We start from the raw sequence: 57,671 nt of genomic DNA on the forward strand, positions 1-57,671 counted from the left end.
CACTGATACCGTCGCCATATGTCACCGGCGGCACGACATCATCCCAGTCCACGATGGTATGACTCCAGAAGTTTGCACACCACGCGTGGTTGAGATTTTTGAGATTCTGATATTTCTCACGCAGCCACTGTCTAAAGGCAACGGCGCAATTTTCGCAGTAGCAGTAGCCGCCGCCACCACCGTATTCATTGCCGATATGCCAGGCTACCAGACCTGGAGTTCCCGTATAACGCTGCGCTATATGCGCCGCAAGTTTTTGCGATAAATTGCGAAATACTGCGGACGTAGGACAGAAATTATGACGTCCACCAAACACGTGACGCACACCCTGCTCATCGGTGCGTATCACCTCCGGATGCGTGCGTACAAGCCATGCCGGTAGAGCCGCTGTAGCCGTAGCAAACACGATATGGAAACCGCGCTGTACACATAAGGCAACGATTTTATCCAGCATCGTGAAATCATAGGTATCTTCGTTGGGCTGAATGAGGGTCCAGGAAAAGACATTAATCGTCACTTCGTTCATATGCGCCTGACGAAGTTTCGATAAGTCGTCATCCCATTCGCTTTCCGGCCATTGCTCAGGATTCCAATCGCCTCCAAAGAGGAACGGGATATCTGGAACCGTTGGAGTGCCCGATTGGGCTACATCATTACTGTGTGGGCGAAGTTGTGGATTCATAGGTTAATTGCCTTTCTGACAGGAAATATGCGTGAATTGGGCGCTGCCCTCTCCTTGAGCACGTAGCCCTATAACGGTGCCGGTAAATCCTCCTGCATTGTTAAAACTCAGGAATTTTCCCGGGATACATGGCGCTAAAATGCGTTTATGCGTATGTGTTTCTGAACTGCTCTCACTATCCGCCAACTCCTGTTCCGCTTCCCACGCTCCGGCAGTGCGCATGTAGAAGCTATACCCCTTATCTGACGCATCTACACCCATGCCCACGACCTCCTCTGCGCAGTCCACCGGAATGGCTGTGCTGGAAAGTAAGCCTGCATTGTGCACCTCCAGGTAGGCCGTGCCATATGTGATTTTCAATTCGGCATAATGCTGGTCGTTCGCGTACACGAGTAACGAGATGCTGTTGGACTGATGAGAGAAAAATTCCGGCGTTAAAGAAAAGCTACGCACATTAAAACGTGTGTCAAAATTACAGCACAGGGAAGGCTGACGAAGGGCAATAAATTGAGGCCCTTCCGCCATACTCATGCTGTCGGAGATTTTCTGAGCTTCAATAGTCACCGTGTGGCCTTCCTCAGACACGTGGAAAGCCGAATCGGCCGCATGTTCATGCCCTGGCGTCATCCACGCATGGCGAAGATCGAGGCTGTGAGCATCGCCGATAGACCAGCGCTCATCTGCGAAACTCTGGAAAGATTGATTGGATAAGTCCGGCCATCCGTCATCACGCCAACCAAACCAGACACCGAAACTTTCACGCCCCAGCCAGCCTTGGGCTGGATAATCATCGGTCATTCTCACACCATGAAAGACCATAAAACTACGCTCGGCATCAAAATACGCACAATCGCAATGCCCAATGCCTTGCACGTCCAGATGCGTGGAGCGGTTTGTTATCAAAGGATTACCCTCGTACAGTTCATACGGGCCTTCGATAGATCGCGAGCGCGCAATATTTTCCATATGCCCCTGCTCAGTGCCCCCTTCGGCCCACAGGAGGTAGTAATAATCACCGCGCTTGTAGAGATGTGGACCTTCAGGATTCGTGTATCCCGTTCCTGTGCACAAGAGCGTGCGTGGGCTGAGTAGGCGACCCGTTTGGACGTCTATGCGAGCCGCGTATATGCCCGCTTCTTCCTCGATGCCATTGGACCCGCCACTTTCATTTCCGCAGATATAGACTGTCCCATCTGTATCAAAGAAGAGACTCGGATCAATGCCTGGCCATTCAGGAATTATCACAGGATCTGACCACGTATGCGCGCCATCTGTGGAGGTGAAAATCATATTACCCACGTTGACATTGGTCACGATGAGATAGTACACACCCTCGTAGTAGCGCAGTGTAGGCGCATAAAATCCGCCGTTATTGGGCATCTGTCCGCTCGCACCATAGTCGAATTGGCTGGTACGTGTGACGGCATATCCCACTGGCTGCCACCTGTGTCCACTGCCATCCGCATTTAATGCCAAGGGCAGTGCCGGGAAGTATTCGAAGGAGCTATTGACAAGTAGTAGAGCTCCCTGAGGCGTTTCACAAATGCTTGGGTCTGGGTAGAAGCCGGATAGGAGTCGATGGACTGGTTTCACATTGCGCAGTGTCATACAGTCCTCGCTTTACTCGTGGTCCAAGCTCACGAATGTGCGGTAGTTGATATCGCGCACAGATTCACCGATATACAGGCGTATATCTCCCGCCTGTTTCCAGCCATCGGACCAGTAGACAAAGTCGGATGCGGGCAAACTCATCTCTACATGTGCGCTGTCTCCACTTTCGATAAATACCTTGTCGAAAGCCTTCAGCTCTTTCACCGGACGCTCATCCCCGGTATTTTCATACCCCACATACAGCTGCGGCACAGCATATCCTGCCCTGTCTCCTGTATTTTCAATGCTGAACGCCACACGTATGGCCTGCTGCCCTGCTTGAATTTCTCGTTCCACCATGAAATCTTTATACGCAAACGTGGTGTAAGACAATCCATAACCAAAACAGAAACGCACAGGGATATTGTGTGTTTCAAAGTAGCGGTATCCGACAAAAATATCCTCATCATAGCGGACGTGGCCTTTAAGCCCAAAGGTGCCCACTGCGTGCGCCGGGCTATCTTCAAGTTGAACGGGGAAGCTTTCTGGCAAATGACCACTCGGGTTTACGCTACCCAGCAATACATGCGCTAAGGCAGTACCACTTTCGCTGCCTGCATACCAGTTCCACACCAGCGTGCTGGCCTTATCAGCCCACGGCATTTCCACCGGTGAGCCACCCACGAGCACTATAACTGCATGCGGCTGCACATCGAGGAGCTCAGAGATAAGCTGATCTTGACCATACGGCAGTTTCATATCCGTACGATCAAGTCCTTCTACATCGAAGTCGTGGTTTAAGCCGCCCACGTAGATGACGGCATCGTAGTGGCCTGACTGTGCAGCCTCCACCGCCTCGCAACGCAAGGCAACATTCTTCTCACTGTCCTGCGAGGAGTGCGTACGTACACCGTCTTTCAGGCTTTCTTCCTGCCAATTATCGTTCTGATTTTCGGACTTATCCGTTTCATATCCTGGAAGATAGTCAATCTGCGTATTTCCACCCAAAGCGCTGCTGAGACCTAACAGTGGAGAAATTTCATAGAGGGTTTTAATCTCTGCGCTCCCACCCCCGCTCGAATGGATAAAGTCTGCATTGTGCCCAATAACGAGCACTTTATGGAGCTCTTGCGCCTGCAAAGGCAGCACGGATGCGTCATTTTTCAGTACGATAATGGATTCTTCCGCTGTTTTTAATGCCGCCGCACGATGCTCAGCCGTCGCATAGGAACCAGTTTGACGATGGCTGCGATCCGCGCCCAACATATGCAGCTCATTCATCACATGGAGGATATGCTTGCACTTGGCATCCAGATGTTTCTCGTCCACGTCACCCGCAAGCACTGCCTGCTTAAGGGGCTGAGCAAATTTATAGTCATCGAAATTATCCGTCACACTCATTTCGATATCGAGCGAACTTTCCGCACTCTCTTTTGTGCGAAAAACGCCACCCCAGTCGGATACAGCAATGCCCTCAAAGCCCCATTCTCCACGCAAAATCTTGCCCAAAAATGTGTGACTTTCACAGCAGCGCTCACCATTGACGAGATTGTACGCACCCATGATGCCCAAAGAATGCGCCTGCTGAATAGACGCTTGGAAAGCAGGCAAATAAATCTCGCGCAGTGCGCGCTCACTGATGCTTTCATCCACCTGAAGTCGATCCGTTTCCTGGCTATTGGCCACAAAATGCTTGACACAGGCCGCCACATCCGATTCTTGAATGCCTTCGATGAATGGCACCGCCTGACGCGCAGTTAACAGCGGGTCCTCGCTCATATATTCAAAATTTCGCCCGCACAAAGGACTGCGCTTGATATTCACACTCGGAGCGAGAATCATGTCTTTCCCACGCCCACGGGTTTCCTGCCCCAGCACCTCGCCCATGTCACGTGCACGCTGTGGATTCCACGTCGAGGCAATGGCACTTCCGCTCGGTAAATACGTGACGAAATCACGCGTATTCCAGATAGCATTCCAGTGTGCATTGTCAAATTCTCGACGCACACCCATAGGACCGTCGCTCATCACAAAAGCCGGTATGCCCAGTCTTTCCACGCCTTCTGTGCGGAAGAGCCCGGCGCCATGAATCATGGCAATTTTGTCATCCAGAGTTAACTGAGATACGAGATTATCAAGCTGTTCATTCGAAAGCTTGTGTGTGTGACTCTTGCCTGCGTTGGTGGGAACTGAATGGTGTTCTGTCTGTGTCATGTTTCTTTTGCTCTTTCTCAACCACGAGTTGTTATTTCACTGAAATTTTGTACGCAATGGGCTGGCTCCTGTCGACGCCTATCACGGGAAGCCTTAATCCCTCATCCCTTCGCTCATACGACACTGAGCCATAGCCCAGGAGTTCGACTTCCGCGATTTCACCGTGAAAGACAGGTTTTATGCCGTTGTGATAACGGGCAAAGCTGCGGATTAACACGTCCTGCTGGCCTTCGGGATTCATGCAAAAGGCATAAATGAATCCATCACGCGTCGTAAAACGGATATCCCTGCTCGTCCACTGCGTGCACGACTCGCTAAACATGCCTTGCTGGATATGCGTAGGACCTTCGCCTGCAATCTTCCACGGACGGCTTGCATAAATTCCCTCGCCGTGTGCGCGCAACCACGTACCGACACGGTGTAAAAGCTCTCGATCATAAGGTGCCAGCGAGCCGTCTGCCCGAGGGCCCACATTGAGCAGCAGATTGCCATTTTTACTGACGACGTCCACCAGTGTGGTGATTATTTCTGTGGCGCTTTTATACTCCAAATCCCGTGTATATGACCAGGAATTGCGCGCAATGGACGTGTCCATTTGCCATACAAAAGGCTGAGCATTATCAAAGCCACCCCGCTCCACATCGATAATGCTCGAGCCCCATGCCATAGCATCGTCTTTGGAGCATATGCTTGCAGACCGGTGATTTTCGTGAGCACGATTATAGTAAAACGCCGCAAATTTTCGGACATAGGGTTTGAACGCCGTATGCTGGATCCACCAGTCAAAATACATAATTTCTGGCTGATATTTATCCACAATTTCACAATTACGGAGCAACCAATCCTCAAGAAACTCCTGCGAAGGCTCGGGACGACTATGAATATCCTGATTATCCGGTTCGACTTGCGCCGGGCCGTAAAAATCCTCATACAATCCACGAGAAATATCGGAGTCAAATTCTCTGCCATGTCCCATAAACCACCAATGCTCGGCCCGATGATTCGAAGTGGCAAAATGCAGCCCTTGGTCTTGTGTAGCTTGTTTTAATTCCGCAATAATATCCCGATGTGGCCCCGTTTCCACCGTATTCCAAGGCGACAAGGCACTGGCATACATCTGATATCCATCGTGGTGCTCACTAACCGGCACGTAGTATTGCGCTCCCGCATCAGCGAAAGCCTCCAACCACTGTGATGCATCAAAATTTTCCGCCGTAAATTGCGCGATAAAGTCTTTATATCCAAAATCTTTCTGGGCACCATAGGTGAGTACGTGATGCTGGAATTCAGGACTGCCCTCGATGTACATATTGCGCGAGTACCATTCGTTCCCAAATTCTGGCACGGTGTACAGGCCCCAGTGCGTAAAAATCCCGAATTTTGCCTGTGAAAACCATTCAGGTACGCGGTGACGACTCAAGGATTCCCAGCTTGCCTCATATGGGCCGCGCGCGATAACCTCGTCGATATAATCCACGCTAATTGTCATAGTCTTCACGCTTCCAATCAAATCCCACGGATGTCAACCACGCATGCGCCAATATCATGGCTCCCCGCTCGTTTGGGTGGACACGATCGGCACTAAATAAGCAGGAGTGTTGAGATTCCAAACAACGATTAATTGCGGCTTGCATATCGATAAATACGCAATGCTGACGCTGTGCTACCTGCTGACAGGCCTCTTGAAAATCCGCTAATAGTGCGCGCATCGGGTCATCAAAACTGCGCTCAAACATGACCGGAGAAAGAACATAAATGCCCTTGAGCTCAGGAAGTTGCTGCCGTGTTTTTTCGATGAGTGTGTCATAGACCTGGGAAAAGTACGCCACATCATGTGTGGGAGCCTGCCTGAACTCTCCATCAAAATGCCGCCAGACGTCATTGATACCAATCATGATGGATACATAATCCGGCTGGAGCGCAAGGACATCTGTATCCCATCTGTCCGCCATCGCATCTATATCATCACCGCTGAAACCAGAGTTTATGGTCATGTATGCATGGTCGGGATACACGGCAGATAAGAGGTTATGAATGTGATTGACATACCCTGTGCCAAAGCCCCAGCCGCCCGGCATTGCGGTATAGTCTCGACCGGCATCCGTGACGGAGTCCCCCACAAAAACTATGCGTGAGTGTGGTTCGAGTTGTATGTGTGCTATGGAATGCGCCATTGCATAGCCTCGCTATCTCATGTGACGTGTGTAGTACAGTTTCGGCAATTGTGTGCCGAGGTTTTACAGGAAACGGACGAATTTGCTGAGGTTTGCACAGTAATCTGCGCCACCTTCACAGCAAATCCGTCCGATGTTTCAGCTTATCCACTGAAATCTGTGTGGAATTGCTTTATGTGTGTGCAATCCCTGGCTGAGGATGAGTAATCACCGCTTGCGCGTTCTTACTCGGATTTATTGGCGTATTCCTCAGCAATCTTCTTTCGGGCTTCGTCCTGCGCTTTGGCATTCGCCATATCTACTTCGAGCACCTTATCCATGCCGAGACCATCCGTTGTGCTTTCCATTTCGCGCAGAATCTGGTTGAAGCTGGACTCGTCTTTGGCAAAGACTGCCTGCCACGAGGAGGTCACGATCTGCGTCTTAATAGAACCGCGCAAGGTAGAAATTTGCGAATCCTCATCTGGCTCGATAAATGTAGCACCTGGAGCTACGAGTAGCATGTTATTGGCCTTCAGATAATCCATGGTGGTTTGAGCGCCACCCATATGCTCGGACCAATCCTGAGATAAGGCGTTCTGAGAGTTCTTCTCGATTTCGCTTGGCCACATGGTTGCGCTGTAGGCATAGCCTGTGTCTGGATCCGTATCGTATGGCAGCACCGTTGGGAAGTTCAATGCGGACACACCTTCTGTGTAGGAACCGCCGCCGTACTCGTCCGGCACGTTTGCAGTACCGCCGTTGAGCACGGTTTCGCCAAAGTCTGTTAGCACAGGCTGACCATCTTTAATCTCCCAATTCAAACCCTGAGGACCAGCAGAACCACTGGTCTGAGCGCCACCATCGTACACGCCTTCTGGAGAGTACAACCAGTTGATGAACTTCACCAAACGCGACTTATTCTTAGCCTTGGCACCGATGGCGATCATCGTATTATAACCGTCTGGAGTAGCACCGAAGGAGAAGATCTTCTGATCCTTCAACGGCGCAATCATAAAGCCTTCGCCCGCATTCTTATGCTCTGTGGTGTTGTAAGCAGCTTGACCCAACCATGGCCAGAAGGAGAAGAGTACCTTGCCCTCCTTGTACTTGGAATTCATAGTGTCATAGTTTTGGGTGGTGGACTCGGGATCGACGATGCCTGCCTGGTTTGCGGCGTAGAAGAACTTCAGCACGCGCTCGTAGATACCATCTTTCTGCGTTACGGATTCAAAATCAGAACCGTCTGCCTTGGCCAGCACAAAGCCCCTCTCATCAAAGCCGTAGTAGCAGGTTGGTTGCTTGGCGTTGTTCATCATGTTGCCATCCCAGTCCTTAAACAGGGACATGGCATAAATAGAGTTATCGCCGGTCTTTGCACGAGCGGCATCCTGCATGGACTTGAGTACTGGAATTAAATCTTCCAGGGTATTAATATCTGGATAGCCCACTTCCTTGTAATAATCCCAACGCAGGTATGGGCCGAAGGTTGGCTCCAGGCCTTCTCCCGCTTCAGTCGGGTTTCGCGTGGATACCGATCCCGGAATGCCCCACACGCCGGAGGTTTGTCCGATGACGGAATTGAGATTGTCTGTAGCATCGGAATACTTCTTGATGTAATCCATGCCATCGAGGTAAGGCGTCATATCTGCAATCAGATTTGACTTAACGAGCTTGGCTCCACGACCAGAGCCGTACCCTGTGATGATAATGTCACCTAAATTGCCAGCCGCCGAGCGCGTATCGAAGAGTGTGCTACCACCGCCTGCAACGTTTGGAGCGATGATATTGAGTTCGATATTGAACTTATCCTTCACAATCTTCGCAAACCAACCCTTTTGGATGCCTTGGTAATTTGCGAGTTCATCGAAAACATCCACGGTCATCAGCTGACCGTCATCGGATGTGTCCACAGCCGTCGAAGAACTATTCGATCCGCAGCCGGATAGCGCCATTGCTGTAGTCAGCACTGCAGCCACAGCGGCTATTGCCTTTTTCTTGAGAGACATTATTTTCTCCTTAATCTTTCTCCACACCACTTCACCGTGATGCGTAAATTCGTTTTCCCATTCACTGTTTCTGTGCGAGGTTGAAGCCTCGGAAGGCTTTAGCCCTTCACTGCACCCAGCATCATGCCCTTGACGAAGAAACGCTGGAAGAATGGATAAACGAACAAAATTGGTAATACGACGATGACCGAAACAGTCATGCGAATTGAGGTAGGTGTCTGCTGGGTGGCCAGAGCAGCCACATTCATAGCCGATCCCGCACTGGCCTTCACAGACGCAGCTAAAGCATTTGCTTGGTTGATGTAGGTGTACAAGAGATACTGAAGCGAGTAGAGCTTCGAATCCGTCATATAAATCAGGGTGTCCTGGAAGGAGTTCCACTGGCCCACAGCCGAGAAGATGGCAACCGTTGCCAAAATTGGCGTACACATTGGCAAAATAATGCGCCAGAAAATCGTCAGCGTACCCGCGCCATCCATTTCTGCTGCTTCTTGCAAGCTGGCAGGAATCGATTCAATGAAGGTCTTCACCAAGATGATATTGAATGGCTGCACGATAGCAGGCAGCACGTATACCCAGAAATTATTGGTCAATCCCAAGTTTTTCATGGTGATAAACATCGGAATCAAGCCCGCATTGAAGTACATAGTGATGATGACGAAACGGTACCAGAATGTACGTCCCCACATGCGCTTTTGCGTGAACATAAAGCCCAAGAAACCGCTGGCGATAACCGTCAATCCGGCACCGAGCACTGTACGAGCCAAAGAGATAAAGGCTGCTCTGCTCAAGCCCTCCATCAGGAAGACTTGCTTGTAGTTCTCCCAGTGGATGCCCTGAGGCCACCAATTGACTTGACCTGCAGCGGATGCAGAATTATCCGAAATCGAATTAATAATCAGATAATAGAAAGGATATACGCAGATGAACGCAAAGAGGATAAAGAAAGCAATGTTAAAAACATTGTAAATTTTCTCTCCACGCGTGCGACGCATCGCCGGCGAAACGCTTGTCTTTACTGTTTTTTTCATGATTTTTCCTTACTTTCGCTGCGCCGTTTAAATGATGGATTCACCGCGAGTGCGCTTCGAAATGAAGTTCACGATAAAGAGCAAGCCCACGCTTACCAAAGATTTCAGCATCGAAATAGCTGTAGCAAGCGAAAGTGAGTTGCTACCCATACCGACGTTGTACACATACAAATCCAGAACCTGGATGTGCTTCAAATTGAAAGCGTTCTGGAAGACGTAGTACTGATCCATACCATTGTTTAAGAAGTTGGATACGGACAGCATCAGTAGGACGAAGAAGGTCGGCATCAGCTGCGGAATGGTGACATGGATAATCTGCTGGAAGCGTGAAGCGCCATCGACTTGCGCTGCTTCATACAGCTCCTGGTCAATACCAGAAATACCTGCTAAGTAAAGGATGGCACCCCAACCAAGGCCCTTCCAAATATTCCACAGCAGCATCTTGAGCCACGTGTGATCATCGGAATCGAGGAACTTAATTGGCTCAGAAATCCAATGCCAATCCTGCAAAAGGCTGTTAATCATACCTGTGGAAGAAAAGAGCGCAAAAGCCACTGCGTAGACCAAAACCCAGCTGATAAAGTTCGGCAGCGTCGTCAGTGTTTGCACCAAATTCTTAAACCAACGCGCACGAATTTCGTTGAGTGCAACGGCGAATATCAGCGGGAAGAAGGCCGTCAGCAAGTTCAGACCACTCATAGCGAATGTATTGATCAACACTTGACCAATAGCCTGCACCTGAGCCGGATTTTCCACCAGCATTTGGAACCATTGCAAGCCTACAAATTCGCTTTGCGACAGAGGAATAGGTGGCTGGTAATCAAAGAATGCGTAAATCCAGCCGAATAGTGGTAGGTAGCTAAAAAGAACTGTGAGAATGAGGAAAGGAACAATGAGAAGCCAGATCTTAAAGCCTTGCTTCTTCTGCTCTTTCGATTTTGGGGGGCGAGCGATATTCGTATTCGATTTCGAGGTTTTACGCGAATCTTTCCGCGATATGCGCCCCTTCAGCGAACTGCCTTGCTCACCTGCTGCCACAGATAAAGACATTTCATCTCCTTCTATCAAGCACACGCTCAGGCACTGCTCCATTGCTTACTCAAGGCGCAAGTATCCCCTGCGTGCTGCTTAATCGCCATGCCGGTCCGGCTTGGTGACAGCACAAAGTACTAACTGCATTGAGCTTTGCTATGTGTGTTGTAACCTCAGCGGTGAAGTTGTGCCTTTTACTATAGAGACGTCAAAAATTGGCTCAAAAGTTTTTTGATTATTTCGAAGGCAGATGTGAGTTATTCTTACAAAGAGATATCGAAACGAACACTTTCTTACATATTTTTATCGAAATGTATGCATTTGGCTGTGCTGGGTGTACTATGGATTGTTTTTTCAGTAAGACTTAAACGTTCAGTTCATTTATGCCGTCTAACTTTCGAAACCACCCCGTTCAAAGATTTCGATGAGCACAATCGAAATTTCGAAGAAAAATGTATTTATAAAATCTCGGACGCTATAGTGAAGCTATGAAATTTAACGTAAATGGGCGGTTTTGGGAATTTATACGCCAATGCGTGAGTTTTTCAGCGTTGAATATACTCTTCGTACTCACCCTCATCCCCACCATCACTTTCGGATGCGCGCGTACAGCGTTGTACAGCACGATTTTTGCTTATCAGGACAATCCTGACATTGTCTTATGGAAAGAATATCTGAAGCGATTTAAAAAGGAATTTCTTCCATCGCTGGCTTCATCCATGATTTATTTGGCAACCACCGCTTTGATACTCTTCAGCATCGTATTCTGGAATGCACTGGATACGAACTATGCTTACTTTGTTTTGCCGGTGCTCATTCTTGCTACCGCCATTGCCGTGTTGAGTTTCGAATTTCACTTCCCACTCTTAGCGCGTTATGCGGCTGCGTTTAGTACCACGTGGAAGAATTCACTCATGCTTCCTTGGTTTGCCTTTGGTAAAACCTTGCTTCTTCTTTTCATCGATATCGCCTTTCTCGCGATAGTCGTGTACGCTCCTATTCTGCGCGTAGTTGTGGTTGTGCTCGGTTTTTCATGGGTAGCCTATGCAAAATCCTTTATTTTCCTACGCATTTTTAGCAGTGTGGAGAACGCAAATTCAGGCAAGCGCGAGGAAAAGCCGGATTATTCACTGCCTACGGCGAGTATTGAGTAGTCGAAGGCAATTCGCAGCCTCTTATGCCGACTGTCTACGTTGCAATTCGAATCCAGACACATATCGGCGCGGTTCGCCGTTATACCCCTCAATGCGCTCAATGAGATATTCCACAGCTTTTTGTGCATATTCATCCACGTGCGGATCAATCGTAGTCAACGTTGGATTGGAATAATGCGCTTCTGGCACATTATCAAAGCCGACGAGCGCCACATCTTCAGGGATAGAAATACCGTTTTTCGCCAACTCATGGATGACGCCGAAGGCTAACGCATCGTTCGCGCAGACGATGGCATCCGGAAGCTCCATCACCTTATTGCGCACATTATCCAGCAGATTTTTCACAACCTGCGTGCCATTTTTGTGATCGATGAGCTCACTGCGCAAAATATAGCGCATATCTACAGGTCGCTGTGCAGCACGCAGAGCATCACAGTACGCCCTTGTACGCACCGTAACCGTACCATACTCAGCATGGTCAATTCTGTGAAGATATTGCTCTTCACTCTCCCCGGCCTTCATCATCGGAGCGCCGGCAAAGGCTATTCTTTTCTTGCCTTTACGTATCAGTTCATCCACCGCAAGCATCACCGCAGCATGACCCGCCATGGTAACGCTATCCACCTTGTTGAAGGCACTGAAGTCTGATGCGAGAACTACCGGATATGTTTGCTTAAAAATATCAGAATCTTCTCCCGCTACCTGCCCCGTGAAGAAAATCCACCCGTCTGCAGGGAGCTTGTGTGTTTCCGCTAAGATAGATTCGACATCTTGATTGTGATACCCGTATGTGCTCGTCAGCACACCATATCCACGCTCGCGCGCAGCCTGAATAATACTATCAGCGAGATAAGGATTAAAAGGTTGAGAAAAGTCTGCAATGCCCAAACCGATAAGCTTCGTCGCCCCCGTACGCATGCTTCGGGCGGCAAGATTCACCTGATATCCCAATTTATCGATGACTTCGCGGACTCGCTTACGCGTTTCAGGACGCATATTTCCCGTATTGTTCAACACGTTGGAAACAGTTTTAATCGACACCCCCGCTTCTTTTGCTACGTGAGTAATGGTGACTTTCTTTACCATAATGCTACTCTTTCTTTCTTTTAACCCTTGACAATACTGTATCCAATGCTGCGCCATTTTATGAATGTGGGCATGACGCTTTGCGCATCATGCCCACATCTGGTGAGGAGAGGAATGAGATTTACGACTTTACAGAACCGGCAGTAAGACCACCCACCCAGTAGCGTTGCAAGAAGAGGAAGGCCAGTACCATAGGCACAATCGAAATGAAGGCACCCGAAGTGACTAAGTTCCAGACCTGCTCGGAAGCGGCACCTGCTTGGGACTTTACCTGCCAGTTTGTCAGACCCACGGTAATTGGGAAGAGCTTTTGACTGGTCAAGACCACTTGTGGCAGGAAGTAGTTATTCCATGCAGCGACGACAGACAGCAAGAATACTGTGGTCACAGCCGGCCGCATAATAGGAAGTGACACTTTCCAGAAGGTGTAAAACTCATTTGCACCATCCACGCGTGCAGCCTCAATCATCTCATCAGGGAGCGATTCATGGCAGTAAATGCGCATAAGATACACGCCCATAGGGTTGAGCATGCTCGGCAAAAGCACCGCCCAAATGGTATCGGTCATATTGAATTTACTCATGAGCAAGAATGTAGGAATCACCAAAGCCGTAGCTGGAATCATCAATGCGCCCAGAACGATATTGAAGTACAGGTTCTTTCCACGGAAACGGTATTTTGCGAAACCATAGCCCGCAAGAACGGAGATAGTCGTTGCGAGGAAACCTCCCACGAAAGCGTAGAAGAAGGAATTGAAAATCCAACGCCAGTAGATTCCACCCTGATAGTTCACTAAGGCGACGATATTGTCCCACAAAGCGAATTTACTATCAAACCACAAGCTGCCATGCGCGCCGAAGAATAAGCCGGAATTCGTCTTCGTAGACGCTACGAATAACCACCACACAGGCACAATGAAGTACACACACGCGATGACGAGCACAGCTACGGTGAATACGCGCGGATGGCTTTTGGCTTTGTTGAAAGGAATGTCAGCAGATGAAGTTTTTGTATTGGAAACAGTGGAACGTGCCATTTTAGTCCCCCAATCCAGACTGTTTACGCGTCAATCGCATGAAGATGACGCTAAATATGACCACAATAAGACCTAAAGCAAAGGAAACCGTTGCAGAATAATTGGTCTGGTTGTAATTAAAGGCGAGCGCTTGAGCATACATATTTGGTGTGTATTCCGGCTGAATAACCGTAGGCGCTTGATTGCGCAGTACGTTTGGCTCTGTGTAGAACTGCAGCGTACCGATCAACGAGAAGATGGTGACCATTACCAGCGATCCTGAAACCATGGGAATCTTAATCTGGGTAGCAATTCTCAGCTCGTTGGCACCATCGATGCGAGCGGACTCATACAGGCTTGGTGAGATGGATTGCAATGCAGAGTACAAAATAACCATGTAGTATCCCGTCCACTGCCAAGTCACCACATTGACCAAGGCACCGAAAATACCTTGAGGGCTCAGAAAGTCTGGAGCTTGGAGACCGAAGAGATCAAATATGGAGGTGAATGGTCCCATGTTCTTTGAGTACATGAAGCCCCACATCAGCGCGCCGATAACGCCCGGCACTGCGTATGGCAGGAAGATAAAAAGCCTGCTGACAGAAGCGAAACGGTTTTTCAAAGAATCCATAAGCAATGCAAATATCAGTGCTAAGCCTAATTGGATAGGTACCATCACCACTGTGTAGAGTATGACGCGTCCCATACCCGTTAAGAAAATAGGATCTGTAAATACGCGTTGATAATTGGCAAATCCGGAGAAGTATTCACCATGAACCTGCGTATAGGTAAAGAGCGATACGATAAAAGCGTATACCAATGGAACTACGAGAAAAAGTACAAAAACAATTAAGAATGGTGCAGTAAAAATCCATCCCCACAAGCCTTGGCGACTTAAACTTTTTACTTGGTTTTGCTTATTTTTATTCATTTTATTCCTCTCAAACTTTCATTCGCCTTTGAATGCGGTGAAGGAAAAGAATGTGGAGGCGGGCGGAGAAACCCGCCTCCACGATGGTGTTGGAGAAGTGTTATTCTCTACTCTGTAACCGTAAAGCCTTGCTGCTTTGCGTACTCATTGAGGGAATTCGTTAGCGCAGATAACGTGGAAGATGTATCTTGACCATCACGAACGATGCTTGCAAATGACTTGCTTTGAGTGTCATAGGCATAGGTCTGGAATGGCAGGAAGTCATCGCCCTTGTATGCCTGAGCTGTAGGGATGGTTACTTCATTAATCTTCTGGTCGCCAAAGAATGGGTCTTGCAAATTCTTGAAGTAATCCGATTCGAGCATCTTCGTCCATGCTGGGAAGAGTCCTGCTGTGGTGACGCCAATCTGCTGTGCTTCATCGGAATCGAAGAGATCGTGCGCGACCTGTACGGCCACCTTGGTATTGGCAGCTTGATCGGTTACTGCCCACGCGGAACCACCTTGGTTTACGGATGGCGTGGAGGAATCCCACACTGGAGCTTTCGCAATGCGGAAAGTGCCCTGCTCGGAACCATCTAAGCCCTTGAGATATCCACCGAGCCAGGAAGCCTGTACATAAGCGGCGTACTTACCGGAGAGCATATTGGTATTCCAATCCGTAGTGTTGGAATCCGTCGTATCTACTAAGCCTTCTTCTACAAGGCCGCGCCAGTAGTCCATCACATCTTTGACTTCTTGACTGTTGAAATCGATGCCCACCTTGTCTGGCGTTTCAGCGGAATAGTTATACACCTTTGCTCCCTTTTGAGCAAAAAGTGCCACATTCACAGCAGTACCGTTTGGAGCCCAATCGGAAAGGTAACCATCGTATCCTGCAGCCTTCAAATCGCGACCTGCTTGTGCAAATTCTTCCCAGGTGGTTGGAACTGCAACGTTGTACTTATCAAAAACAGCCTGATTCACATACATAACGAATGGGCCCAAATCCACCGGCACACCGTAGACGGAGTCACCACCACCAATGGTTACGCCATTCCACGCACCTTCGGTGTATTCGCTCTTATACTTCGCGAAATCATACTTGGTCAGATCCACCAGATGCTTTTGCGCACCCGCCACGAATTGAGGCATTGCTTCGTACTCGAGCTGGATGATATCCGGGCCACCTTTGCCCGCCTTGATAGCATTCTGGAACTTGGTATATTCAGGTCCACCCTGACCTGCATTATTCCAGCAGACTTGCACATCATCATGCGTTTCGTTGAACTGATCTACGATCTGCTCAATTGCTGGATACCATGCCCATACAGTAACTTTTTCCACGCCCTCTTTCTTAATGGTATTTTGGCAGCTTGCAGAGTCATTCTTATGTGCATCTGTGCCTTCAGCCGCCGCAGAGGATGAGGCAGAAGGGCTACATGCTGCCAAACCAATTGCCATACTCGCGGCCGCAACCGTAGCTAATACCTTCTTAATTTGCATGAGATACTCCTTTGTTCTCTATCTTTTCTCTCTTACTTCACCTCAACTGCAGTCCAGGAAACCGCTGGAACAGTAAGAGTTACCTGCGTGCCATCGTCGCTTAAGCGCACGGTGTCATTGCGGGTAGGTGTGACGCGATTTTGATTGTCCTCTGTGTTTGCAGCATGGATATCATCATCGTGCACGGTTGTTGCGCTGACGGATGCCCATCCACCAGTTGGCAACGAAATTTCGACATCTGCAGCGTCGTTCAAGGAACGATTCGTCAACAAAATGGCATACGAGCCATCTTCGCGCTTCACCACTACAGAATTGACAGACTCCACTTCTCCATAAGCCTTCGCTTCCACAGGAGTGGACGACTGCTTTGGCTCCAACACCGTGCCGCCCTTGGTGAGCTGAGCGGTGAGTGAGAATGGATAGAAGGTGGTCTGCCTCCACGCATCCCCGCCCTTGACAGTCATAATTGGAGCAATGACATTGACGAGCTGAGCCAAAGATGCGGCCTTTACACGGTCGGCATTCTTGAGCAAGGTGATCATCAAGTCACCGAAGACCACAGCATCCACAGCACTGTATACATCCTCAAGCAAATGTGGAGCTACAGGCCAGTTTCCTATGCCTTCTGGCACCTTGCTTGGCTCTGCACTTTGATACCAGACATTCCACTCATCGAAGCTAATAAACACATCATGCTTACTGCGCTTCTTGGCCTTCACCGTGTCGATAATGGAGCCGACTTCCTTGATAAAGCCATCCATATCCACGGCCGAAGCGAGGAAGCTCTGCATATCGCCGTCGTAATGACCCGGCTCGTAGTATGCGTGGCAAGATACGAAGTTCACCAAATCATAGGTGTGCTCAAGTACGGTTTCTTCCCACTGGCCAAAGGTTGGCATGTTATGAGCAGCCGATCCGCAGACCGCTAATTCTAGATCCGGATCGATTTGGCGGATGCCTCGTGCCACATCCGCAGCCAAAGTGCCGTAATCTTCTGCACTCTTATGACCCAGCTGCCACGGTCCGTCCATTTCATTGCCCAGGCACCAGAAGCGGATATTAAATGGCTCTTCAGCGCCGTTTGCCTTGCGCTGTTCGGAAAGCGCGGTACCTCCTGGGATATTGGAGTACTCCACCAAATCATAAGCCTCTTGCAGACCACGCGTGCCCAAATTCAGAGCTTCCATCAGCTCATTTGGCTGACCATCCACGGCCACCTTTTTCAGCCATGCGTGCATTTCGTGCAAGCCAAATTCGTTTGTTTCCGTCGAGTGCCAAGCAGTATCGAGACGGCGGGGACGGTTTTCACGAGGGCCTACGCCATCTTCCCATCTATAACCCGAGACGAAATTTCCACCCGGATAACGGATTGTGGTGGCTCCCAGCTCACGCACGAGGTCGATGACATCCTGACGGAATCCATGCTCATCTGCGGTAGGATGTCCCGGTTCGTAAATGCCCTCGTACACACAGCGTCCCAAATGTTCTACGAACGAACCAAAAATACGCTGTGGCACTGGGGAGAGTTCAAATTCATCATCGGCAACGATGCGAGCGCGCAGATTTTCTGTGCTGTTGGCATTGCGTGCGTCAGTCATATATGCTCCTTAATTAACTGGAATATGCTGAAGTGAAGCCCCGTCTTTGGAGCTAGTACAACCTTGTATCTACGTTTTTTAGTATATCGTTTACCTAACGCGACACGCCCGAGTTATTATTCAGATAATGCCATACAAAAAGGTGACTCAGCTCCGTTTTCAGAGCCGAGTCACCTGTGAAACCAAAGAAATAGTCGATTTTAAGCCGTGGCACCTCCTAAATATGCCTCTTGAACGCGAGGGTCGTTGAGTAATTCTTGGCCCGTGCCCGCCAGACGAATTCTGCCCGACTGCAAAACATAGCCATAATCCGCGATAGACAAGGCCAGTTGAGCTTGCTGCTCCACCATAAGGACGCTGACATGTAACTCATCGCGCAAACGCGCAATTTGCTCCAGCACATCCTCCACTAAGCGCGGAGACAAACCCATGGTTGGCTCATCCATGCAGATAAGCTTTGGATGACTCATTAAAGCGCGCGCAAAAGCCAGCATCTGCTGCTCGCCGCCGGACATGGTGCCCGCCAGCTGATTGCGCCTTTCCTTCAATCGCGGGAAACGCTCATACATGGCTTCCACATCCTGCTCCACCTGCTGGCGATCTGTTTGCGTGTATGCGCCGGTGAGCAAGTTCTCATAAATACTCATCTGTGGGAAAATGCGGCGCGCCTCCGGCACAGCGGCTATGCCTTGGATAACGCGTTGACGAGTAGACCAGTGCGTCATATCCTCGCCCTCATACACCAAAGCGCCGGATGTTACCTTATTAATGCCCAGCAAGGTCTTCATCGTGGTGGACTTGCCCGAGGCATTTCCACCCAGCAAAGACACAACAGCTCCCTGAGGTACGGTGAGATTCACATCCTGCAAAGCGTGCACCTGACCGTAGTAGACATTCACATCCGTCATAGTCAGCAGGCTTTTTTCGCCGTTTACATCGATGCTGGTGTGAGCATTATCATTCAACGCGTTCTGTTGATTGAGCACGCCGGAATTGCCCTGAGCACGTGCAACCGTGCGCACACGGTTCACATCCTCATCCGTGCCGAGCTTTTTACCCAGATAAGCCTCGACGACCAGTGGATTATTGCGTACCTCATCCGGCTCGCCCATGGCGATGACTTTTCCGCCATCCATGGCGATGACACGATCGGAAACCGTAGACACCAAATCCATCTTGTGTTCAACCAACAAAATGGTGTGGCCCTGTTCCTTTAAATAGAGCAGTTGCTGTAGTACTTCTGCCGTTTCCGACTGATTCATACCCGCTGTAGGCTCATCCAGGAGCAGAATTTCTGGCTCGCTGATATGAGCGCGTGCAATTTCCGTGCGTCGGCGATTAGCATAAGACAAAGTGTAGGTAGCGTCGTGTAAGCGACTGCCCAAACGCTCGCGGTAATAATCAATTTCGCGGTTGATGCGCTGATCTACTTCCTTTTCCTCACGCTTAATCTGAGGCGTTTTTACCAAAGCCGTGGCCGTTTCGCCCAGCAGGCTGAGCCATCGCACCAAGGGTATTTTTTGAATCTGAGATAGGGGGCGCGTAGCCGCAAGCTTCTTGTGATAGCCCAACGCAATGTTTTCTTTGACGGTTAAAGACCCAAAAACACGTCCATTCTGGAAGGTACGCGCCAAACCATATTCCGCTACTTCAGCCGAAGGCAAGCCCGCTACGGCATTATCGTTGATGTCAATCATGCCACCATCCGGCTCTAGGAATCCCGAAATCAAATTAATGGTGGTAGATTTCCCCGAACCGTTAGGGCCGATAATCGAAATGACTTCGCCACGGTGCAGGTTGAAAGACACATTATCCACGGCTTTCAAACCGTCGAAGGATTTTTCCAGCTCGCGCACGCGCAAGACCACGGGTGCGGCCAAGACACGCGTGCGATGCTCTTGCGGTGTCAGTGCTTCGTAACTTTCGCCTTTATGGATATTATCGAGAGTTTTCATGCCGTCACCGTCGCTTTCTGAACCTCTCCTGACTGTGGATTTTTGTCCGAAGATTCGTCGTTGTGCTGAGCCTGTGCCACGGTGCGTGACCAGAGGCCTTGTGGACGATACAAAATAATGAGTACGAGCAAAATTCCGTAAATAATGCTGCGCCAGCTGCTGGCAAAACGTAGAACTTCCGGCAAACCAATCAAAATTGCAGAGCCAATAACCGCTCCAAAAGGCGAATTCATACCGCCGAGCACGATAATCGTGAGGAACAGTGTAGACATGGTCGGGTTGAAAATCGTAGGATCAATGTACGTGTACTGATGCGCCAGCAATGCACCGGCCAAGCCAGCAAAGAAGCCAGCAATGGCATAGGCCAAAGCTTTATAAGCATTAGAACGAATGCCCAAGGCTTCCGCCGCATCTTGATCCGCACCCACCGCAGCGAATACGTGTCCGAGATGTGAGGCATGCAAACGCGAAACCACCCACACCGCGAGTATCAGCACGATCATATCCAGCAGGAACATCTTCTGCTGCGTATCCAAGGTGGCGCCAAAAATACTAGGAAATGGAATGCCCTGGATGCCCAATGATCCGCGCGTAAGCGGCTCCCACAAGCGGATGATAGCCACGGTTACTGCACCCACGCCAATGGTGGCGATGGCCACATAATGACCTGACAGCTTCCACACCGGGAAGGTGAGGATGCTTGCCGTTACAGCAGCGACTATACCGCCTGCGATGAAGCCTGCAAAGAAGCTCCAACCGAACTGCGTGACGAGAATAGCCGAGGTATATGCACCCGTAGCAAAGGGTCCCGCCATACCCAAAATAGTTTGACCCGCCGAGCCGGAAATCAAAGTCAAGCCCACGGCTGCTAGAGCATAAATGGCCACCTGTGTGCCCGCTCCTGCCAAGGCATTATTGGATACGAAGGGCAGCAAAACGGCGACTACAACGATGAGCCAATTCGTCCACTTCGGCAGCCGGATGGCGCGCGAATTTTCGAGGAAAGTGCCTGTCATCGGTTCGGAGTGCACGGCGGTGGACTTAAAGAGCAAACCCTGAGGACGCAAAATGAGGATGAGCAGCAAAGCGCCGAATGTAATAAGGTCATGCGCACCGTCACCCAGCCACGAAATACCTAAAGCCTCCACAACGCCCAGCACAAGACCGCCCACTACAGCACCCGGAATGGAGCCCAACCCGCCAATAGTGGCCGCGACGAAGGCCGTCATACCAATGCTGGCGCCATTCGTAGGATTGATATTGCCATTGGAAAGCCCCACAAAAATGCCTGCAATACCCGCCAGCACAGCGCCAATCACAAAGGAAATGTGGCGGATAGACTTCACCGGGATGCCCATTTGGCGTGCAGCTTCCGGATCCTGCGAAGTCGCGCGGATAGCCTGACCCGTTTTACCAAATTTCAAAAATGCCCACAAAGCCGTCATCAATATAATGGTGACGACGATGGCCACAATATCGGAGGTACCAAAACGAAAACCGTTAATTTGCAGGTTATGCGTTGGTAGAATTTCCGGGAATTGACGCGTTTGTGTGCCAAAAATAATTTGCAATGCATTATCTAAAATCTGCCCCACACCAATGGTGGCCAGCAATGCAGCAATGGGTTTGCGCCCTTCCAAGGGAGAGATGACAAAGAAATTCATCACAAATCCGAGAATTCCCGTCACCACGATAACGACAGCCAGCGTAGGAATTAAGCCCCAACCTAGGGATGTACCCAGCCACCACGCCGTCATCATGCCCACGGCTACGATGGAGCCCTGAGCAAAGTTCGCCACATTCGTGACGCCGAAAATAAGGGACATGCCCACGGCAGCGATAGCGTACACGCTGCCGTGAATCAAGCCCGAAAAGAGAGTATCAAACATTTATCAAACCTTCAGTTATTACTACTCTTTGGTTCTTAATATTTCTCGTATTTATGCGTCATAGCGGACGAACTTGCCATCCTTGACGATGAGCAAAATTGGGTCAATATTATCTGCGCGGCGCGTGGTCTGGTTGAACTTAAAGGTGCCGCCATTGCCCTGATACAGCGGGAAGTCTGTCACGGTCTTCAAGGCTTCCTGGATACCTTCGCGCGTTGCGCTGGTCTTGTTTGCCGCGTAAGCGAGATCCTTAATAGCCTGATAGGAGGTGACTTCAAAGTTGCCCGGATTGTATCCGTACTTCTTATTAAACGCTTCTACGAAGGCCTTCTGCTCATCGGTGGTGACGCCGCTGGCGCTGAAATTACCGGTGATAATCGTGCCTTCCGCATTCTCACCCGCATTGTCGAGGAATTCGGATGTTTCCTGTCCACCATAGAATGGGCCCGTCCATGCGAGCTTGTTGCGCAAGGTGTTGAGTACCAAAGCACCGTCTGGGCCGTAGCCGATGTTCACGATGGCCTCAGGATCTGTGTCACGCGCCTGAATCAGCATTGGAGAAAGATCGGTGGAATCTGCCAAGTAGGACGATTCGTACGCAATCTCGATGCCCTGCTTTTCTGCTTCTGCCTTGAACTCCTGATATGCTTCCTTACCCCAGTCATTTTCGATGTAAACGACGGAGATCTTCTTCGCCACCTTTGCCACGGTATCCGCATTCAGCTTCTGATAAGTCGCCTGTGTAATCTGTGGGCTCCATACATACTCACCTGTATCCGTAAAGTTCGTAGCAGAATTATTGAAACCGTAGTGTACGAGCTTTGCCTGGTTGAATGTTGGCGAAGCCGCACCAGAGGCGGAAGAAGAGTAATCGCCAACTACCGCGATAACGGAGCTATCTGCAGCAATTTTTGGCGCAACGGCTGCATCTTGCTTTGCATCGGACTGAGTGTCGTAGTACTTAATGCCCAGTTTCTTGCCTTGTACGCCGCCATCTGCATTCACTTCTTCCAAAGCGAGTTCCCAGCCGCGCTTAAAAAGCTTGCCGTACTCGGCATACTGACCGGTTTCTGGGTAGATAGCTGCGATATTGACCGTGTCAGACTCTGCTGCTGAGCTGGAATTATCTCCGCCCAAACCGAAAGAGCAAGCCGAAGTCGCAAAAATGGTGACTGCTGCAGTGGTGGCCAGTGCCACCTTTCCTACCTTTTTCCATAAGGACTTCGTATGCGTTGCGAAATTCATATTCTTTATCTTTCTTTCTTATTGTGATACGTATGATGAAGCTGCGAACTTCTGCTTATTTCACGGTTTTAAAACTTTTTAAAACTTGCAAGGATTTCCAAGGCCTCGCCAGAGGCTGGGGTTGGGACGGTGCAGCTTGGGGCGAGCAAGAATGGCTTGCCTGCACGTTCCTCGATGGTTTCTTTCAGCTGCGTGCGCACGCCCTCTACATCCTTGCGATCGTCCACAGCAAACTTCGTGAAGTTTGCGCCACCCACGGGTACTGCGCCAATTTCATGATCGATGTGTGGATTGCCTGGCAAGAACTGATCCCAATGGATGATATCGGCAAGACCTGCAAACCAGTCCGGGTGGGAATCTTCACGGCAGGTGTGGAGCAGCACCACAGCTTCAGGATTTGCTTGGCGAATGGCGTTGATAATCAGTTCGTCATACGGCTTGGAAAACTCGTTGTACTCCTCCTGAGTGAAGAAGTCGTGGGAGACCGTACCCGTCACCGCGTAGAAGATGCCGTCCAAACCTGCACCACCTTGCTCTTCAGGCGTAACGAGCTCAGCAGCGTAAACTGCCAGTGTTTCGGCGATATTTTGCAATGCGCGCTTCACACGATCTGTATCGGAGAAAACGGCTTCACGCGTGGTAGAAGGCGTAGCGTAATCGTCTCCTGGATACAGAGGCAAATCACCTAGCTGCAAGAGGACGGATAATGGTGAGAATACGGTCTGGATAACCGCGCGATCTTGAAGATGCTCGCGGATGTATCGTGCAGCCTCAAATTCCTCATGGAATGGGTTATCCGCGTGCACATCAAGCTTGACAATCTTGTCCAAATCCTCCGGCTTCTGCACGGCATCCGTGTGTTTGCGAGGAATAACATAGCCAGCGTACTCATGCTGATCATATGTACTTCCCCAAGCCTCGGAATAGTACACAGCGCGTGGATTGATCTTTACCCAATCCCAATCCCACTGCTGAACGAATTCCACATAAGCCTTGCCGAAGGTTTCCGCACCGTACTCATTGCCGATGAGGTGCTGCCAAGCCGCTACGAGGTATGGGGTTTTGTTTGCATCCGCTGTGCCGCGCGCAATGTCATAGAATGCCTGACGACGGGGCGTAAAGGTTGTGGTCATTTTCTCTCCCTTTGTGAAATATTGAAAAAATAGAAAATTGGTCTGTTTCTTAGTTGTAGTACGTTTCGAATGAGAATTAGCCCGCGTGGCTATAGCAGAAATTTATAAAAGTTTAAAAGGGAGATTATTTTTGCTAATTTTCTGCGGTTTTATGGTGAGGTATCGAAATAATTTATATACGCGTGCTCAACTGTCGTGCATGAATTTACTTACACTAAAACCAGGGGCTTAGCAAAAAATCCCCATAAACTCATAAATGCGCGGGAGTTTATCGGGACATACAACAACACAGACAGCTACGCAGCATCTGCACTGCGGTGCCTTCGAAGGTGTTGTTGGAATTAATCATGGTTGCAACTATAAACACATGTATAGAAAAATGCAAAAAGATTATTTCTCATGATTTTCTAAAATCGCTAAATTTCAACAAAATCACGGCGTGTTTTTCGGATGAGAATTCTGCAATTCGTCCATTTTTACAAACGGATTACACAGTTCCCAGTTTATTGTCAGAGGCTTTCTGGTGTGTTACTCAGAAACGAGCGGTTATATATATACCAACGCAAGGAAGAACCGCACAGGAACCCAAGCTTCCCCTTCGAAGCAGACGGACGCTGAGCAGGTGCTCCCCCAAGATAATTTAATCCTTCTTCTCTCTCTTTCTCTCCAGCCCTGAGGTGCATTTCACGCTCAGGGCTTTTCTCTGTTTGCGTGAATTTTCGCTCTTATTTCTGCTGTGCACGCAGGGCCGCGCGAATGCTACGAATAATGATGAAAATTAAGAAAATAATGAAGGCCCATTTATTCATCTGCGGGGTCAACCATTGGGCGATGATTTCACCAATCGGCGTCACAACAAGAGCCGCAATCCCGATAATTGCCGCCGTTTTGAGCTGCACGATGCGAGCTTTGACATTGCTGATGGTACCAGAAATTGCGCCCGGCAAAATCGCCAACAGCGACGTACCGCGCGAAACCAAATCACTGGCGCCAAAGAACGATGCCATGCCCGGCACGAGGATAGCGCCGCCGCCCACACCCAGCAAAGCCGCGAGTACGCCTGCCACAAACCCAAGCAGAATCATGCCCGCACCGGAAAGCAGTGTGAGTTCCACATGCGAAGTCCTCGTGGGTAGCTGAAAAAATTGCTGCACGATAATCACGAGCAAAAAGGCCACAAAACACCAGCGCAACGCCTTTTCGGAAATGACGTGCAGCAAGCGCGCACCCACCCAGGCGCCCGTAATGGAGCCGACGATAATGAGCGCCCCCATGGCCCAGTCTACATTTCCCGCCACGGCATAAGAGATCACACCTCCAAGACTCGCCAAGGGCATGGCCGCCAAGGAGGTGGCGGAGGCTTCGCGCTGACTCAGACCATAAAACATCAGCGCAGGCACCATAATCGTTCCACCACCCACACCGAAAAGCCCGGAAAATATGCCAACGAGGACACCGATAGCGATTAAAGGAAGAAGGGAAAGCGATCTTTTCATACTGTCCATACTAGAAATCAGGTATGAAAAATGGGCAGGAGAAGCAGAACCTGCCCATCGTTTGAAATGCACCTCTGTGCTACACGGTACGGCGTATGCACCACACCGTGGTCGTGGGAGGTACAAGACCTTCAGCTGCTTCAGGTTGGGAGGATAAGATGACCTGATAACCATCGGGCACAGACACAGTCTGCGTCCGTGAGCAATTTGCAAGAACCCGTAGCCCTGTGGCAAGGGACCAATCCAGCACATCTTCGTGGAGCCGCTCATCATGCCATGCAATTGTGCCTGCTAAGGCGCGATGATTGACATACTTTGAGCGCAGATTGATGGCCTCACGATACAGACTCAGCATAGAGCCATCTCCACATTGTCCTTGAGTATCGGCCGCGAAATCAACAAACCACTGCGGCTGTGGAAGATTGGATTTGCCTGTATCGCTAAAACCAAAAGCTCCTTCTACACCACGCGCACGCGTCCACGGCAAAGGTACACGACACCCATCTCGCCCTTTGAAGGAGTGCCCACTTCTCTCCCAGATAGGATCTTGGATATCCTTATCCGTCAGCCCCAGATCCTCCGGTAGCCCCAATTCTTCCCCTTGATACACAAAAGCCGTACCCGGCAAACCGAGCTCAATCAACGCCGCCGATCGCGCCCGCTGAGTAGCAAGCGCTACATCAATCTTCGGATCCGTATTATTCGATGTCACCCAATGCTCCACGTCGACGCCTTTGTCCAAGCCCAATCGACTAGCCACGCGTGGCACATCATGATTGCCCAAAACCCACGTTGGGCTTGCGCCTACAGAAGTGGCTCCCTGGAAGGTTCTTTCGATAATTTCTCGGTATTCGCGCGCATCATAGGCAGATTTCAGTAGAGAAAAATCAAAAACGGCTCCCAGCTCGTCTTGTTGTGCATATTCAAACACACGAGACGTCATCGGCGTCCACGTCTCACCAATCGCGAATATCTCGGAATCATAAGAATTCAGCACTTCGCGCCATTCGCGGTAAATCTCATGCACCTCGTTGCGATCCCATAAAGGATCACCCCCTCTGGTGTCTTCCGGCGCAGGAATTTCTGGATGTTGTCGATCACGCAAGGGCTCACGTAAATCTTTCGCAAGTGCATGCGAAACATCTACCCTAAAGCCATCCACGCCACGGTCCGCCCAAAACTTGAGCGTTGTGATGAAATCCGCTCGCACTTCAGGATTATCCCAATTGAGATCGGGCTGTTCGGGCGCAAAAAGATGCAAATAGTACCAACCATCACCGCATGCCTGCCACGCGCTTCCACCGAAATTACTCATCCAGTTTGTAGGAGGTAGGTTATGCTTTTCCCCACGACCCCGACGGAAAATATAGCGTTCACGCTCGGGCGATCCGGGCTGGCTGCGCAATGCTTCTTGGAACCAAGGATGCTGATCGCTGGTATGATTGGGCACGATATCCACGACTACACGTATGCCCCGCGCATGAGCCTGGCTGACCATAACATCAAAATCATCCAGCGTGCCCAACCGTGGATCGATATTTCTGTAATCCGCCACATCATACCCACCATCCTTCAGGGGAGATGGGTAAAACGGCGATAGCCAGATTGCGTTCACGCCCAAGGATTGGATGTAATCCATACGACGTGTAACGCCCGCAATATCGCCTATGCCATCACCATTCGAATCCGAGAATGCACGTGGATATATTTGGTAAATCACAGCATCGCGCCACCACGCGTTCTTATGGTCTTTTAGGCGATGAGTGTCGCATGCGACAGAATTGTGGGAAGGAATATTCATCACATTATCCTTTGACAGAGCCTGCAAGCATTGCACGAATGAAATAGCGTTGCAAGAAGATAAACAAAATCACGGTTGGGGCCATAATGAGCAAAGCGCCCGCATTGAGTAAAACCACATCGGTCTGGTATTGTCCTACGAAGGATTGCAAAGCACCCGCCATTGTGCGTTTTTCAGGATCGTTGATGAGCACGACTGCCAGAAGGAACTGATTCCATGTGGCGAGGAATGTCAGAATGCCTAAGGAACTTAAGGCCGGCAAGGCTAGAGGTAGTTCAATATGCAGGAAAGTCCTGAAATGCCCTGCTCCATCGATTTCAGCCGCTTCAATCAGATCATGTGGCATCTGCTCAAAGCAGGAGCGCATCCACATAATGGCGAAGGGCATATTCAAGCCGATCATGGGCAAAATAAGTGCCAGTCGCGTATTGAGGATGCCCATGGCACTGATTTCGTAGTACAAAGGCGTAACCAAAGTTTCAAAGGGAATGGTCAGTCCTACGAGGAACAGCATGTATAGCAGACGTGCAAAGGGAATATGCAATGTCGCGAAGGCGTAACCGCCCAAAGCAGCAAAAATGATCACCGCTGGAACCACACCCAGCACCAAAATAATGCTGGATTTCAACAGCGGCGCAATATTGGCTACATTCCATGCATCAATGAAGTTTTCCCAATGGAGTTGCCCACTGAAATCTATGCCCTCGGGTGTGCTTCCTTGTGGTTGAAGCGCTGCCGACAGCATGCTGATGAAGGGAAGAATGGTAAAAAGTATGGTGATGATAAGCACCGCATAACCAAAATATCGAGTACTCTGCGACTGCTTCATGTTAATCATCCTTCCTATTGACGAGTGACTGTAGCGGACCGACCACCACAAAGACTAGAACCATGAGCGTGACGGCGAGCGCAGATGCGAGACCAACGGCTTGCTGCGTGAAAGCCAGACGATATACCTGCACACCTGGCACCATCGTGGAGGTACCCGGCCCACCCTGAGTAGACATGTAGACCACATCGAAGCTTGCCAGCGCGGACACAATGGTCATGGTGAGACATACGCCAATTTGCCCACGTAAGCCCGGCAGCGTAATCGCAAAAAGCTTTCGCCACCATCCAGCACCGTCTAGCGATGCCGCTTCATATAGTGATTCATCAATGCCGCCGATGCCGGAAAGGAGAAGCACAATGCAGAATCCGAGCTGGAGCCAGAATCCGATAATGCCCACAGCTCCCAGTGCTACGCTTTGCTCTCCCAGCCACACGTGCGTAAATTGTCCCAAACCGATGGAACGCAAAATCTGGTTAATGGCACCTTTATCCGCCAGCATCCATGTCCAAGCCACACCGGCCGCCGCTCCTGGAATAACGCGTGGCAAAAAGAGGCACACCTGTGCGAATGAGCTCAAGCCCTTGTGCCTGATGTCTTTTATGAGCACCGCGACGATTAAACCAATGGCGATAGGAATGATGGAGAAGAAGATGATGAGGAAGAACGAGTGGAGTATGGACCCGTACAAGCTTGCATCCGTAAATACCGTACGATAATTTTCGAGACCCACCCAAGTAGCCAGATCGATGCCATTCCAGTCATACAGGGAGTACCACACGGTTTGAATAATTGGCCACAGCACAAAGACGGCATAAAACACAAATGCAGGAAGTAAAAATGCAAGTCCCACGAACTTCAAGCGAAGCTTAGAACCTAATGATTTCATAGTCTTCCATTGCCTTTCCACAAAATAATGGGCGCGGAATCTACCATCACACACATGGAGATTCCACGCCCATGTCTGCTATTTGACTTCAGAGTCGTACTGCTTTTGAAGTGCTTGCACAAACTCCTGAGGTGTTTGAGAACCATCAATCAGAGTTTGGAAGTTTGGAATAATACCGCTCGCTTGCATAGCCGCCGTAGCATTATTGATATAGTCCGTTGTATTATCCGCGGAAACTAACTGCGTTTGAGCTTGAAGAATCTGAGTCAGCAATGGATTATCTGATGTTAATTCACCTTCGCCAATTGCTGGATATCCGTGCTTGACTGCAATCTGTCGCGCCTCATCGCTCATAAGGAAGTTGAGGAAAGCTGCTGCAGCATTCTTATTCTTGGCATTGCTCGGAATACCAAATGGCGTCACGGCGTTAGAGGCGGCCGAACCTGTCTGATCTGCCGTGCTTCCTGGGAATGCAAAGAAGCCCACGTTTGAACCGAGGCTCTCATTCAAGGATGAAGAGAACCAGCTACCGGCCGGGAAGAACAAGCCTTCACCTTGAGTAAAGCGCCCAACGGCCGTAGTGCCGTCCAAAGCCACAGCATCTGAACTGAAGTATCCACTGTTCGCCCAGTTTTGAATGGTTTCAGCCGCCTTGATCGCACCTTCCTCGTTGATCGTTGCCCCGTCCTTCTGATAAATCCAGTTATTGACCACTTCTGCGCCAGAATTATTGGTCCATAAAGCTTGATAAATGAAAGACGTGCCACCCTCTTTAGCCGGCATAATCATAGGCGTGACGCCCGCATCCTTGGCAATCTGCAAATCCTTTTCCAGCTCGTCCATGGATTGAGGAGCTTGCGTAATGCCCAGAGACTGTGCCACGGCTGTGTTCCAGTACATGCCCGTCATAGAAACCGCATCCGGCACGGCATATAAATTGCCCGAGCCAATTTTGCCGGAAGCGTCCACTCGGTAGGACATCGCTTGTGAATCTGGTATATCCCAGCCATACAGCGTGGCGTATTCCTCTAGGCTTATGACGTGCTTCCCGCGCACGGCCGAATTGATATCCGTAATGCGGGCCACATCTGGCGCGTCTGCAGAGGAGATAATGCGTGGACCGTTTTGTGCGGACGTATTATCCGGATCATACGTAGCCTTGACGGTCACATTTGGGTATTGTGCTTCAAATGCCTGGATCAAATCGTCATCGAATTCTTTTAACCCAGCACCGTCCCACAGCGTCAACGTGATATTTTCCGATCCGAAGTCTTTGCTGGCCGGCTCACTGGTAGCCGATGAGGATTGCGCACTTCCGGGTGCGCAGGCACTCAGAGCACCCAGCAACGCAAATGCGGAAACGGCTGCCGTTGCCATCTTTCCAAACTGTGTCATCTTCATTGATTCTCTCCTTTGATTCAACACGAAGATAGTTTCTAAGTATTTACCTAAGCGCTTATGGTTAAGTATACACATGTAATAAAATAATTCAAATCTAAAATGTAGGGATTTTATCTCCAGAAAACATAATCGCTTAGGTATACTCTCATGAGTAGAATGAGAAATTAAAACCGATTGATATAATCAACGGTATTTCTACTACGAGGAGGGATTGGTGAAGAAGCCAACAATTGCAGACGTTGCACAGGCCGCCGGTGTGTCTACCTACACGGTTTCTCGAGCACTGCGCGGCCTCAAGCATGTCAACGAAGAAACACGCAAAAAAGTGCTCTACGCAGCCCAATCCTTGAACTATACGGCTTCACCTACCGCCGCCGCTTTAGCCACGGGCCATACTCATCGCATAGCTCTGCTCGTCCGCGAAAGTTTGAGTGGTTGGTTCACAGGGGAAATCGCCGAAGGCATCTACGATGTTCTTTTTCCTCAAGAGTACGATTTAATTCTGTATCGCGCAGGCAACGAGGCCGAAAGACAGGAATTTTTTAGACGCAGGCCAGCGAACCGCAATGCAGATGCTCTGATTCTGTCCGGTTTTGGCCCCGATGAGGCGGAACGAGATGAATTGAAAAAACTGGATATGCCTATTATCTCCATCAATGCATCTCAGGCGCAATACGCTCAAGCAACTGTAGGCATCGACGATATTGCAGGCGAAAAATCGGCCGTGCAGTATCTTGCAGCCCTAGGCCATACGCACTTTGCCTATATTGGGAAATCCTATAAGAACGCGAGCTGGGGATCCGATGAACGTGTTATGGGTTATCGAGAGGCTCTGCGCGAATTACAATTAAACGATTGCGGCACTTTTGAACTGACAGCCCTATCCCCCCTGGAAATTCGCAGAATTGTGGCACATATTTTAGCCTTACCACAGCCTCCTACGGCTCTGTGCGTATGGTCAGATATGATTGCAATGCAAGTCGTACACGAGCTACGCAATATGGGCATCGATTGCCCGCGCAAAATCTCCGTTATGGGCTTTGATGGGCAAACCACCGCAATAGATTCCGGCATTTCCACGGTTCAGCAACCGGCTCGCGAAATCGGCGCACGCAGCGCTCAGGTGGCCTTGGATTTAATTCATAACACAGTGCTTGACAAGACTCATATTGTGCTGCCTACAACGCTGCTCCCGCTGGAAACCACCGCAGCACCGCAGTAGTCCTCCCGTGCACAATAAAAGCCGCTGGCATCCACCAGCGGCTTTATACATATCACGCAAGCTAAGCTTTCTTCTTCGGATGCGTTTCTTCGTTCAGCAAGGAATGCTTATACGAATACGCGAAGTAAATAGCAATGCCTACGGCCAACCAGACGAGGAAGCGAATCCAGGTGAGCACGGACAGGTAGAACATCACGATAAAGCACACAATGGCAATCAAGATTGGTAACCATGGATTGCCTGGAACTTTGAACGAGCGTTCGAAATCTGGGCGCTTTTTGCGCATGACGGGATGCCCACACATACCAACACAAAGGCGGACAGCGTACCAATATTTACCATATCGGCCAGCACACTGATATCAAAAGTGGAGGCAATGACAGCCACTACGACACTGGAAACGATTTGCAATTTTGCTGGCACACCGCGCTTATTGGTGTGAGAAATGCCCTGAGGAAGCAAGTTGTCACGGCTCATGGCAAAGACTACGCGCGTCAAGCCGAGGAGCAATACCATAACGACCGTGGTGAGGCCTATCAAAATGCCAAAGGAAATAATTTTCGCAGCCCAGCCCGCTCCTACAAGTTCAAACGCGGTAGATAGCGAAGGATTTTTCACTTGCGCGAGCTGAGCGTAGGACACCATGCCCGAAGTGACGATGGTCACCAAGACGTAGAGCAAAATCACAATGCCCAAACCGAGGGTGATACCGCGCGGCACTGTGCGCGCAGGATCCTTGGCTTCCTCGGACGCGGTGGCGATAATATCAAAACCAATGAAGGCAAAGAACACCAAGGCCGCACCAGACAGCACACCGTCCCAACCGTACATGCTGGCTTGCTGACCGGAAATCCACTGCAAGAGTGGCTCCTCCAAGGTGGCGAGCGTCGATGCAGCATCACCCGAGCTTTGCACGACCTGAGTTGGTGGAATGAATGGGCTGAGATTGCTTGCATTGAAGTAGAAGAATCCGACCACAATAATAAAAAGCACCACACCGACCTTGATAACGGTCAAAATAGAGTCGAAGCGGCTGGAAATCTTCGTTCCCACCAAAAGCAATAAGGTAAAGAAGGTAACAATGGCTATTGGCGCAAAATCAATGGTGAAATGAGGTGCCACCTGCCATTGCGTGACAATAGGATATCCCATAAGTCTGAAGAAGTCGCGCAAATACAGACCCCAGTATTTCGCGATAACCGATGCAGCCATGAGGAGCTCCAAAATGAGATCCCAGCCGATAATCCACGCAATAAATTCACCCAAAGTCGTGTAGGTGAAGGTGTAGGCAGAGCCCGCAGCCGGCACCATAGAGGCGAATTCGGCGTAACACAATGCCACACCCACGCACACTGCGCCAGCGATGATAAAGCTGAGAATCGCGCCCGGGCCCGCATGAAAAGCAATAGCCTGAGCGCCTACAGAGAAAATACCTGCGCCAACAGCCACGGCTACAGCCATCGTAGCCATATCCCACACTCCCAAATTCCTTTTCAGAGAGTGTCCTTCGGCTTTTGTCTGCTCCAACGCAGTTTCGATAGATTTAGTTCGCAAAAGTTTCACGTAAATAATGTACTAGATACGCCATTTTTTGCAAGAAATGTGGGATTACTGTATCAGTAGGTGAACATATGCGGCCTTTTTCGCGAAAATACCACACAATAGGCGCACTTCATATGTGTGTTGGGCTGAAGAATGCGATGTCGCTCTCGCTCAGAGCGCAGTGATACGGCTCTAAATCTCCTCGTATGGATCGTTGAGATGCGTATGAAATTCCTCCAAAGTCCAGCCTTGCGCGGTGATGTATTGGGCGATTTCTTCGCCCACATATCTAAAATGCCAGTCCTCATAGCCCACACCGGTGTGCTCCTGCTTCCCCTCTGGGAAACGCAAAATAAAACCATATTGCGGCGCAATATCTTGAACCGCCTGTGCAATCGCCGGATCTTGAGCATTCATTTCTTCGATTGTGCACATATCCACGGCTAGTCCTGACTGATGCTCCGACGCCCCTGGCGGCTGCGAATATGTTTTGACATATTCTTCCGCCTGCTCCCGGCTCCACTGCGGATGCGCTTGCATCTCGGAGCTGACGTAAGATTCAAACAAAGACGCTTGATAATTCACACTGCGATAGCAGGAAATCAGGTGCTCTGAGCTATGGATCTGCTGAGCAGCACTCAAAAATCCGGCAAGATTGTCGGCAATGCGGGCATCTACGGAGCATCGCGAATTCATCACGCTCAGCTGCGGACTTAGTTCGTCCGTGATGTTTTCACGGTTTATCAAAATAATGCGCCAGTCGTCTGCCGTAACCCCGAAATGTTCGGCAATGGTTTGTGGCTCTGCTTCAGCTTGAGTTTCCTGTGCTGGAGCCTCTGGCGACTGTGATGTTTCTGTCTGATCGAGCTGCTGTGTTTGTACAGGCTGAGCGTTTTGGCTCGTGCGTGTTTGGCTATTCGCAAACCACACCACAAAAAGGGCAATGCCGATAATGACTGCAATGGCAAGGATTATCAGAGCAATAGCCTTCCACGGTTTTACAGCCCTGTGCACACCATGGCGTGCCCGCGTACGCGTGTCGGTATGACTGCCGCTACTGCGCGGCGAGTGTGAGTCTTCTGTGCCTCTTCTCATACCTCATAATTGTAACAATGGACACGTATGGCGCACCTGCTCCACAAGTTTCCCGCTGCCTACTGCTCCTGCCTCCCACACTTTGTGCACACCTCAGACGATTTTCGATACAATAGGTCGTATGTGTGTGGAGCATTTCAATGCAGAAGAATTTTACGCCGGTCTCGATGCCATCTTTGCTGAGCATCGAGGAAGCACGGATGCCGAACCATATCTGGATGCAGCCCTCAAACAAGCACAATCCGCTCAGGATAGCAATGCTGAGTTAACCGTGATTAGCGAATTTTTAGGCTTCGACCGCTCACACGGCAGACATGAGCACTCTCGGATGCTCTGCGAGCGCGCGCTCCAACTGCGCGAGGAGCTAAAACTTGCAGGCAGCATGCAAAGCACGATTATTTTGATCAATGTGGCCACCGCCTATCGTCAGGCACACGAGTACTCGCTGGCACGTAAATATTATGACTTGGCCGCACAGGAGGCTGAGACTTCGATGCCGGATACCGATCGGCAAAAAGCGGCGCTCTATAACAATTTTTCGATGCTTTTTAGCGAGACCGGCGACATCGAAACCGCACGCAGGCATATGACGCATGCCTTACATCTTATGCGCGTGTCCTCTTCCCACCCAGACAAGGATCCCGATATTGCTACGACGTTGACCAATTTGGGCCTGCTGGACATTCAGCTCGGTGATACTGCGTCGGCTTTGGACCATACACAGCAGGGTTTAGATATTTATACGCATAATCCAGTGCTCCAGCAATCGGCTCATTACACGTCGGCTTTGGCTGGGTATGCACAGGCGCTGTACACCTCGGGTAAGGTGGCACAATCTCTAGAATTTTTCGAGCAAGCTCTGGATTTAATTGGACAATATTACGGCACCGAAAGTGATTACTACACGACGACCGCACAAAATGTAGATATCGTCCGCGAAAGTCTTGCCCAGGTCGAATCTGAGCAGGCCACCGTGTCTCAGGTAAACATCTCACAGACAGACACTGATGAAACCCCTGCACACTCCCCGGATGCCTCGGAAAGCATCTCCGGCTTACAGCTGTCTCGCCGTTTTTGGGAAGCCACGGCGAACGAATTATTTAGCGGTGATTTAGCAGATGTGCGAGCGCGGGCGGCCGTCGGATTGGTAGGCCACGGGTCGGAATGCTATGGTTTCGATGATGTGCAGTCTCACGATCATGATTTTGGCGCACGTTACTGTGTGTGGCTAACTCCGGCGGATTTTGAGCAGTTTGGTGCGCAGCTGCAAGAACGCTATGAGGCGTTGGATAAGAATTTTCTTGGGTTTAAGCCGGCCACAAAGACACCACGCAGTGCACATCGTGAGGGGGTCATGAGCATTGATGCCTTCTTTGAATCCATGACCGGACTCAGTCATGCACCAGCAGAGTCTGGTGAGGAGCATCTGTGGCTCGGCCTGGATGAAGCCACCCTGGCAGCGGCTACGAACGGTGAAATTTTTGCCGATCCCGTGGGCGCATTCTCCAGCAGGCGCCAAGGCTTTAAAAATATGCCGGATGATGTGCGATTATTCCTTATTTCTCAACGCTTAGGCATGATTGCACAAACGGGACAATACAATTATCCACGTATGAAAGCGCGTCACGATGAAGCGGCTATGGCTTTAACCATCAACGAATTTGCGCTCAACGTATCTTCGCTCGTCTTCCTTATGAATAACCCGATAAGCGCCGGCTACGCACCCTACTATAAGTGGCGCTTTGCTGCGCTGAGAAGACTGAGCAATCGCATGGGTACCAAGCTTTCCAACCTCATCACCCCTTTGGAGCGGCTCGTTACCTCGCACATGGATTACAATGCCCAAGGATGCATTGACTTCATCTGCAATCGCATCGTCAAGCAACTTAAAGCAGAAGGTCTAACAACCAGTAGCGAAGATTTTTTGGAATGGCATCGCCCCTATGTAGAGGCGCATATTACGTCCACAAATCCGCTTTTGCACAGTCTTTAGACAGACAAAACATGTGTGCGCGAAGGTTCTCAACCCCTCGCACACACATGTCTTGCCGCGCCTTTAAGTGATTTACAATTGCAACTGCGCCGAACGCCCCTGATCATCCGATACGGTGAGCACACCGTTTGAAGTAGGACCCTCAGGAACCTCCACGACTGCTAAGGCCCTACCGTAGTACGTACCGCTGCATCCCGAAACAAAAGAACTTTCGTTATACGGGGCCGCACTGCCAAAGCCCAGCAAGCGCACGCCTTCGCCGCTTACGTGTGCAGTAAGTTGTCCCCGCTCCAGCGGTTTTACAGTGCCCTGCGCATCCGTATAATCCACGTGAATGAATTTCACGGTGCTATGCACAGACTCCGGCTCCATATTGAGCGACAATTGCGTATCTGCAACAGCACTGCGCAGTATGCAACGGCCTATCTCACGTCCCTTGTCATCATAGGACACTGCTTCCACCGTGCCCGCATGCCATGGAGTCGTAAAACGTGCTATACAGTTACGCTTGAGCTTTTTTCTCCCCACTTTTGTGCCATTGACGCGCAATTCCACACTCGCCGCCCGTGCGTAGACTTCCACTTTTGCATCCTGGCCTTCACAACCATTCCAGCTCCACGAAGGTAGCGCATTGCTCATTTTCCATGCACTCGGAGAATGCTTATCATGCGTATGATTAACCGGCACTACGGCGATGTATGGTCCCACCTCACCGTCTACTTCGAGTGCCACGCGTGTATACAAAGCTTCACCCAGTGGATTGCCGATAAGATCGAGACGGCCCGAACCAGCGGTGAGCCATCCGCACTGCTGATGCATCGGTGCATAGTCCGCGTATTCCCAGCTGCCCACGCCCGTTTCGCCTAGATAATCCATACCCGCCCACACGAAATCGCCAATAAGGCGTGGATGCTGCTTCGCCATTTCGCGGAAAGCATACGCATCACTGCAGAAGGTTTCCGAGCCGAGGATAAACCGTTGTGGATATTTACGCAGATCGTGCTTGTATCGCTTGATGCCGTAGTTATAGCCGGCCACATCCATGGCCGCAAACGCATCCTTCGTCACCCAATCACATGGTGGTAAAGCTGCGCCCATTTTCATAAAATCAGCGCCTAAGGTTACTGTAAGCTCGTTGAAAAATTCACTTCCGCTTGCCGTATGTTTCACGGTTTTATGGGAACCCATGGCCTTTAATTTTTCTGCCTCACGCGCTTCTTTAGCTGCTTTTTCATCTGAGTAGTAGCCAAATCCTATAGAATTCAAGAAATTAAAGAAGATATTAATGCCGCAGGTTACTGGGCGCTCCGCATCGAGGGCATGCAAGTACTGCGTCATCTGAGCTGTCAGCTCGATGCCACGTTTTTGGGCAGTTTCTGAGACCTCATTTCCCGTCGAGTACATGATAACGCTCGGATGATTCCTGTCTTTCATGACCATGTCCCGCAAGTCTTGCTGCCACCACTCATTGAAGTACTGCACATAATCGTGCTGTGTTTTATGGATATACCAGTGGTCGATGTATTCATCGACGACGAGCATGCCCAATTGATCGCACGCCTCGAGCAAGGTTTGGGAGCACGGGTTGTGCGCCGAACGAATGGCGTTGTATCCCACCTCTTTGAGCAGTCGAACGCGCCTGAGCTCCGCCTCAGCATATGTGGCGGCACCTAGCACACCATTGTCGTGGTGGATGCAGGCTCCCTGAATAATCACGCGCTTGCCATTCATTTCGAAGCCGTTATTAGTCAGCGCAATCGTGCGCACACCGAAAGTGGTCATGTACTCATCCTGGGCACCCTCAGTATCCGCATAAGCCACGTGTAGCGTATACAGCTGTGGATTTGTTATATCCCAAGGTTGGACGGAAGGAAGGTCGATGTGCACACTTGCGGCTACATTGCTCTCTTGCGCTTGTGCCTGTGTGCTCTCAGCTCGCGTATTGCGTTCTAGCTGTACTGTTTTTTCAACGTTTAACTCCTCGATACGGATAACCGCAGTGCCCGGATTCGTTGCGCGCACATCAACCTGTATACGTGCAGTTGTGAGACCCGCATCTTTACGTTCGCCGATGCTCAGGGTGCGGACGCTGACGCCATTGCGCGCAATATGCGACTGGAACGGCGCCGTCCACAGCTTCACGGGCCGATAAATGCCTGCTCCCGAATACCACCGTGAATTTGGCTGCTTGCTATTGTGGGCGATAACGCGCAGCTCGTTGGACTCCCCCCGCTTCAAGTGAGAGGACAAATCCACATAAAAATTCGTATATCCATATGGTCGAAATGCTAATTTCTCTCCATTCAACCACACTTCTGCATTGTGGTACACGCCTTCAAATTCCAGCTCTTGCACGGCTTGATTACTCGGAACGAATGTTTTGACATACTCATAATCCGCACTTTCAAACCATCCACAATTTTTCCCCGAAGCGGCGAAGCGTGTACGCTTCTCATACAGCATGGCATCATGGGGGAGCTGGACAGACGTAAATTCAGTTTGATCGACATAACCCATTTCAGCGTTCACTCTGCGGTATGCCCAGTCGGTATTAAATGAAATAGCAAGCACCATGTACTCCTAGGATTGCGAATAGTCCACATTTAAGAGGGAAAGCCGCGTAACAAAACTCCATTGGGCACGCAACTTCCCCACACATTCATGCGCATCTGTTTGAGCATTCTTGTGTTCTATAGTAGTCGACAAAATCGAGCACACACTATACACGGTTTATATGGACGGATATCAGCCCTCAGAATTTCGCAGGCAAAAGAATTTTGCGAACGAACCCGAGCGATTGATTAGAATAAAGGTGATACAAAGAAGGCTTATTGGGTGATTGTGCCTCAGGAGGCATACCGGAAACACCACTCGCCCACCTTGCGCATATGGACGTCCACCAAAGAAGGTTACGATGCATACCGATCAAGCAGAACGCATAGTCACAACCGAATGGAACCAATTCCAACAGGTCAATAACGAAGGCGGCAGAGCCAACTGCCAAGGAAACTGGCCCACCTTTCACGTTATGCGTTTGAGCCAATTTCTCACCTGGTCAGAGGACTTGCTAACCAGTTATGAAAAAGATCTGGCGTCCGGGCGCAACCTGCTCATGGAAAAGTACGCGTGGATGATGATTACGACCGAGCCAGCGTATTTCCACAAGGAACTCGAGCCCTACATGCTCGTTATTTCACCGGAACGCCACGAACTCCAAGAAAAAATCATCGCTCAGCAGCTTACGTGGGCTCAAGATTTTCATCAGCGCTACCCACACTTGGGAGACAATATGCGCGTTATGACTTCGGCGGAAGATACGAAGGAAACCACGAGTTTTGAAACATATTTGCGCGGCGAATTATGCACGTATTCCGATGAGACCGTGCGCTTATATGCGACCATGATTGAAGATAAAAAACGTCGGAATATCAATCTTACGGAGGAAATCGTCACGTGGACGGTGCGCTTGAGTGGTTACGAAAATCTCGAAGACGCAGAGACATATCTCACAATCTGAACAAAAATCTCACGTTGAAAGCCTTGCAAAATAAAGCGTTTTCACACTCGTAACATTTGAGCTGTCTGCAAAGGCAGAGCCAAGAATATTCTTATAAGTAGTGTTTTGCACATTATGCATTAGCAAAACAATCACATATAAGAGGACATACCATGGCAATTACGAATGAATACTTGAAGCGCGTTTATGCTCAGGCTGAGAAGCGCGATGGCGATCAACCAGAATTCTTGCAGGCTGTACGTGAGGTTTTTGAGACACTCGGCCCAGTAGTTGAAGCAAATCCTCAGTATGAAGCAAACGGCATTTTAGAGCGTTTTATCGAACCAGAGCGTGTCATCAAGTTCCGCGTCTGCTGGGTCGATGATGAAGGAAAGACTCAGGTTAACCGCGGTTACCGCATTCAGTTCAACAGCGCAATTGGCCCATACAAGGGCGGCCTGCGTTTCCACCCTACCGTCACCGAATCCGTCATTAAGTTCCTCGGTTTCGAGCAGATTTTGAAGAATTCTTTGACTACGCTGCCAATGGGCGGCGGCAAGGGCGGCTCCGACTTCGATCCTAAAGGCAAGTCCGATGCGGAAGTGATGCGCTTCTGCCAAGCCTTCATGACCGAGCTTCAGCGCCACATCGGTCAGTTCACCGACGTGCCTGCCGGCGATATCAACGTGGGCGCACGCGAAATTGGTTATCTTTTCGGCCAGTACAAGCGCATTCGCGACGAATTTACCGGTGTTCTCACGGGCAAGGGTCTCGAATGGGGCGGCTCCTTGGCTCGCACGGAAGCTACCGGTTACGGCTTGTGCTACTACACTGCTGAGGCTATGGATAAGCTGCGTTCCGAATCCTTTGAAGGCAAGACCGTGGTCATTTCCGGTTCTGGAAATGTAGCCATTTTCGCTACCGAAAAGGCTCAGGAATTGGGCGCAAAGGTTGTCACCGCTTCTGATTCCAACGGTTATATCTACGATCCAAATGGCATTCAGTTGGACGTCGTCAAGGATATCAAGCTGGGCCATCGCGGACGCATCAAGGAATACGCTGATCGTGTGCCAGGCTCCGAATATCACGAAGGTTTCCAAGGTGTATGGACTGTGCCTTGCGATATCGCATTGCCTTGCGCTACTCAGAACGAAATTGATGAAACCAGCGCTCAGGCGTTGGTAGACAACGGTTGCACCGTGGTTTGCGAAGGTGCAAACATGCCTTCTACCCCAGAAGCCATCGCTGTATATCAGGCAAACAACGTGCTCTACGGTCCAGCAAAGGCCGCAAATGCGGGTGGCGTAGCTGTTTCCGGCTTGGAAATGAGCCAGAACTCCTACCGTCTTTCATGGACCTTCGAGCAGACCGATGAGAAGTTGCGCGAAATCATGAAGGATATCGTGGCAAGCTCTTTGGATGCTGCACAGAAGTACGGTCACGAAGGCGATCTGATGGCCGGCGCAAATATCGCTGGTTTCGTCAAGGTTGCGGATTCTATGGTGGCCCAAGGCGCTTACTAAAGTTGGTCATTGACTAAATCCACGAAAACTTTGGTGTAAACACGCAGGGGTGGGGCTTACATGATGTAAGCCCCACCCCTGCGTTATATGCGGGTTATATTCTGCGGCGCATAAATGCCCAGAATTTATTGTTTTTCCATCGGTACCGTATCGTCTAGCACTGTAGCGTCTAGCGGCTTGGTGTGCGCTAATGTCTCCGTATCTTCTCCTTCAGCATCCGTAGAAAACTCTTCTAAGGTTACGGTTTGTTCAGCATCTGCTGAATCTTCGTCTTGCGAAGGGAGCACGGTCGTTTCCTCGGTATCCCTCGCTCTTGTGCTGTCCTGCTCAGGATTGGCAGCAGCTTCAAATGGTGCCGTAGCTGGTGCCGTAGCTGGCGCTGTGGCTTGCTCGCGAGTTGTATCCGACTTTTTCTCTGTGGATTTGCGCCAAGCCGTAATGCCCGCCGCCACGACAAGCACCACACCGATAGCAATCAATCCCGTGGTTATCACATAAATCGGAGCCAGACTGAAGAGTGGCGATGGCTCTGGGAAGGTGTATACAAAGACGCCTGCAAATGCTGCGATAATCAAACCAATAATCGAAAGCACCGCAACCACAATATTTGGTCGCTTGTGATACTCGTACTTATAGGTGAAATGGACTTGCGTGCGCGGCTGAGCCACGGGTTTTGCATACATCGGAGGGTAATTGACGCGTCCTGGGCTAGGCGTGCCGTATGGTGGCACCGCGTAATGAGGCGGAGCAGCATTTGTGCGCGCATATGGATTGTAGGTATGTGCCGAGTTTGCATTCTGCTGTGGCGGCTGCTGATTATAGAGAGTCCAGTTGGGTACGGTGTTTGCGTTCTGGGCATTTTGAGCGTTCTGAGCCCCTTGCGCGCCTGCAGTTTGCCCGTTGTATGACTGACCATCTGCAGAAGTAAAAGCAGAGGAATTATCCTGTGAATTCATTGGGGTATTCATTTCTTATGCCTCCTGCACCTTCAAACGACCGAATGAGGTCATCAAATTTATACGCAACTCAATGTCTTTTTCTAGGCGATTGCTTAATTCATTCATGTACTCATCTCCCAAATTATTCAAAGAAGAGGTAGTAGAAGTTAGCTGGTCGCCGTAGTCCCCGAATCTCAGCCACGCATCGTACCAATCCGCGTCATCGTTATCGTCGAGGAATTCGTAGTCATCCGAATCTTCGGAAGAATCCGCATTCAACGAATCCTCTTTTTGCCTCATGTCACGCAATGCAGCTCTGAACTTCTCTGCATACTTATGGTTCAGCTCATTTTCGATAGGTGCAGCCCAATCGGTTTGTGTATCAAAAGCACCAAATCCACCCATCGTGCTTCTCCCATATGTGCATCCTTCTGGCACAATCAGAGTCAGATTCACGGAGGTTAAAGCCATTGTGAAGTCACCCGTTGGGCACGAGGATGTCTGAGTCGTGCCGTCAGACTTCGTCCACTCGTGGGAGCCCATAACATCGCTCCAATTCGATAAATCTACGGTAACCTGAGCAGTTGTGAACTTATCGGAAGACGTAAAAGCGACGCCTTCCTGTAGATCGCTAATGAGCTTTTTATCTGCCTTTATCGTGGTTCCATCTGAGACAGAGTATTCATGCGTGATGCGGGAATTGCCAGAAACTGCCTGGTTGGCAGAATAGCTGATGACATGAAAATTGTTATATGCCACGCCTCCGGTGGACAGAATCAAGCACCCTATGACGCCGATGGCAGTCAACCACATGTAGCCCGCAGTTTTGCGTCCTGCAAGCGCTAGCACCAAGGTGAGCAAGCATAGGACAATGGTCACGCCCACGCCCCACATCATGCCCAAACGTGCCCAGCCGACGAAATCGGCAGCACCCAAGTGCATGAGAATGCCTGAGAGATACGTCAATCCTGCGGATAGGAAAATACCTGCCCATACCAAAAGTCGGACTACCGGTCCTGCGCTTTTGCGGGTGCGAATGACCTGTTCGCGCTGCACATGCTGTACGGGTGGTACATAATATGCAGAGGACTGTGGGTAAGCATAAGGATTTGATTGCGGCTGAGCTGAAGCCTGAGGCTGGGATTGAGCAGCCTGTGCTTGTGCAGCAGGATTATCACCCTGCGCAGCAGCCATGTATGCAGGATTTACGGGTGATCCGGGTGCTCGAAACCTGGCATCATCATTCTGCGGAGTCTGATACTGCTGGCCCGCGTACGGCTGACCAGCATACGGCTGATTCTGCTGGTTCTGCCGCGGACCACCGTAAGAATTGGCAAACGAGTTCTTTTGCCAACCCGCTGGATTTGTGGCCTGCTTTTCTGCTGAACCAATGAGCACGAAGAGCAAAGCTACGGTTAATAGCCCCCAGAAGGTGAAAGCCGTAGACAGCGCACCGATAACTAAGAAAATCAGAGCTGCGACACTTTCACCTGGCGTAGAACGACCTTCAAAGAGAGCCTCGGCTAATATCTCACCATTGGTGTTTGGCAGAAGCAACCAGGCAAGCGGATACACGAATAATCCCGCGCCCACGATGGTCAGTAAGACCATAATCACACGGACCAGCGCCACATCCCATCCGAGACGCTGAGCAATGCCGGCGCACACGCCTCCAATCCATCGTTGGTCGGAGCGCATTATCTGCGAGCGCCGTATCCAATCAAAAAAGTTTTTCATTGTTCTCTCCCTTATCAAGAGCTATCTATCGAGAGCTATTATTTCTTACTTTCGAGTATGCCAAGTTTCCACAGGCTCTGATATCGGGGACAGCCCTGATTCTCCCCCGATTTCGCGTTTTGCGCCCTATATAAACCCCCTGAAGCCATGCATAATAGGGATATGACAGATAATAGGAATGCCCCACCCGTTCAAGACGCCCCAGCTGCACGGCCACTTTTGCCCGCGCGTTATCCGCTGATTCGTCCGTACCAAGGGCGCATTTTTGCAGGTGTGTGCAAAGGGTTATCTTTGCATTTAGGCGTTCCCGTGTGGTTGGTTCGCCTCATATTTATTGCTCTGACCCTGTCCTTCGGATTAGGAATTATCGGATACCTGTTTTTATGGATTACTGTGCCTTCGCAAAACCTGCTGTACGCACCATACAATTCCCTTCCGCCCGAGCAGACAGCGCTTTCACGGGGAAACAATGGCCAGTACGCCGAGCATATCGGAGAGACCATTGGCAATGCATTTATGCCTGTGGCTCCTCCGCCACTGTTTGGAAGCATGGAAAACCCCAATGCGAAACGTCAGCTGCGTTGGAACCTTCTGGGCATCAGCGTTGTGGGCATTGTAATTATCGCTTTGGGCTTTCTGTGGGCCATCGATAGACATATTCTCGACCCCATCATCGCTATAGAAATTGTGATTGCTGCATTATGCGCATTGGGTGTCTGGATTTATTTCGAAAGTTTTAGTGCCGGTCACCAAATTGTTACAGCCGCCGCACTGACGCTGTTTATTATCAGCGTTTTTGTGTTAATCTTTGTCAGTTTTAATTATCGAATTTCCTTGCAAATTTTCGGTATTTTTCTCATTGGCATTATCAGCACGGCTCTTATCGCCGCTCCATGGTTGGCGTTATCGCACCAAAAACTGGTTGAAGAGACCTCCCGCAAGGAGCGCGAAGAGGAGCGAGCAGATATGGCCGCTCACCTGCATGATTCCGTGCTTCAAACCTTGAATCTTATCCGCCAAAATAGTGGGAATGCAGATATGGTGGCACAATTGGCACGTAGTCAGGAACGCGAGCTGCGCAGATGGCTGTATGAAGATCGAGAGGCGGCCCTGGATTCGATAGCCAGCAGTATGAAGCTTGTTTCAGCGCGCGTAGAAGATACCTTTGGCGTTCCGATTGATGTGATTACCGTAGGCGATGCACAGCCAAATGAGCGGACTCTGGCTCTCATTGAGGCCACTCAGCAGGCGCTAACGAATGCTTGTGTACACGGTAAAACACCGATTTCTTTGTATGTGGAATCCGGCGCAAGGGATATTCAAGTGTTTGTGCGAGACCATGGAGATGGCTTTGATATTGACAATATCCCCGCAGATCGTATGGGCATCCGCCATTCTATGAAGGGCCGTGTGGAGCGCGCAGGCGGTACAGTTACAATAGTATCCAGACCACAGTGGGGTACGGAAGTGCGCATGAGCTTGCCATTGGAGGATAAGAGATGATTCGCGTTGCGGTAGTTGATGATCACGAAATGTTTCGTGCAGGGGTGATTGCTGCCATTTCAGGATCCGTGGAAATCGTGGGGCAAGCTGGCGATGTCGAAGGTTCCATTGCCATGATTGCAGACACCAAGCCACATGTGGTTTTGCTGGATGTGCATGTACCGGGCGGAAATGGCGGCGGCGGAGCGGAAATTTTGCTGCGGTCCAAGGCGCTCTCCCCATCCACCACCTTCTTGGCACTGTCTGTTTCTGACTCTGCGGAAGATGTAGGAGCTGTTATTCGTGCGGGCGCACGCGGCTATGTGACCAAATCTATCAGCCCCGATGAGCTCATATCTTCCATTCAGCAAGTCTACGAGGGATATGCCGTTTTCTCACCTCAGTTGGCGGGCTTTGTTTTACAAGCTTTCCAAGGCGGCTTAGCGTCGGCCTCCTCTGAGCAAGAGCTCAATCCATATGAGGATGAAGAGCTCAACTCCCTCAGCGAGCGCGAGCAGGAGGTTATGCGGCTTATTGCACGCGGATACACCTATAAAGAGGTGGCCGCAGAGCTCTTTATCTCCATTAAAACGGTAGAAAGTCACATGTCGAAGGTCTTACACAAGCTTCAGCTCTCAAACCGCGCGCAGTTAACGCGCTGGGCAGCCCAACGCCGCATAGTGTAGGCTCGTGTGGGCCTCTCCACCAAATACGTAGACCCTAGTCTAAATCCTTCACGGCAGCGTAATGACGTTCCATGCCCGTCACATCGGTCAGCACGAATTCTCCGCAGTAATACTGCGGATTTGTGGCATAATCCTCAGCAGAGTATGGCACGGCATCTGTAAAAATGCTTTCGTATTCGTCCATGCCCACCTGTTGACGGTTGTCCAGTAACGCCTGATGTTCGCGGGTATACAAGTATTTTTCGTAACCTTCGACGAGCCTTCCTGTAAAGAGCTCCCCCACCGCACCTGAACCATAGGAAAACAGTGCTAACGTGTCTCCTGTCATGAGGCTGTGATCCAGCTCGAGCAGGGAGAGCAAACCCAGATACAGGGAACCCGTATAGAGATTGCCTACGCGGCGTGAGTATTGAATGCTGGCATCAAATCTTGTGCGCAGCAGCTCCTGCTCTTCTGCGCTGAGATCCGTTAAGGCAAAAAGCTGTTTTAAGCCCTTCGCACCCATTTTTGTGTACGGCAAATGGTACAGGAAAGCCGCAAAATCGGAAGCTTGTGCGCCGGTTTTCTGGGAGTAATTCGTCCAAACGTGTGCGAAAAATTCCAAATACTGCTCGGTAGAGTATTTGCCGCGAGCCTGCGCCTCGTCTGTGTACACGGGACGCCAGAAATCTTGAATGCTGGCGCTATAAACCTCCGAGTCTGCGCTAATTGCTAGGATGCGAGGATTCGCTGTGACGAGCATGGCCACAGCACCGCCGCCTTGCGTTACCTCACCACCTGTGTTCAGGCCATAGCGCGCCACGTCGGAAGCGATAATCAACGCCTGCTTATCCGGATGAGCCGCCACGTAATCGCGAGCCGTTAAAAGCCCTGCCGTACCGCCGAAGCACGCTTCCTTAATTTCCATTACGCGCGCAGCGTGTGGCAAACCCAGCAATTGGTGAATATACAAAGCTCCAGCCTTTGACGCGTCTACGCCAGATTCCGTGCCCAGGATAACCAATCCTAGATTGTCTTCATCGATGTCCTCACGCAAACGCAGGGCTGCAGTAGCCCCCATGGTCACTACGTCCTGGCTCGAGGGGATGACGGCTTGCTGATCTTGGCCAATGCCAATGGTGTATTTATCCGGCTCCTCTCCGCGCGCTTCGGCGAGCTCACGAATATCCAGATAATAATGAGGAGTAAAGAAGCTGATACGATCAATGCCGATGGATTGATGATTATTCATGACTTTCTCCTTGAACATCTGAGGCCTGTGCCTCTCGTAAGCTCTGAACAATGTCCTGCGCACGCTGTGCTGTGCGTTCAGCTGCTGGTAAAGCACGCAAGGCATTGGCTACTGCATCGATTTCTTCGCCTGTAGCACCTGCAGCGATGGCCAAGGCGTTCATTTGCAAGCTCATATGGCCTTCTTGGATTCCCGGTCCAGCTAGAGCGCGCAAGGCGGAAAGATTTTGCACCAGTCCTAGAGCTGCAAGCACGTTCTTAAACTCTGTTACGCTCTGGTATCCACCCATAGTGCGCGCAATCTTCGCCAGAGGCAGCGAGCTCGCCGCTCCACCCACAATGCCTACTTGCAGGGGCAGCTCAATGCGCCCGCAGAGATTGCCCGCATCGTTTATCCACCACTGCGATAGTGGCATATAGCGTCCGGAGTGTGCCGCATAGGCGTGTGCACTGGCCTCGACAGCGCGGGTATCATTGCCGGAAGCTAACACCGCGGCCGAAATACCATTCATAATGCCCTTATTATGCGTCACCGCGCGAGCATAATCTTCCTGTGCTAAATCGGAGAGTAAGGCAATGCGATGCACTAGGCGCGCTGGCTCAATGCCACGGATTGCCACAGACTCTGGCGTCAGCTCCACGCTTGCCTGCGTCAGGCTGTAGTCCGCACTGTTGGACAAAATCGCCACCAAAGCCGCAGATCCGAGCCATTCAGATAACTGTGTTTTTAGTGCTTCTGCGATGGTGTTTACAGCATTTGCACCCATGGCATCACAGGGGTTGATGGTGAGGAGGACTCGTACAAAATTGCCTTGTGCCGTAGTATCCACGGATATATCCATCAGCCCACCGCCACGCTTGTGCATACTAGGCAACGCATTGCGCGCGATGTCAAAAAGCTCCGTTCCACGTGAAACAATGAGCTCCTTGACGGACTCTTCGCTGACTTCTGAGGCTGGAAACACGATTTCCCCGATAACGCGATGATCTTGGGACCACGCCTGCACGCCACCGCAGCGTGCCACCATCGTCGCGCCATGCGAAGCGGCTGCCACCACGGAGGCTTCTTCTACCACCATGGGAACGTTGTAGGTGTGACCATTGACTTTGAGTTCGCGCGCCACCGAAAAAGGCAAAGCGTACTGTGAAATTTGATTTTCTATGAGGTGGGCTGCCACATCTTTGTCGAGGATGCCTTCCTCGTTTGCCTTCACTAGCTGGTCGTACTCCGCAGATGACACAACGCCTTCGGACAGTAAAATATCGAGCCGTTCTCGAGCAGAGAGTTGATAAAATCTTCGGGCATTATTCATAGCACACTCCTCATCTGCTCGATATCTCCATTTGCAAAAGACTAGCGCTCGTTTCTAACTCGCCAACCGCACAGCGTTTTATGCTTATGCCACTTCTACTTGCATAGCCACGCCGATGCCCCCGCCTACGCATAGGGCTGCCACGCCGTTATGCTTGCCGCGAGCGCGCAACGCATGGATAAGCGTGGTGAGAATGCGCGCGCCTGAGCAGCCCAGTGGGTGGCCGAGTGCAATGGCTCCGCCGTTGACATTGAGCTTTGCTTCGTCCAATTTGAGCTGCTCTGCCACGGCCAAGGATTGTGCTGCAAAGGCTTCATTCACTTCTACAAGATCCATGTCTTCGAGCGTGGAGCCGGAGGCTTTCATTAGCTTTTCAATGACATGCTTTGGCGCGTATCCCATGAAATCTGGATCGATGCCACCCTCACGATAGGCGCGAATTTCCGCCAAATAAGGAATGCCACGTTCAAGAGCAGCGTCCTTGCGCATAAGAATCAGCGCGCAGGCGCCATCGTTAATACCACTGGCATTGCCTGCTGTCACCGTACCCTCATCAACAAAAACGCTTTTGAGCGATGCCAACTTTTCCAACGAAGTATCTGGCCGTGGGCTTTCATCTTGCGATACCACTACATCGCCACGGCGCGTATGAATCGTAACGGGTACGATTTCTGCATCAAAAGCGCCGGCATTTTGCGCTTCTACAGCCTTTTGATGCGAGTTAAAGGCAAATTCATCTTGCTGCTGACGGGAGATGTGGAATTTTTCCGCTACGTTTTCCGCCGTTACCCCCATGGCTTCGCCTGTAAACGCATCAGATAAACCATCGCGGAAAATAGCATCCACCATTTCCGTATTTCCATAGCGGTAGCCATCGCGCAGTTTTGGCAAATAATGTGGCGCATTACTCATGGACTCCGTGCCCCCGACGAGCACGATATCAGCATCGCCCATGACCAGAGCTGCCTGCCCCACACGTACAGCTTTAAGGCCTGATCCGCACACTTCATTAATAGTCATTGCAGTGGAATCCGTGGTCATGCCAGCGTTAAGCGCGATTTGACGAGCCACATTTTGGCCTGAATTCGCCTGTAACACATTTCCAAAAATCGCCTGATCAATGTCGGACGCACTTAAGCCGGAGCGCTCAATAGCAGCCTTCGCAGCGATTGTTCCTAAATCTACTGACGTGAGGGATGCTAAAGCTCCACGAAATTTACCAATAGGCGTGCGCACTGCACTTACAATAACTACATCAATCATAACGAAGTTAATTCTACGGTTCGCCTCTATGATGAAAAAGTAAAGACTTGCATTGTGCGCAATTCCGCTACATTTTTACACTGTGAGATTAATGAAAATTCCACCATATTCCAAAGCCTTCTTGTCTCTTTTTTCACTTTCCATACTTCTTTTTCCACAATTGAAAAGTCTGTGAAAATTATGTAAATACCGCTTACGAGCGGCCATTTATCTACCTAACGTGGAAAAGTTGGCCTCTTTTGAGGAGTAAAAAAGAAGGAGAAATCTGTGTCTACCACACAGAATTCAATACATCATACAGAAGCTCGCACGAGCAATTCTCATATCAAACACCCTTATAGAGCTTTATCGGCCTTATATATAGCAGCTTTTACCGGCATGTATAGCGAAACGGCAATGAATATCATTTTGCCGACCATCGGAGAGCAATTCCATGTCTCCACCTCGCTTACCCAATGGCTCGTTGTAGGCTATATGCTCATGATCGGACTGGTTTTACCGTTCTCATCCATTCTCATCAAGCACTTCACCATTAAAAGCCTCAGCATAACTGCTCTCGGGGCTTTTTTCATCGGTGCTCTTATCAGTGCTCTCTCGCCTAATTTTGCGCTGCTCGTTATCGGACGCGCCATCCAGGGTATCGGCTTAGGCTTGGCTTTGCCGATGACTTTTTCCCTGCTGCTTGAAATTTTCCCACCGCACAAGCTGGGCGCAGCCATGGGCTTTACCTCGCTTATTATTATGCTGGCACCTGTCGTAGGCCCAACTTTTGCAGGCATTATTTCTGGCACCTGGGGCTGGCGTTTCGTGTTTTGGTCTATTGCTCTGCTTGCCGTTGCGGGCATCGTATGCGCAGTGCTCTTCCTCGTCAACCCTTATACCCTCACCAAACCTCCCGTAGATATTGTCTCTGTAGTCTTGTCTATTTTGGGTTTTGGCAGTTTAGTACTGGGCGCAGGCATTGCCAGTGAATTTGGCTGGATTTCTGCGCCTGTTCTGTCCTGCTTCGTCATCGGCATTATTGCACTGGTGCTTTATGGCACGCGCCAATGGGAAACAGAAAGCCCGATTATCAATTTGCGCGCATTTTCTTACCGCGACTTCAGCCTCGGCGTTACGCTTGTCATGCTCAACTTTGGCATTACGCTGACCGTCATGTTCCTCTTGCCGCAATTCTTACAAAATTCGCTTGCCGTTGCCGTTTCACTGTCCGGACTGGCTCTGCTGCCGGGCGGCGTTATGAATGCGTTAACTTCCGTATTTTCCGGTCGTTCGTACAACAAGATTGGCGGTAAACTTCCGTCTATTCTCGGTTTTGCATTGGCCATCTGCGGACTTGTGCTGGTGCTGATACAAACACAGGTTGCGCATCCAATGCTGGCACTCGTTATCCTCGGACACGTCATTGCTATGATTGGCGTTCCGCTTGCTATGAGCCCTCTGCAGACATATACATTGAGCACGCTGCCTCGCGAGCTCAATCCAGACGGTTCTACCATTATGAATACTCTGCAGCAGGTAGTCGGCGCTATTTTCACCGCAATTGCCACATCTTTGCTTATGGCAGGGCAACACAGCGTCAGCGACCAGCCAGCTGCCATTCAGTTTAGTCACGGCACACGGTGGGGTATTATTTTTGCCCTCTGCATCGCTGCTTTCGGACTCTTAGGCTCGCTCTTTGTGCACGATACGCGAAAGACCGTGGCTCAGAGCGCTCAGAACACGCACGACGAAGCCGAACCTATGCTCAGCAAGCTTATGAAAACCGATGTGTATACCATTTCTGACACAGCTACCGCGATGGATGCCATGCGTTTATTGACCGCCCATGGCATTTCCGGAGCACCTGTTGTCAATGATGCAGGAAATCTCGTCGGTTTTATTTCCGATGGTGATATTTTGAGGCTCGTCGCAGATCAGACGCCAGAATTTACCTCGTTCTATAGCACCTTCATCGAGCATAATTCTGAAGAATTCTCCACGCGTGTGCGTGAGAATATCAATCGTCCCGTAACAGAATTTATGCATACGCCGGTTATTACTGTGAATTCTGACGATTCTATGGCGCATATTTGCGAAGTATTGGTTTCTCACCATCTGAAAAAAGTTCCTGTGATGGATGCACAGGACTCACAGGGTGCGAAAACGAGCGGCCGCATGCTCGGCATTCTCAACCGTTCGGACGTATTGAAATACGTGGTCGACCATTTCTAATTGCATCAACAACAAATAATTGCGGTGTTCCAAGTCTTTAGAACACCGCAATTACTATATCGAGGCTATCTCGAATATTTAGGCTTACTCACCAATCACGCTAATACGCTCCTGAATATGCTTGCCTTCAGTTATTTCATCTACCATGGCAATGGCATAATCCGCGTAGCTCACAGAGCTTTCGCCCTTGTCATTGACCGTGAATTCTTCACCAGCGAGAATGTACTTTCCTGTACGCTCACCCTCTGCCTGGAAATCGGCTGCCGGGCTCACAAAAGTCCATTTCACATCATCACGCTTACGCAGTTCAGCCAGCGAATCCGCCATGGCAGAGGCTAATGGCTTGAAAGCATCTGGGAAATCAGGCGTATCAGCCAAAGTAGTGGTATGTGATGCATCCATATACAGGCTTCCTGCACCGCCGACAACGAGCAGTCGAGTATCCGTACCACTCACAAGATCAGATAACTTCATCAAAGAGGTGGTAAACAGAGGGAATGTTTCCTCACTCCATGCACCGAAAGCATCCACAACTGCATCAAAACCCGCTAAATCTTCCTTCGTTAAATCGAAGAGATCCTTCTTGATGAAAGACTGAGCCACCGTTTGATTATCGCTACGTGCGATAGCGGTCACATCCAGACCACGTTCCACAGCTTCCTTCACAATCAGCTTTCCAGCCTTACCATTAGCAGCAACTACAGCAATCTTCATATTCTTATCCTTTCGGTACGCAGCCACACCTATTTATTTGTTGTAACTATGTTTGTTACATCAAATATAAACTGCTTTTGTTGTAATGTCAATTGTTACAACGTAAATATTGGGAAAAATCTTAGAAACACTTGAAAATAAAGGTTTTTACGGAGCTACCATCTGCGATCATCGGCGTGTTACCACCCATTATTACTCCCGAAAATAGAGCTACGATGATGACAATCTTTGAGCAGCACCGCTTCGCTGAAGAATGCTTACAAAGGGCACAAGATAGGCAATTATCTCCTCGAAAAAAGAACAATACGCAATCGACTCAGCTATAGGATAGCCCTGGGAAACGAATACCCAAAACGGTCTAAAATCTTTCCACTCGGCTTATAGGAACACGATGCAAGCTCCGCAAAGAGGCAGAAAACAGCATAAATAAAGGGTTTCAAGCTCGTAGCCTGAAACCCTAATGGCGGATAGTGAGGGATTTGAACCCCCGGTACTCTCGTACGCTTGTTTTCAAGACAAGTGCCTTCGACCGCTCGGCCAACTATCCAAAGTGATTAAGGAGGCTCATACGTCCATTCCCGAATCACAGTAACTTAAAGTACTATAGGCGGTTTTTTCGCTATACGCAAATTAAAACGCGACTATTGTGACAAATTTTAAGCTTCCCACTTAGTTGGCTGGATGACATCCTTACCACCCATATAAGGGCGCATAGCAGTAGGAATATTAATGGATCCATCCGCATTCTGATGGTTCTCCAAAATAGCCACAAGCCAGCGCGTGGTCGCCAAAGTACCGTTCAATGTTGACACTGGACGTGTACCACCCTCGTCTACACGCTCACGAATATTCAAGCGACGAGCCTGATACTCGGTGCAGTTAGACGTCGAGGTCAATTCGCGATAGCGACCCTGAGTTGGCACCCACGCTTCGCAGTCAAACTTACGTGCAGCGGAGGAACCCAAATCTCCAGCCGCAGTATCGATGATGCGGTAAGGCACTTCCACCTTGCCCAGCATCTCCTGCTCCATAGCGAGCAAACGCTGATGCTCAGCCTGAGAGTCTTCCTGCTTAACATAGGTAAACATCTCCACCTTGTTGAACTGATGGACGCGAATAATACCCATGGTGTCCTTACCGGCAGAACCCGCTTCACGGCGGTAGCAACTAGACCAACCCGCATAGCGCAAAGGACCATTGGACAAATCGAGGATTTCATCCGCATGCATACCTGCAAGCGCCACCTCAGAAGTACCGACCAGATAGGAGTCATCTGGCTCACGCAAACGGTAAATTTCATCTGCATGGGCATTCAAGAATCCTGTGCCCGCCATAATTTCCGGTCGCACCAAGGTTGGCGTGGTGGTCATAATAAAGCCATTTTCTTCTGCTTGATCCACAGCCATGGTCAGCATAGCCAGCTCGAGACGTGCAATCGCGCCGCGCAGGAAGTAGAAGCGAGAGCCAGAAACCTTAGCGCCACGTGTCATATCAATGCCCGCTACGCCTTCGCCCAGCTCGAGGTGATTCTTTGGCTCGAAGCCCTCCGCAGCGAAGTCACGCGGCGTGCCGATTTCCTTGACGACAACGTAATCATCCTCGCCGCCTTCAGGAGCAGCATCTTCCACGACATTGGAGAACTTCCACATCAAATCTGTGTAAGCTTCCGTAGCCTTATCTGCCTCATCCTTGAACTGAGCAACCTGTGCTGCAAGTTCCTTTGTCTGAGCAATCAGAGCAGCCTTTTCCTCGGCTGGAGCTGAAGCCACCTTCTTGCCCATGCTCTTTTGCTGCGCACGTGCATCCTCAAAAGACTTGAGAGCGTCACGTCGCTTTTGATCAGCCTGGAGAGTTTCATCGACAAGTTCCACAGATTCGCCGCGCTTGCGCTGGGATTCCTTAACGATATCTGCATGTTCGCGAATAAATTGAATATCAAGCATACTGTCAAAATTATCCGCAAATATTGACATTACAGAGCTTTACCACGGTATGGGAGCTGAGAATCTCATATGACGCTCCATAATTTCACATTCCTTGAATTATTTCCATAAATCACGCCACGCGGAAGAGCCTCAGTATTATGGAGCAGTTGTGTAATTCTCAAAGTTTTTCCACTCCATAGGGGCCTTCCTCGGTATGAATGAAACTATGAGCATGAGCTGGGGCATTTTCACAACGACAGTGGCGGTTATCGCAGTCGTTCTTCTTATTGTTATTGGTATTTCCATTAGCGTACGCAAGGATCGAAAACAACAACAAATTGCCGCAGCCGATGAACGCGTCAGCGATGAAAAAATTACCTACGCTTTTATCATTAATCCTTCCAAACCTGAGGCTCCAGAAGCTTTTGCCTATATCAAAAAATACTGTGCAGACCACGGCATCGACAATCCGCTCTACATTGAGACCCAGCTAGATTACGACGGTCGTGCCTGTGCAGAAGAGGCTTTAAGGCGCGGCGCCGACGTCGTCATTGCTGTGGGCGGCGATGGTACCGTGCGCACGGTATCCAGTGCTATGGCCTACTCCACCCATGCTTTCGGCATTATTCCTATCGGCACGGGTAATTTATTTGCCCGCAACGTGGGCATTCCTGTCAACAACATTGAAGCCGCTATGAGCATTGCCACCTCTCATGGAAGTCGCCGTGTGGATATGGGACGTATGAGCCTTTTGGACTCCTCTGAGCCTGAGCACGAGCATGGATTCCTCGTAATCGCCGGCGCAGGCTTTGATGCCTATATGATTAACGACACCGACCCTGCTTTGAAGGCGAATATCAGCTGGATTGCGTACTTTGTAGCCGCTTTTCGCCATCTGTTTGGAAAGAAAAGCCGTGGCACTATACTTATCCGCGATGCGCAAGGCATGGATCGCACGATTGAAGATGCCCAATTTAGAACGATTATGGCCGGAAATTGCGGAAATATCCCGGGCTTTAGTTTGATGCCGGATGCCGAGTTTGACGACGGTCTGCTGGATATCGAAACCATTGATACACGCGGTGGTCTCATCGGCTGGTTCAGCCTGTTTTGGGATGTGGTCCATAAAACGGTAACGCGCCGCTCCGAGCAATCACCGTTTGCCACGCATGCGACAATTCGCCAGTATCAAGGCGTCAGTGCCGAGGTAATTCTTGGTAAACCGGTGCTTGCTGAGGTGGATGGTGATATTTTAGGCAAAACAAATCACTTCATGTTTTCCATCGATCGCAGGGCTTTACTCGTGCGTGTGCCTCAGCCGGGCGCAGCCGTAGAGCAAACCGGTACCCTGCCAGCGGTGGATGCTCAGATAAACTCTGCACACTAAACTCTGCATTAAAGCACACATCCCATCTGTGCGTTTAACACTCCTGCCCTTGCAAATGAAGGCGTAGAGTACCTCTTATGGCACAATGGAGTATATGGTAGCTAATAATGCAGGCATGCTTGCCACAGACAATGATTTAGTTGATATCGATGCTCTGATTGGAGCATATTACGATGAAGTTCCCGATTCTTCTGTAGCTTCCGAACGTGTTATTTTTGGAACATCTGGTCACCGCGGCTCAGCTCTGAAACGCACCTTCAACGAAGCACATATTGTGGCAATTTCCCAGGCAATTGCCGAATATCGAAAGAATGCGCAGATCACCGGACCTTTGTATTTAGGTCGCGATACTCACGCACTAAGCCTTCCAGCATGGAAAACTTCGATTGAAGTTCTCATTGCGAACGGTGTGCGCGTGCGCATCGATGCACATGATGATTACACTCCTACGCCTACGGTTTCACAGGCCATTTTGACGCACAACCGCGCAGCCGATGGCACCCAGCGATTCAGCGGTCCAGACATTGCGGACGGCATCGTGGTCACCCCATCACATAACCCTCCAACGGATGGCGGATTTAAGTATGACCCAACGACCGGTGGCCCGGCATCGGCAGAAATTACTACTGCGATTGCAAACCGCGCAAATGAATTGCTGGACAATTGGAAGTCCGTAAAGCGCATTCCATTTGAGCAGGCTATTAAGTCGGATTTGATTGAGCGATTCGACTTCCGCCAGCATTACGTAGAAGATCTGAAGAATGTCATCGATTTTGATGCCATTCGCTCCTCCGGCGTGCGCCTCGGTATCGACCCTTTGGGTGGCGCTTCGGTAAATTACTGGCCATTGATTAATGAAATCTACGGCACAAATATTGGTGTGCTCAATCCTGAGGTGGATCCTCAGTGGTCCTTTATGACGCTGGATCACGATGGCAAGATTCGCATGGACCCTAGCTCTCCATACGCTATGAAGGGCTTGCTGGACCGTCTCAACGCCGGCGCATGGGAGCAGTATGATCTCGTGGGCGGCACGGATCCAGATGCCGATCGCCATGGCATCGTCTGCCCCGGCACAGGCGTCATGAATCCAAACCACTACATCGCAGTGGCGGTGGAGTATCTCTTTGGTGGTAATCGTCCACACTGGCCTGAAACAGCCGGCGTAGGCAAGACCCTAGTCTCCTCCAGCTTGATTGACCGTGTGGTGGCATCCATCGGCGCTAAGCTCGTCGAAGTACCTGTGGGCTTCAAATGGTTTGTGGATTCGCTCTTTAGCGGAGAAGTTGGTTTT

41 protein-coding genes, 1 tRNA gene and 1 pseudogene (2 of these 43 cut by a window edge) are annotated in these 57,671 nt (G+C 50.2%); 10 read left to right on the forward strand and 33 right to left on the reverse strand.

What is annotated here, in order from left to right:
* The 8 genes from D570_RS0104870 to D570_RS0104905 all read right to left on the reverse strand — a co-directional run.
* Nucleotides 1-682 carry the 5' end (the start) of a beta-galactosidase gene (locus D570_RS0104870; protein WP_018143278.1) on the reverse strand. 1,334 nt of this gene lie to the left of the window's left edge, so 682 of the gene's 2,016 nt are visible here — the first part of the coding sequence; its start codon is at nt 680-682; the stop codon falls past the left edge of the window.
* A gap of 3 nt (nt 683-685) precedes the next feature.
* Complete coding sequence (locus tag D570_RS08535; RefSeq protein ID WP_018143279.1) at nt 686-2,290, reverse strand: glycoside hydrolase family 43 protein; 1,605 nt, start codon at nt 2,288-2,290, stop codon at nt 686-688.
* Between the two features lie 12 nt (nt 2,291-2,302).
* Complete coding sequence (locus tag D570_RS0104880; protein WP_018143280.1) at nt 2,303-4,486, reverse strand: glycoside hydrolase family 3 C-terminal domain-containing protein; 2,184 nt, start codon at nt 4,484-4,486, stop codon at nt 2,303-2,305.
* A 31-nt stretch (nt 4,487-4,517) separates the two neighbouring features.
* A complete protein-coding gene (locus D570_RS0104885; RefSeq protein WP_018143281.1) occupies nt 4,518-5,975 on the reverse strand; it encodes an alpha-L-fucosidase in 1,458 nt (485 codons plus the stop codon).
* The gene (locus tag D570_RS0104890; RefSeq protein ID WP_018143282.1) at nt 5,965-6,660 is read right to left on the reverse strand and encodes an SGNH/GDSL hydrolase family protein; all 696 of its coding nucleotides are present in this window, start codon (nt 6,658-6,660) and stop codon (nt 5,965-5,967) included. Before D570_RS0104890 ends, D570_RS0104885 begins: the two co-directional genes overlap by 11 nt.
* 224 nt (nt 6,661-6,884) lie before the next feature.
* Nucleotides 6,885-8,648: a type 2 periplasmic-binding domain-containing protein gene (locus D570_RS0104895; protein WP_018143283.1), complete on the reverse strand. Its 1,764-nt coding sequence runs from the start codon at nt 8,646-8,648 to the stop codon at nt 6,885-6,887.
* Nucleotides 8,649-8,746: 98 nt separating this feature from the next.
* Nucleotides 8,747-9,679: a carbohydrate ABC transporter permease gene (locus tag D570_RS0104900; protein WP_018143284.1), complete on the reverse strand. Its 933-nt coding sequence runs from the start codon at nt 9,677-9,679 to the stop codon at nt 8,747-8,749.
* Nucleotides 9,680-9,706: 27 nt separating this feature from the next.
* The gene (locus tag D570_RS0104905; protein ID WP_018143285.1) at nt 9,707-10,729 is read right to left on the reverse strand and encodes an ABC transporter permease; all 1,023 of its coding nucleotides are present in this window, start codon (nt 10,727-10,729) and stop codon (nt 9,707-9,709) included.
* A 518-nt stretch (nt 10,730-11,247) separates the two neighbouring features.
* Between D570_RS0104905 and D570_RS0104910 the strand changes: the two genes are divergently transcribed.
* Nucleotides 11,248-11,865, forward strand: coding sequence for a YesL family protein (locus D570_RS0104910; RefSeq protein ID WP_169331227.1), 618 nt, complete (start codon nt 11,248-11,250; stop codon nt 11,863-11,865).
* A gap of 21 nt (nt 11,866-11,886) precedes the next feature.
* Here D570_RS0104910 and D570_RS0104915 read toward each other — a convergent pair whose 3' ends face one another.
* The 14 genes from D570_RS0104915 to D570_RS0104980 all read right to left on the reverse strand — a co-directional run bounded on the left by D570_RS0104915 (nt 11,887) and on the right by D570_RS0104980 (nt 30,617).
* Complete coding sequence (locus tag D570_RS0104915; protein WP_018143287.1) at nt 11,887-12,951, reverse strand: LacI family DNA-binding transcriptional regulator; 1,065 nt, start codon at nt 12,949-12,951, stop codon at nt 11,887-11,889.
* Between the two features lie 121 nt (nt 12,952-13,072).
* Nucleotides 13,073-13,987 carry a carbohydrate ABC transporter permease gene (locus D570_RS0104920; RefSeq protein ID WP_018143288.1) on the reverse strand — a complete coding sequence of 305 codons (915 nt, stop codon included), beginning with the start codon at nt 13,985-13,987 and terminating at the stop codon, nt 13,073-13,075.
* 1 nt (nt 13,988) lies between these two features.
* Nucleotides 13,989-14,897 (reverse strand): carbohydrate ABC transporter permease, encoded by a 909-nt coding sequence (locus D570_RS0104925; RefSeq protein ID WP_018143289.1) that lies wholly within the window; start codon nt 14,895-14,897, stop codon nt 13,989-13,991.
* 107 nt (nt 14,898-15,004) lie between these two features.
* On the reverse strand, nt 15,005-16,381 hold the full coding sequence (locus D570_RS0104930) for an ABC transporter substrate-binding protein (RefSeq protein WP_018143290.1): 1,377 nt from the start codon (nt 16,379-16,381) through the stop codon (nt 15,005-15,007).
* Nucleotides 16,382-16,413: 32 nt separating this feature from the next.
* The gene (gene arfA, locus D570_RS0104935) at nt 16,414-17,979 is read right to left on the reverse strand and encodes an arabinosylfuranosidase ArfA (RefSeq protein ID WP_018143291.1); all 1,566 of its coding nucleotides are present in this window, start codon (nt 17,977-17,979) and stop codon (nt 16,414-16,416) included.
* Between the two features lie 200 nt (nt 17,980-18,179).
* Nucleotides 18,180-19,934 (reverse strand): ATP-binding cassette domain-containing protein, encoded by a 1,755-nt coding sequence (locus D570_RS0104940; RefSeq protein WP_018143292.1) that lies wholly within the window; start codon nt 19,932-19,934, stop codon nt 18,180-18,182.
* Nucleotides 19,931-21,823, reverse strand: coding sequence for an ABC transporter permease (locus D570_RS0104945; protein WP_018143293.1), 1,893 nt, complete (start codon nt 21,821-21,823; stop codon nt 19,931-19,933). Before D570_RS0104945 ends, D570_RS0104940 begins: the two co-directional genes overlap by 4 nt.
* A gap of 51 nt (nt 21,824-21,874) precedes the next feature.
* Nucleotides 21,875-23,068 carry an ABC transporter substrate-binding protein gene (locus tag D570_RS0104950; RefSeq protein ID WP_018143294.1) on the reverse strand — a complete coding sequence of 398 codons (1,194 nt, stop codon included), beginning with the start codon at nt 23,066-23,068 and terminating at the stop codon, nt 21,875-21,877.
* Between the two features lie 68 nt (nt 23,069-23,136).
* Entirely contained in the window at nt 23,137-24,201 is a 1,065-nt protein-coding gene (locus D570_RS0104955) for a uroporphyrinogen decarboxylase family protein (RefSeq protein WP_018143295.1), read from the reverse strand.
* Between the two features lie 725 nt (nt 24,202-24,926).
* Complete coding sequence (locus D570_RS0104960) at nt 24,927-25,697, reverse strand: sulfite exporter TauE/SafE family protein (protein WP_169331228.1); 771 nt, start codon at nt 25,695-25,697, stop codon at nt 24,927-24,929.
* A 79-nt stretch (nt 25,698-25,776) separates the two neighbouring features.
* Entirely contained in the window at nt 25,777-27,498 is a 1,722-nt protein-coding gene (locus D570_RS0104965; protein WP_018143297.1) for a glycoside hydrolase family 13 protein, read from the reverse strand.
* A 4-nt stretch (nt 27,499-27,502) separates the two neighbouring features.
* On the reverse strand, nt 27,503-28,327 hold the full coding sequence (locus tag D570_RS0104970) for a carbohydrate ABC transporter permease (protein ID WP_026181898.1): 825 nt from the start codon (nt 28,325-28,327) through the stop codon (nt 27,503-27,505).
* Between the two features lies 1 nt (nt 28,328).
* Nucleotides 28,329-29,216: a carbohydrate ABC transporter permease gene (locus D570_RS0104975; protein ID WP_018143299.1), complete on the reverse strand. Its 888-nt coding sequence runs from the start codon at nt 29,214-29,216 to the stop codon at nt 28,329-28,331.
* A gap of 78 nt (nt 29,217-29,294) precedes the next feature.
* Nucleotides 29,295-30,617, reverse strand: coding sequence for an ABC transporter substrate-binding protein (locus D570_RS0104980; RefSeq protein ID WP_018143300.1), 1,323 nt, complete (start codon nt 30,615-30,617; stop codon nt 29,295-29,297).
* 214 nt (nt 30,618-30,831) lie between these two features.
* On the opposite strand from D570_RS0104980, the gene D570_RS0104985 reads away from it, so the two are divergent.
* Entirely contained in the window at nt 30,832-31,839 is a 1,008-nt protein-coding gene (locus D570_RS0104985; RefSeq protein WP_018143301.1) for a LacI family DNA-binding transcriptional regulator, read from the forward strand.
* 61 nt (nt 31,840-31,900) lie between these two features.
* Here the strand turns inward: D570_RS0104985 and D570_RS08900 are convergent.
* Together D570_RS08900 and D570_RS0104995 are read right to left on the reverse strand one after the other, a co-directional pair.
* Nucleotides 31,901-33,402, reverse strand: a pseudogene (locus D570_RS08900) (APC family permease).
* Nucleotides 33,403-33,573: 171 nt separating this feature from the next.
* Complete coding sequence (locus D570_RS0104995) at nt 33,574-34,476, reverse strand: M15 family metallopeptidase (RefSeq protein WP_018143302.1); 903 nt, start codon at nt 34,474-34,476, stop codon at nt 33,574-33,576.
* Between the two features lie 121 nt (nt 34,477-34,597).
* Between D570_RS0104995 and D570_RS08545 the strand changes: the two genes are divergently transcribed.
* Nucleotides 34,598-36,469: a DUF4037 domain-containing protein gene (locus D570_RS08545; protein WP_018143303.1), complete on the forward strand. Its 1,872-nt coding sequence runs from the start codon at nt 34,598-34,600 to the stop codon at nt 36,467-36,469.
* 72 nt (nt 36,470-36,541) lie between these two features.
* On the opposite strand, the gene D570_RS0105005 is transcribed toward D570_RS08545, so the two are convergent.
* Nucleotides 36,542-39,043, reverse strand: coding sequence for a glycoside hydrolase family 2 TIM barrel-domain containing protein (locus D570_RS0105005; protein WP_018143304.1), 2,502 nt, complete (start codon nt 39,041-39,043; stop codon nt 36,542-36,544).
* A 340-nt stretch (nt 39,044-39,383) separates the two neighbouring features.
* Here D570_RS0105005 and D570_RS0105010 point away from each other — a divergent pair, with 340 nt between their 5' ends.
* Entirely contained in the window at nt 39,384-39,986 is a 603-nt protein-coding gene (locus D570_RS0105010; RefSeq protein ID WP_018143305.1) for a DUF4125 family protein, read from the forward strand.
* Nucleotides 39,987-40,138: 152 nt separating this feature from the next.
* On the forward strand, nt 40,139-41,488 hold the full coding sequence (gene gdhA / locus D570_RS0105015) for an NADP-specific glutamate dehydrogenase (RefSeq protein WP_018143306.1): 1,350 nt from the start codon (nt 40,139-40,141) through the stop codon (nt 41,486-41,488).
* 125 nt (nt 41,489-41,613) lie between these two features.
* Here the strand turns inward: gdhA and D570_RS0105020 are convergent, their stop codons facing one another.
* Nucleotides 41,614-42,456, reverse strand: coding sequence for a hypothetical protein (locus tag D570_RS0105020; RefSeq protein WP_026181901.1), 843 nt, complete (start codon nt 42,454-42,456; stop codon nt 41,614-41,616).
* Between the two features lie 3 nt (nt 42,457-42,459).
* Nucleotides 42,460-44,163, reverse strand: coding sequence for a PspC domain-containing protein (locus D570_RS0105025; RefSeq protein ID WP_083907399.1), 1,704 nt, complete (start codon nt 44,161-44,163; stop codon nt 42,460-42,462).
* A 162-nt stretch (nt 44,164-44,325) separates the two neighbouring features.
* Between D570_RS0105025 and D570_RS08550 the strand changes: the two genes are divergently transcribed.
* On the forward strand, nt 44,326-45,666 hold the full coding sequence (locus D570_RS08550) for an ATP-binding protein (RefSeq protein ID WP_169331229.1): 1,341 nt from the start codon (nt 44,326-44,328) through the stop codon (nt 45,664-45,666).
* Entirely contained in the window at nt 45,663-46,331 is a 669-nt protein-coding gene (locus D570_RS0105035; protein WP_018143310.1) for a LuxR C-terminal-related transcriptional regulator, read from the forward strand. Before D570_RS08550 ends, D570_RS0105035 begins: the two co-directional genes overlap by 4 nt.
* 34 nt (nt 46,332-46,365) lie before the next feature.
* Here D570_RS0105035 and D570_RS0105040 read toward each other — a convergent pair whose 3' ends face one another.
* From D570_RS0105040 to D570_RS0105050, 3 genes are all read right to left on the reverse strand, one after another.
* Nucleotides 46,366-47,562, reverse strand: coding sequence for a hydroxymethylglutaryl-CoA synthase (locus tag D570_RS0105040; protein WP_018143311.1), 1,197 nt, complete (start codon nt 47,560-47,562; stop codon nt 46,366-46,368).
* The gene (locus D570_RS08555) at nt 47,555-48,874 is read right to left on the reverse strand and encodes a hydroxymethylglutaryl-CoA reductase, degradative (RefSeq protein WP_018143312.1); all 1,320 of its coding nucleotides are present in this window, start codon (nt 48,872-48,874) and stop codon (nt 47,555-47,557) included. Before D570_RS08555 ends, D570_RS0105040 begins: the two co-directional genes overlap by 8 nt.
* Nucleotides 48,875-48,958: 84 nt before the next feature.
* Nucleotides 48,959-50,137, reverse strand: a complete 1,179-nt coding sequence (locus D570_RS0105050) for an acetyl-CoA C-acetyltransferase (protein ID WP_018143313.1) — start codon at nt 50,135-50,137, stop codon at nt 48,959-48,961.
* A gap of 267 nt (nt 50,138-50,404) precedes the next feature.
* Between D570_RS0105050 and D570_RS0105055 the strand changes: the two genes are divergently transcribed.
* Nucleotides 50,405-52,351: an MFS transporter gene (locus D570_RS0105055; RefSeq protein WP_018143314.1), complete on the forward strand. Its 1,947-nt coding sequence runs from the start codon at nt 50,405-50,407 to the stop codon at nt 52,349-52,351.
* Between the two features lie 84 nt (nt 52,352-52,435).
* Here the strand turns inward: D570_RS0105055 and D570_RS0105060 are convergent, their stop codons facing one another.
* The 3 genes from D570_RS0105060 to serS all read right to left on the reverse strand — a co-directional run bounded on the left by D570_RS0105060 (nt 52,436) and on the right by serS (nt 55,008).
* A complete protein-coding gene (locus tag D570_RS0105060; protein ID WP_018143315.1) occupies nt 52,436-53,065 on the reverse strand; it encodes an SDR family oxidoreductase in 630 nt (209 codons plus the stop codon).
* 461 nt (nt 53,066-53,526) lie between these two features.
* Nucleotides 53,527-53,612: transfer RNA gene (locus D570_RS0105065), tRNA-Ser, on the reverse strand.
* A 109-nt stretch (nt 53,613-53,721) separates the two neighbouring features.
* Complete coding sequence (serS, locus tag D570_RS0105070; RefSeq protein ID WP_018143316.1) at nt 53,722-55,008, reverse strand: serine--tRNA ligase; 1,287 nt, start codon at nt 55,006-55,008, stop codon at nt 53,722-53,724.
* Between the two features lie 196 nt (nt 55,009-55,204).
* On the opposite strand from serS, the gene D570_RS0105075 reads away from it, so the two are divergent.
* Entirely contained in the window at nt 55,205-56,377 is a 1,173-nt protein-coding gene (locus D570_RS0105075; protein WP_018143317.1) for a diacylglycerol/lipid kinase family protein, read from the forward strand.
* Nucleotides 56,378-56,471: 94 nt separating this feature from the next.
* Nucleotides 56,472-57,671 carry the 5' portion of a phosphoglucomutase (alpha-D-glucose-1,6-bisphosphate-dependent) gene (gene pgm, locus D570_RS0105080; protein ID WP_018143318.1) on the forward strand. It continues 477 nt past the right edge of the window, so 1,200 of the gene's 1,677 nt are visible here — the first part of the coding sequence; the start codon lies at nt 56,472-56,474; the stop codon falls past the right edge of the window.

The sequence above is a fragment of the Alloscardovia criceti DSM 17774 genome (genome assembly GCF_000376885.1).
Classification (GTDB): Bacteria; Actinomycetota; Actinomycetes; order Actinomycetales; family Bifidobacteriaceae; genus Alloscardovia; species Alloscardovia criceti.

Excerpts from the sequence above, each read along its gene's own strand:
- D570_RS0105020 (WP_026181901.1), bottom strand. The coding sequence starts at position 42,456 with ATGAATACCCCAATGAATTCACAGGATAATTCCTCTGCTTTTACTTCT.
- D570_RS0105010 (WP_018143305.1), top strand. The coding sequence starts at position 39,384 with ATGCATACCGATCAAGCAGAACGCATAGTCACAACCGAATGGAACCAA.
- D570_RS0104895 (WP_018143283.1), bottom strand. The coding sequence starts at position 8,648 with ATGTCTCTCAAGAAAAAGGCAATAGCCGCTGTGGCTGCAGTGCTGACT.
- D570_RS0104965 (WP_018143297.1), bottom strand. The coding sequence starts at position 27,498 with ATGAATATTCCTTCCCACAATTCTGTCGCATGCGACACTCATCGCCTA.
- D570_RS0104905 (WP_018143285.1), bottom strand. The coding sequence starts at position 10,729 with ATGTCTTTATCTGTGGCAGCAGGTGAGCAAGGCAGTTCGCTGAAGGGG.
- D570_RS08545 (WP_018143303.1), top strand. The coding sequence starts at position 34,598 with ATGTGTGTGGAGCATTTCAATGCAGAAGAATTTTACGCCGGTCTCGAT.
- D570_RS0104925 (WP_018143289.1), bottom strand. The coding sequence starts at position 14,897 with ATGAATAAAAATAAGCAAAACCAAGTAAAAAGTTTAAGTCGCCAAGGC.
- D570_RS0104930 (WP_018143290.1), bottom strand. The coding sequence starts at position 16,381 with ATGCAAATTAAGAAGGTATTAGCTACGGTTGCGGCCGCGAGTATGGCA.
- D570_RS0104955 (WP_018143295.1), bottom strand. The coding sequence starts at position 24,201 with ATGACCACAACCTTTACGCCCCGTCGTCAGGCATTCTATGACATTGCG.
- serS (WP_018143316.1), bottom strand. The coding sequence starts at position 55,008 with ATGCTTGATATTCAATTTATTCGCGAACATGCAGATATCGTTAAGGAA.
- D570_RS0105075 (WP_018143317.1), top strand. The coding sequence starts at position 55,205 with ATGAATGAAACTATGAGCATGAGCTGGGGCATTTTCACAACGACAGTG.
- D570_RS0104900 (WP_018143284.1), bottom strand. The coding sequence starts at position 9,679 with ATGAAAAAAACAGTAAAGACAAGCGTTTCGCCGGCGATGCGTCGCACG.
- D570_RS0104960 (WP_169331228.1), bottom strand. The coding sequence starts at position 25,697 with ATGAAAAGATCGCTTTCCCTTCTTCCTTTAATCGCTATCGGTGTCCTC.
- D570_RS08555 (WP_018143312.1), bottom strand. The coding sequence starts at position 48,874 with ATGAATAATGCCCGAAGATTTTATCAACTCTCTGCTCGAGAACGGCTC.
- D570_RS0105040 (WP_018143311.1), bottom strand. The coding sequence starts at position 47,562 with ATGAATAATCATCAATCCATCGGCATTGATCGTATCAGCTTCTTTACT.
- D570_RS0104885 (WP_018143281.1), bottom strand. The coding sequence starts at position 5,975 with ATGACAATTAGCGTGGATTATATCGACGAGGTTATCGCGCGCGGCCCA.
- D570_RS0104920 (WP_018143288.1), bottom strand. The coding sequence starts at position 13,987 with ATGGCACGTTCCACTGTTTCCAATACAAAAACTTCATCTGCTGACATT.
- D570_RS0105025 (WP_083907399.1), bottom strand. The coding sequence starts at position 44,163 with ATGAAAAACTTTTTTGATTGGATACGGCGCTCGCAGATAATGCGCTCC.
- D570_RS08535 (WP_018143279.1), bottom strand. The coding sequence starts at position 2,290 with ATGACACTGCGCAATGTGAAACCAGTCCATCGACTCCTATCCGGCTTC.
- D570_RS0104880 (WP_018143280.1), bottom strand. The coding sequence starts at position 4,486 with ATGACACAGACAGAACACCATTCAGTTCCCACCAACGCAGGCAAGAGT.
- D570_RS0104950 (WP_018143294.1), bottom strand. The coding sequence starts at position 23,068 with ATGAATTTCGCAACGCATACGAAGTCCTTATGGAAAAAGGTAGGAAAG.
- D570_RS0105050 (WP_018143313.1), bottom strand. The coding sequence starts at position 50,137 with ATGATTGATGTAGTTATTGTAAGTGCAGTGCGCACGCCTATTGGTAAA.
- arfA (WP_018143291.1), bottom strand. The coding sequence starts at position 17,979 with ATGACTGACGCACGCAATGCCAACAGCACAGAAAATCTGCGCGCTCGC.
- D570_RS0104975 (WP_018143299.1), bottom strand. The coding sequence starts at position 29,216 with ATGAAATCATTAGGTTCTAAGCTTCGCTTGAAGTTCGTGGGACTTGCA.
- D570_RS0104945 (WP_018143293.1), bottom strand. The coding sequence starts at position 21,823 with ATGTTTGATACTCTCTTTTCGGGCTTGATTCACGGCAGCGTGTACGCT.
- D570_RS0104940 (WP_018143292.1), bottom strand. The coding sequence starts at position 19,934 with ATGAAAACTCTCGATAATATCCATAAAGGCGAAAGTTACGAAGCACTG.
- D570_RS0105005 (WP_018143304.1), bottom strand. The coding sequence starts at position 39,043 with ATGGTGCTTGCTATTTCATTTAATACCGACTGGGCATACCGCAGAGTG.
- D570_RS0105060 (WP_018143315.1), bottom strand. The coding sequence starts at position 53,065 with ATGAAGATTGCTGTAGTTGCTGCTAATGGTAAGGCTGGAAAGCTGATT.
- gdhA (WP_018143306.1), top strand. The coding sequence starts at position 40,139 with ATGGCAATTACGAATGAATACTTGAAGCGCGTTTATGCTCAGGCTGAG.
- D570_RS0104980 (WP_018143300.1), bottom strand. The coding sequence starts at position 30,617 with ATGAAGATGACACAGTTTGGAAAGATGGCAACGGCAGCCGTTTCCGCA.
- D570_RS0104995 (WP_018143302.1), bottom strand. The coding sequence starts at position 34,476 with ATGAGAAGAGGCACAGAAGACTCACACTCGCCGCGCAGTAGCGGCAGT.
- D570_RS0104915 (WP_018143287.1), bottom strand. The coding sequence starts at position 12,951 with ATGGTAAAGAAAGTCACCATTACTCACGTAGCAAAAGAAGCGGGGGTG.
- D570_RS08550 (WP_169331229.1), top strand. The coding sequence starts at position 44,326 with ATGACAGATAATAGGAATGCCCCACCCGTTCAAGACGCCCCAGCTGCA.
- D570_RS0105035 (WP_018143310.1), top strand. The coding sequence starts at position 45,663 with ATGATTCGCGTTGCGGTAGTTGATGATCACGAAATGTTTCGTGCAGGG.
- D570_RS0104890 (WP_018143282.1), bottom strand. The coding sequence starts at position 6,660 with ATGGCGCATTCCATAGCACACATACAACTCGAACCACACTCACGCATA.
- D570_RS0104970 (WP_026181898.1), bottom strand. The coding sequence starts at position 28,327 with ATGAAGCAGTCGCAGAGTACTCGATATTTTGGTTATGCGGTGCTTATC.